Origin of the sequence: Blautia sp. aa_0143 (assembly GCF_004167315.1) — a bacterium.
GTDB lineage: Bacteria > Bacillota > Clostridia > Lachnospirales > Lachnospiraceae > Blautia_A > Blautia_A fusiformis.
Genome location: NZ_RCXU01000002.1, coordinates 1 through 56228, shown reverse-complemented (window position 1 = coordinate 56228; position 56228 = coordinate 1). Strand labels below are relative to the sequence as shown.

69 protein-coding genes and 8 pseudogenes (1 of these 77 running past the window's edge) are annotated in these 56228 nt (G+C 39.8%); 5 read left to right on the top strand and 72 right to left on the bottom strand.

Annotation, left to right across the window (positions count from 1 at the left end; genetic code table 11):
- The 8 genes from EAI83_RS01225 to EAI83_RS01190 all read right to left on the bottom strand — a co-directional run.
- On the bottom strand, positions 1-1011 hold the 5' portion of the coding sequence (locus EAI83_RS01225) for a DUF4179 domain-containing protein (RefSeq protein WP_129974496.1). It extends 93 nt beyond the left edge of the window; only the first 1011 of its 1104 coding nucleotides appear in the window; its start codon is at positions 1009-1011; the stop codon falls past the left edge of the window.
- Positions 984-1538, bottom strand: a complete 555-nt coding sequence (locus EAI83_RS01220) for an RNA polymerase sigma factor (RefSeq protein WP_129974495.1) — start codon at positions 1536-1538, stop codon at positions 984-986. Before EAI83_RS01220 ends, EAI83_RS01225 begins: the two co-directional genes overlap by 28 nt.
- 307 nt (positions 1539-1845) lie before the next feature.
- Positions 1846-2046 carry an Ig-like domain-containing protein gene (locus EAI83_RS01215; protein ID WP_173907075.1) on the bottom strand — a complete coding sequence of 67 codons (201 nt, stop codon included), beginning with the start codon at positions 2044-2046 and terminating at the stop codon, positions 1846-1848.
- Positions 2047-2219: 173 nt separating this feature from the next.
- Complete coding sequence (locus EAI83_RS01210) at positions 2220-4865, bottom strand: ABC transporter permease (protein WP_129974494.1); 2646 nt, start codon at positions 4863-4865, stop codon at positions 2220-2222.
- A gap of 13 nt (positions 4866-4878) precedes the next feature.
- Positions 4879-5550 carry an ABC transporter ATP-binding protein gene (locus tag EAI83_RS01205; protein ID WP_129974493.1) on the bottom strand — a complete coding sequence of 224 codons (672 nt, stop codon included), beginning with the start codon at positions 5548-5550 and terminating at the stop codon, positions 4879-4881.
- A 135-nt stretch (positions 5551-5685) separates the two neighbouring features.
- Complete coding sequence (locus EAI83_RS01200) at positions 5686-6585, bottom strand: sensor histidine kinase (RefSeq protein ID WP_129974492.1); 900 nt, start codon at positions 6583-6585, stop codon at positions 5686-5688.
- Positions 6578-7255, bottom strand: a complete 678-nt coding sequence (locus tag EAI83_RS01195) for a response regulator transcription factor (protein WP_118369274.1) — start codon at positions 7253-7255, stop codon at positions 6578-6580. Before EAI83_RS01195 ends, EAI83_RS01200 begins: the two co-directional genes overlap by 8 nt.
- Positions 7256-7427: 172 nt before the next feature.
- Positions 7428-8384, bottom strand: coding sequence for a helix-turn-helix domain-containing protein (locus EAI83_RS01190; RefSeq protein WP_092072146.1), 957 nt, complete (start codon positions 8382-8384; stop codon positions 7428-7430).
- A gap of 488 nt (positions 8385-8872) precedes the next feature.
- On the opposite strand from EAI83_RS01190, the pseudogene EAI83_RS01180 reads away from it, so the two are divergent.
- Positions 8873-9104, top strand: a pseudogene (locus tag EAI83_RS01180) (DUF6061 family protein).
- A 342-nt stretch (positions 9105-9446) separates the two neighbouring features.
- Here the strand turns inward: EAI83_RS01180 and EAI83_RS01170 are convergent.
- Genes EAI83_RS01170 through EAI83_RS01155 form a run of 4 tightly spaced genes read right to left on the bottom strand, consistent with a single transcriptional unit; the run spans position 9447 to position 12015 of the window.
- Positions 9447-9743, bottom strand: coding sequence for a hypothetical protein (locus EAI83_RS01170; RefSeq protein WP_021653130.1), 297 nt, complete (start codon positions 9741-9743; stop codon positions 9447-9449).
- Between the two features lie 4 nt (positions 9744-9747).
- Entirely contained in the window at positions 9748-10512 is a 765-nt protein-coding gene (locus tag EAI83_RS01165; protein ID WP_129974491.1) for an ABC transporter permease, read from the bottom strand.
- Positions 10513-10528: 16 nt separating this feature from the next.
- Complete coding sequence (locus tag EAI83_RS01160; protein WP_129974490.1) at positions 10529-11254, bottom strand: ABC transporter permease; 726 nt, start codon at positions 11252-11254, stop codon at positions 10529-10531.
- A complete protein-coding gene (locus EAI83_RS01155) occupies positions 11251-12015 on the bottom strand; it encodes an ABC transporter ATP-binding protein (protein WP_119243647.1) in 765 nt (254 codons plus the stop codon). The genes EAI83_RS01160 and EAI83_RS01155 overlap by 4 nt, the downstream gene beginning before the upstream one ends.
- A gap of 156 nt (positions 12016-12171) precedes the next feature.
- Here EAI83_RS01155 and EAI83_RS01150 point away from each other — a divergent pair, with 156 nt between their 5' ends.
- Positions 12172-12873, top strand: coding sequence for a response regulator transcription factor (locus EAI83_RS01150; protein WP_129974489.1), 702 nt, complete (start codon positions 12172-12174; stop codon positions 12871-12873).
- A 4-nt stretch (positions 12874-12877) separates the two neighbouring features.
- Positions 12878-14299, top strand: coding sequence for a sensor histidine kinase (locus tag EAI83_RS01145; RefSeq protein ID WP_243113432.1), 1422 nt, complete (start codon positions 12878-12880; stop codon positions 14297-14299).
- 302 nt (positions 14300-14601) lie between these two features.
- Here EAI83_RS01145 and EAI83_RS01140 read toward each other — a convergent pair whose 3' ends face one another.
- The 24 genes and pseudogenes from EAI83_RS01140 to EAI83_RS01025 all read right to left on the bottom strand — a co-directional run bounded on the left by EAI83_RS01140 (position 14602) and on the right by EAI83_RS01025 (position 32513).
- Positions 14602-15063, bottom strand: coding sequence for a hypothetical protein (locus EAI83_RS01140; RefSeq protein ID WP_129974488.1), 462 nt, complete (start codon positions 15061-15063; stop codon positions 14602-14604).
- A gap of 5 nt (positions 15064-15068) precedes the next feature.
- Positions 15069-15884 carry an ABC transporter permease gene (locus EAI83_RS01135; protein ID WP_129974487.1) on the bottom strand — a complete coding sequence of 272 codons (816 nt, stop codon included), beginning with the start codon at positions 15882-15884 and terminating at the stop codon, positions 15069-15071.
- Between the two features lie 12 nt (positions 15885-15896).
- A complete protein-coding gene (locus EAI83_RS01130) occupies positions 15897-16691 on the bottom strand; it encodes an ABC transporter permease (RefSeq protein WP_129974486.1) in 795 nt (264 codons plus the stop codon).
- Entirely contained in the window at positions 16684-17610 is a 927-nt protein-coding gene (locus EAI83_RS01125) for an ABC transporter ATP-binding protein (protein ID WP_129974485.1), read from the bottom strand. The genes EAI83_RS01130 and EAI83_RS01125 overlap by 8 nt, the downstream gene beginning before the upstream one ends.
- 216 nt (positions 17611-17826) lie before the next feature.
- Entirely contained in the window at positions 17827-18744 is a 918-nt protein-coding gene (locus EAI83_RS01120; RefSeq protein WP_129974484.1) for a sensor histidine kinase, read from the bottom strand.
- Between the two features lie 5 nt (positions 18745-18749).
- Positions 18750-19442, bottom strand: a complete 693-nt coding sequence (locus tag EAI83_RS01115; RefSeq protein ID WP_129974483.1) for a response regulator transcription factor — start codon at positions 19440-19442, stop codon at positions 18750-18752.
- 19 nt (positions 19443-19461) lie between these two features.
- Positions 19462-19728, bottom strand: a pseudogene (locus EAI83_RS01110) (nucleotidyl transferase AbiEii/AbiGii toxin family protein); the annotation flags it as partial.
- On the bottom strand, positions 19729-20322 hold the full coding sequence (locus EAI83_RS01105; protein ID WP_129974481.1) for a type IV toxin-antitoxin system AbiEi family antitoxin domain-containing protein: 594 nt from the start codon (positions 20320-20322) through the stop codon (positions 19729-19731).
- A gap of 359 nt (positions 20323-20681) precedes the next feature.
- Positions 20682-20928, bottom strand: a pseudogene (locus EAI83_RS01100) (hypothetical protein); the annotation flags it as partial.
- 3 nt (positions 20929-20931) lie between these two features.
- Entirely contained in the window at positions 20932-22314 is a 1383-nt protein-coding gene (locus EAI83_RS01095) for a DUF6034 family protein (protein ID WP_129974479.1), read from the bottom strand.
- A gap of 110 nt (positions 22315-22424) precedes the next feature.
- Positions 22425-23684 (bottom strand): sensor histidine kinase, encoded by a 1260-nt coding sequence (locus EAI83_RS01090; RefSeq protein ID WP_129974478.1) that lies wholly within the window; start codon positions 23682-23684, stop codon positions 22425-22427.
- A 2-nt stretch (positions 23685-23686) separates the two neighbouring features.
- Positions 23687-24346 (bottom strand): response regulator transcription factor, encoded by a 660-nt coding sequence (locus EAI83_RS01085; RefSeq protein WP_015525013.1) that lies wholly within the window; start codon positions 24344-24346, stop codon positions 23687-23689.
- Between the two features lie 170 nt (positions 24347-24516).
- On the bottom strand, positions 24517-25296 hold the full coding sequence (locus EAI83_RS01075) for a CPBP family intramembrane glutamic endopeptidase (protein WP_242981827.1): 780 nt from the start codon (positions 25294-25296) through the stop codon (positions 24517-24519).
- A gap of 103 nt (positions 25297-25399) precedes the next feature.
- A complete protein-coding gene (locus EAI83_RS01070) occupies positions 25400-26656 on the bottom strand; it encodes an RNA-guided endonuclease InsQ/TnpB family protein (protein ID WP_015525011.1) in 1257 nt (418 codons plus the stop codon).
- Positions 26657-26710: 54 nt separating this feature from the next.
- Positions 26711-27121 (bottom strand): IS200/IS605 family transposase, encoded by a 411-nt coding sequence (gene tnpA / locus EAI83_RS01065; RefSeq protein ID WP_192925805.1) that lies wholly within the window; start codon positions 27119-27121, stop codon positions 26711-26713.
- A 273-nt stretch (positions 27122-27394) separates the two neighbouring features.
- Positions 27395-27664, bottom strand: a pseudogene (locus EAI83_RS01060) (AAA family ATPase); the annotation flags it as partial.
- Positions 27662-27775 (bottom strand): annotated as a pseudogene (locus EAI83_RS17980) (helix-turn-helix domain-containing protein); the annotation flags it as partial. The pseudogenes EAI83_RS17980 and EAI83_RS01060, both read right to left, overlap by 3 nt.
- Before the next feature lie 119 nt (positions 27776-27894).
- Positions 27895-28290 (bottom strand): DUF6483 family protein, encoded by a 396-nt coding sequence (locus EAI83_RS01055; protein WP_015525010.1) that lies wholly within the window; start codon positions 28288-28290, stop codon positions 27895-27897.
- A 24-nt stretch (positions 28291-28314) separates the two neighbouring features.
- Positions 28315-28815 (bottom strand): GNAT family N-acetyltransferase, encoded by a 501-nt coding sequence (locus EAI83_RS01050; RefSeq protein WP_110103120.1) that lies wholly within the window; start codon positions 28813-28815, stop codon positions 28315-28317.
- Positions 28816-28860: 45 nt separating this feature from the next.
- Complete coding sequence (locus tag EAI83_RS01045; protein ID WP_015525008.1) at positions 28861-29238, bottom strand: SdpI family protein; 378 nt, start codon at positions 29236-29238, stop codon at positions 28861-28863.
- A gap of 43 nt (positions 29239-29281) precedes the next feature.
- Positions 29282-30298 carry a PDDEXK nuclease domain-containing protein gene (locus tag EAI83_RS01040; RefSeq protein WP_110103119.1) on the bottom strand — a complete coding sequence of 339 codons (1017 nt, stop codon included), beginning with the start codon at positions 30296-30298 and terminating at the stop codon, positions 29282-29284.
- Between the two features lie 33 nt (positions 30299-30331).
- A complete protein-coding gene (locus EAI83_RS01035; protein ID WP_015525006.1) occupies positions 30332-30661 on the bottom strand; it encodes a hypothetical protein in 330 nt (109 codons plus the stop codon).
- 126 nt (positions 30662-30787) lie between these two features.
- Complete coding sequence (locus EAI83_RS01030; protein WP_015525005.1) at positions 30788-30967, bottom strand: hypothetical protein; 180 nt, start codon at positions 30965-30967, stop codon at positions 30788-30790.
- 97 nt (positions 30968-31064) lie between these two features.
- Positions 31065-32513 (bottom strand): L,D-transpeptidase family protein, encoded by a 1449-nt coding sequence (locus EAI83_RS01025; RefSeq protein ID WP_021652238.1) that lies wholly within the window; start codon positions 32511-32513, stop codon positions 31065-31067.
- A gap of 531 nt (positions 32514-33044) precedes the next feature.
- Here EAI83_RS01025 and EAI83_RS01020 point away from each other — a divergent pair.
- Positions 33045-33458 (top strand): hypothetical protein, encoded by a 414-nt coding sequence (locus tag EAI83_RS01020; protein WP_044961941.1) that lies wholly within the window; start codon positions 33045-33047, stop codon positions 33456-33458.
- Positions 33459-33567: 109 nt separating this feature from the next.
- On the opposite strand, the gene galT is transcribed toward EAI83_RS01020, so the two are convergent.
- The 18 genes and pseudogenes from galT to EAI83_RS00935 form a co-directional block, all read right to left on the bottom strand.
- Complete coding sequence (gene galT, locus EAI83_RS01015) at positions 33568-35058, bottom strand: UDP-glucose--hexose-1-phosphate uridylyltransferase (RefSeq protein WP_015524999.1); 1491 nt, start codon at positions 35056-35058, stop codon at positions 33568-33570.
- Positions 35052-35402: a DUF2500 domain-containing protein gene (locus tag EAI83_RS01010; RefSeq protein WP_015524998.1), complete on the bottom strand. Its 351-nt coding sequence runs from the start codon at positions 35400-35402 to the stop codon at positions 35052-35054. Before EAI83_RS01010 ends, galT begins: the two co-directional genes overlap by 7 nt.
- Position 35403: 1 nt before the next feature.
- On the bottom strand, positions 35404-35583 hold the full coding sequence (locus tag EAI83_RS17975) for an AraC family transcriptional regulator (protein ID WP_278960182.1): 180 nt from the start codon (positions 35581-35583) through the stop codon (positions 35404-35406).
- A 551-nt stretch (positions 35584-36134) separates the two neighbouring features.
- Positions 36135-36614: a hypothetical protein gene (locus tag EAI83_RS01005; protein WP_015524997.1), complete on the bottom strand. Its 480-nt coding sequence runs from the start codon at positions 36612-36614 to the stop codon at positions 36135-36137.
- A 61-nt stretch (positions 36615-36675) separates the two neighbouring features.
- A complete protein-coding gene (locus tag EAI83_RS01000) occupies positions 36676-36870 on the bottom strand; it encodes a zinc ribbon domain-containing protein (protein ID WP_055056113.1) in 195 nt (64 codons plus the stop codon).
- A gap of 80 nt (positions 36871-36950) precedes the next feature.
- On the bottom strand, positions 36951-37331 hold the full coding sequence (locus EAI83_RS00995) for a DUF4825 domain-containing protein (protein WP_092072171.1): 381 nt from the start codon (positions 37329-37331) through the stop codon (positions 36951-36953).
- 221 nt (positions 37332-37552) lie between these two features.
- Complete coding sequence (locus EAI83_RS00990) at positions 37553-37885, bottom strand: DUF1648 domain-containing protein (protein WP_015524994.1); 333 nt, start codon at positions 37883-37885, stop codon at positions 37553-37555.
- Positions 37873-38103, bottom strand: coding sequence for a hypothetical protein (locus tag EAI83_RS00985; RefSeq protein WP_129974476.1), 231 nt, complete (start codon positions 38101-38103; stop codon positions 37873-37875). Before EAI83_RS00985 ends, EAI83_RS00990 begins: the two co-directional genes overlap by 13 nt.
- Positions 38104-38246: 143 nt before the next feature.
- On the bottom strand, positions 38247-38450 hold the full coding sequence (locus tag EAI83_RS17970) for a PF20097 family protein (RefSeq protein ID WP_015524992.1): 204 nt from the start codon (positions 38448-38450) through the stop codon (positions 38247-38249).
- Positions 38451-38550: 100 nt separating this feature from the next.
- Complete coding sequence (locus EAI83_RS00980) at positions 38551-38916, bottom strand: DUF3784 domain-containing protein (RefSeq protein ID WP_243148916.1); 366 nt, start codon at positions 38914-38916, stop codon at positions 38551-38553.
- Positions 38917-39231: 315 nt separating this feature from the next.
- Complete coding sequence (locus EAI83_RS00975) at positions 39232-39636, bottom strand: hypothetical protein (RefSeq protein ID WP_173775444.1); 405 nt, start codon at positions 39634-39636, stop codon at positions 39232-39234.
- A 173-nt stretch (positions 39637-39809) separates the two neighbouring features.
- The gene (locus tag EAI83_RS00970; RefSeq protein ID WP_055066318.1) at positions 39810-40262 is read right to left on the bottom strand and encodes a zinc-finger-containing protein; all 453 of its coding nucleotides are present in this window, start codon (positions 40260-40262) and stop codon (positions 39810-39812) included.
- A gap of 91 nt (positions 40263-40353) precedes the next feature.
- Complete coding sequence (locus EAI83_RS00965; protein ID WP_243113431.1) at positions 40354-41316, bottom strand: S1 RNA-binding domain-containing protein; 963 nt, start codon at positions 41314-41316, stop codon at positions 40354-40356.
- Positions 41317-41874: 558 nt separating this feature from the next.
- A complete protein-coding gene (trxB, locus tag EAI83_RS00960; protein WP_015524990.1) occupies positions 41875-42798 on the bottom strand; it encodes a thioredoxin-disulfide reductase in 924 nt (307 codons plus the stop codon).
- A 15-nt stretch (positions 42799-42813) separates the two neighbouring features.
- Entirely contained in the window at positions 42814-43137 is a 324-nt protein-coding gene (locus tag EAI83_RS00955; RefSeq protein ID WP_015524989.1) for a thioredoxin family protein, read from the bottom strand.
- Positions 43138-43470: 333 nt separating this feature from the next.
- Complete coding sequence (locus tag EAI83_RS00950; RefSeq protein WP_015524988.1) at positions 43471-44244, bottom strand: NifB/NifX family molybdenum-iron cluster-binding protein; 774 nt, start codon at positions 44242-44244, stop codon at positions 43471-43473.
- A gap of 98 nt (positions 44245-44342) precedes the next feature.
- A pseudogene (locus tag EAI83_RS17965) lies at positions 44343-44645 on the bottom strand (4Fe-4S binding protein); the annotation flags it as partial.
- 156 nt (positions 44646-44801) lie between these two features.
- Positions 44802-45722 carry a hypothetical protein gene (locus EAI83_RS00935; protein WP_015524986.1) on the bottom strand — a complete coding sequence of 307 codons (921 nt, stop codon included), beginning with the start codon at positions 45720-45722 and terminating at the stop codon, positions 44802-44804.
- Between the two features lie 134 nt (positions 45723-45856).
- On the opposite strand from EAI83_RS00935, the gene EAI83_RS00930 reads away from it, so the two are divergent.
- Entirely contained in the window at positions 45857-46516 is a 660-nt protein-coding gene (locus EAI83_RS00930; RefSeq protein ID WP_226844672.1) for a Crp/Fnr family transcriptional regulator, read from the top strand.
- A 111-nt stretch (positions 46517-46627) separates the two neighbouring features.
- Here EAI83_RS00930 and EAI83_RS00925 read toward each other — a convergent pair whose 3' ends face one another.
- The 18 genes and pseudogenes from EAI83_RS00925 to EAI83_RS17400 form a co-directional block, all read right to left on the bottom strand.
- Positions 46628-48319, bottom strand: a complete 1692-nt coding sequence (locus tag EAI83_RS00925) for an FAD-dependent oxidoreductase (RefSeq protein WP_092072197.1) — start codon at positions 48317-48319, stop codon at positions 46628-46630.
- A 1-nt stretch (position 48320) separates the two neighbouring features.
- Positions 48321-48641 (bottom strand): rhodanese-like domain-containing protein, encoded by a 321-nt coding sequence (locus EAI83_RS00920; RefSeq protein ID WP_015524982.1) that lies wholly within the window; start codon positions 48639-48641, stop codon positions 48321-48323.
- A gap of 15 nt (positions 48642-48656) precedes the next feature.
- The gene (gene trxA / locus EAI83_RS00915) at positions 48657-48962 is read right to left on the bottom strand and encodes a thioredoxin (protein ID WP_005421612.1); all 306 of its coding nucleotides are present in this window, start codon (positions 48960-48962) and stop codon (positions 48657-48659) included.
- 92 nt (positions 48963-49054) lie between these two features.
- On the bottom strand, positions 49055-49801 hold the full coding sequence (locus EAI83_RS00910; RefSeq protein WP_005421611.1) for an SDR family NAD(P)-dependent oxidoreductase: 747 nt from the start codon (positions 49799-49801) through the stop codon (positions 49055-49057).
- Positions 49802-49955: 154 nt separating this feature from the next.
- Positions 49956-50114: a rubredoxin gene (locus EAI83_RS00905; protein ID WP_005339874.1), complete on the bottom strand. Its 159-nt coding sequence runs from the start codon at positions 50112-50114 to the stop codon at positions 49956-49958.
- A 94-nt stretch (positions 50115-50208) separates the two neighbouring features.
- The gene (locus EAI83_RS00900) at positions 50209-50583 is read right to left on the bottom strand and encodes a desulfoferrodoxin family protein (RefSeq protein WP_015524981.1); all 375 of its coding nucleotides are present in this window, start codon (positions 50581-50583) and stop codon (positions 50209-50211) included.
- 183 nt (positions 50584-50766) lie between these two features.
- Positions 50767-50967 (bottom strand): annotated as a pseudogene (locus tag EAI83_RS00895) (rubrerythrin family protein); the annotation flags it as partial.
- A gap of 89 nt (positions 50968-51056) precedes the next feature.
- Positions 51057-51803 carry a peroxide stress protein YaaA gene (gene yaaA / locus EAI83_RS00890; protein WP_005421606.1) on the bottom strand — a complete coding sequence of 249 codons (747 nt, stop codon included), beginning with the start codon at positions 51801-51803 and terminating at the stop codon, positions 51057-51059.
- Positions 51803-52258, bottom strand: coding sequence for a thioredoxin-dependent thiol peroxidase (gene bcp, locus EAI83_RS00885; protein WP_005421605.1), 456 nt, complete (start codon positions 52256-52258; stop codon positions 51803-51805). Before bcp ends, yaaA begins: the two co-directional genes overlap by 1 nt.
- Before the next feature lie 3 nt (positions 52259-52261).
- Entirely contained in the window at positions 52262-52474 is a 213-nt protein-coding gene (locus tag EAI83_RS00880; protein WP_005421604.1) for a DUF6219 family protein, read from the bottom strand.
- 179 nt (positions 52475-52653) lie between these two features.
- Positions 52654-52803 carry a hypothetical protein gene (locus tag EAI83_RS17130; protein ID WP_015524977.1) on the bottom strand — a complete coding sequence of 50 codons (150 nt, stop codon included), beginning with the start codon at positions 52801-52803 and terminating at the stop codon, positions 52654-52656.
- 262 nt (positions 52804-53065) lie between these two features.
- On the bottom strand, positions 53066-53500 hold the full coding sequence (locus EAI83_RS00875) for a bacteriohemerythrin (RefSeq protein ID WP_015524976.1): 435 nt from the start codon (positions 53498-53500) through the stop codon (positions 53066-53068).
- A 76-nt stretch (positions 53501-53576) separates the two neighbouring features.
- Complete coding sequence (rd, locus tag EAI83_RS00870; RefSeq protein ID WP_015524975.1) at positions 53577-53741, bottom strand: rubredoxin; 165 nt, start codon at positions 53739-53741, stop codon at positions 53577-53579.
- Positions 53742-54017: 276 nt separating this feature from the next.
- A complete protein-coding gene (locus EAI83_RS00865) occupies positions 54018-54389 on the bottom strand; it encodes a hypothetical protein (RefSeq protein WP_059086885.1) in 372 nt (123 codons plus the stop codon).
- Positions 54390-54398: 9 nt separating this feature from the next.
- Complete coding sequence (locus EAI83_RS00860) at positions 54399-54794, bottom strand: hypothetical protein (RefSeq protein WP_015524973.1); 396 nt, start codon at positions 54792-54794, stop codon at positions 54399-54401.
- A gap of 391 nt (positions 54795-55185) precedes the next feature.
- Complete coding sequence (locus EAI83_RS00855) at positions 55186-55449, bottom strand: hypothetical protein (protein ID WP_015524971.1); 264 nt, start codon at positions 55447-55449, stop codon at positions 55186-55188.
- Positions 55450-55474: 25 nt separating this feature from the next.
- Positions 55475-55945 (bottom strand): hypothetical protein, encoded by a 471-nt coding sequence (locus tag EAI83_RS00850; protein ID WP_015524970.1) that lies wholly within the window; start codon positions 55943-55945, stop codon positions 55475-55477.
- Positions 55946-55971: 26 nt separating this feature from the next.
- Positions 55972-56228, bottom strand: a pseudogene (locus EAI83_RS17400) (hypothetical protein); the annotation flags it as partial.

The window sequence follows — 56228 nt, the reverse complement described above, 5'->3', positions numbered from 1 at the left end:
GTAAGTATCTTCTGTTCCTGTTTCATATTTTTTATATGTTGTTCTGTTTTTTTCTTCTTTATTTACATATAATTCTAATGTCACCGTTTTAGCATCTGGAGAAATTCCTTTATATTTTGTATTATTTCTGCTTTCTTCAAACACAGTCTCTGTGTCTCCATAATTTGTCATTCTATAAAGCCCCTGATTTCCTTTATCGTCGGTTCCTATTAAATAATAATCTTCATATTCTTTATTATTCAAATTTCCATAAATTGTACTTGCCAAATCGTTTAAGCTCATTTTTGAAATCGTCAGATTTTGATTTGGAGATATCTTTATTTTTTTATTCACATTTACATTTATTGTATTCTTCTCCAGTTCTTCCCAATTTGATGAAAATTCAAAAATATAGTCATCCGTATCTTTTGTATCTGCAGTATCCATTTCTGTTGGATCAAATAACCATACTTTCATTTTTATATCTGCTGTATTATCTTTAATAGTTGTATCTTCCACCCTATAATGACAAACCTGACCATCTGTTCCGTTCTCCTTTTTCTCCAGAGCATATGTTCCATCTAACTGTGCCGCTTTTCCATTTATCTCCACTTCTGTTAGTAGAATAGTATCCTTTTCTTTTGAATCATTTATATTATCAGATATTGCCACCCATAAATTCTCCTTATCAGCAGCAATTTCATCTAATGTAATAGAAATTCCATTTTTAGTAATCGTTTTTCCAACACTATCTATATATGATTCTACATTTTCATTGATCCCCAATGCAGTTTGAATCCACGAAGTAATCTGTTCCCAGGCCGCCTTTATCTCATGCGGATGTCCCAAGCCTCCTATCAATAATGCTATTACAACTCCTGCTGCTGCAATCTTTGCTAATTTTAATTTCAAATTAACATTTCGCTTTTTCCATGGCAAGGAAGCTTCGTAAACAAATTTTTCATCTATTTCTCCCATCAGATCCAAAAAATTGTTTTCTTTTTTCATATGATTTCTTTCACCTCTTCCCATAATTTGTTTCTGCTTCGAAAAAGACTGGATTTAATTTTAGTCTCAGAGCATCCATGTCTTTTTGCAATGTCTTTAATATTATCCATATACCAATATCGCCTGACAAAAATATCCCTGTCTCCTGCTTTTAAATCACTCAAAAAATTTTCTAAAATATTCAAAATTTCCTTTTTCTTTATATCCTCTTCCACATAATCCTTTATTGTATTTTCCAGTTTTTCCACTTCACCACAAATATCCATCATATGTGTATCTGCTCTTTTTGAAGCATTTTTCTTTCTGAAATTGTCCAATGCCAAATTTCTGGTTATTTTTCCAAGAAATGCAGATAATTTTGTTGGCGTTTTGGGCGGAATCTTATTCCACGTTATCAGCCACGTATCATTTACGCATTCTTCTGAATCTTCTGTGTTATATAAAATATTCCATGCAATCTTAAAGCAAAATTTTTCGTACTTTACTTCTACCTGGCGAATTGCATCTTCTGATCTTTCTAAAAATAAATTTATAATATGTATATCTTCCATATCACATTTCTCCCCTGTATATTAGTGTTTTTATGCAGATAGGTTATTTGCAGTGTGCCATATTAATGTTTTCTATTATATAGAACGTATTTTTTTCTGTTTGGTTGCACTTTTTTTCTATTTTTATAATTTTTTTTTGTTACCATGCTTCCATTATCACTATAACATATTATCTAAACATTCTTCTCTCTTGGTCAACTATTAATATCGTAATCTACTTCTGCAAATAAAACTACATGCAAAAAATGAAAAAAGGAGCTGCCATTCCATGTGTATTCATGAAAGACAGCTCCTGCTTGAATCATTTTTATTTAACAACTACTTTTACTTTTTTACGGATCTTTCCAGATTTCACTGTGATATAGGCTGTTCCCTTTTTCTTTCCGGTGATCACGCCCTTGGAATTTAGCGTCACGCTCTTCTTATTCGAAGAACTGTAGGTAACCTTCTCCTGGGAAGTAATCTGGCTGATGACTGGTTTCAGCGTAAGTTTTTTTATTCCTTGCAACAGTCACGCTTGATTTCAGTCCGGTGATCTTTGTTGTTCTTACCGTTGTTTTCTGCACAGTAACGGAAATGACCTGTTTCTTGCCGCTGGCCAGTGTAATGGTCACTTTGATTATTATTTGAATTCCAGCCCTCAGCCTTTTCATTGACAGAGGGCTAATTTTGGCTTAACAATTATTGAGCATCCCTTAACTGATCTACAATGCTGCATTTCGCTGCGTTATCATACATCATGCAGGGAATCAGCCACCCAAGCAGAAGAAATACCGGAATTGTCAGCAGGACAGGCAGAACGGTGAACCGATACTCAAAGAACCAGAACATACTGCCCAGCATTTTCCCCGCAAGAGGTCCCACCGCCAGTGAAAGCACAAAGGCCACCGATACAGAAGACATTGCGTAAAACAACCCCTCGTAGATCAGCATGGTTTTGAGCTGTCGGGGCGTCATTCCTACAGCCTGAAGCACCGCAAATTCCCGGCGGCGGGAAAGAATACCGGTCATCATGGCGTTGAAGAAATTTAAGAGTCCCACCAGCCCAATGATAGCACAGAGGATACCACCGATCAGAAGGAACATCTGCCGGAACTGAGCAAACTCAGAGCGAACCGTGGCTTTGCTTTCATACATCAAGGGCGAAAACTCACCGGCCGTGAGCTTTGACAGATATTGCTCTGCTTCGGCCTCGTCAGCTTCGTCCGCTGTGTCGAACAGGTAGAGCATCGGAACGACTGCACCACCGCTGTCCCTCTGTGCGGTGGCCACAGGCAAAACTGCGTTATATCCAATACCACCATAACGATAACCCATGGAGTTCGGAAGTTCTACCAAGGCGCAGACCGTGTACTCTACATCTCTGGCCCCATACAATTTTGCCTGAAGGTACTCCTCCGGTGTGTCTTCGTTGCACAGTTCCCCGGTGCGGCTGTCGATATATTTCACATCATCCGCATAGGTAGCCGTGATCGTGTCTCCCACCTTGGGGTAGTATTCAGGATTGGGCAGATTGCCGTAATCATCCAAAGAAACCGCAATGGCAATGGCGTTATTGTCCGGCTCCAGCATAGGAGAAATATCTCCGTCGAACACTTGCAGCTTGTCAAACAGACTGTTATCCAGAGCCTCGATTCTGGTATCTCCCATCACCATATTGCCCCGGTGCTCCATGCGGCTCATATGGCTGTCCAACTGCTCGGCACTTTCGTACCTTGCATAGTCTTGCCGCAGAGCATCCTCCGTCATCCACAGGTATGCGGTTTTTAGCACAGCATATCCCGTGCCGGAAAGACTGGCCTTTGTGTTTGCTGCGATCTCCTCGATCTGTTCTGGCGTGATGAATTCATCTGCCGGGTTGAAACGGAAATAGTCGGGAGTGCTGACGATAAAATCGGCGCAGGTCATGGAGGATACATACTTCTCCATGCTGAAGCCTCCCACAAAGGCACACAGCGCATTGAACAGTGTCACCGACAGTGCCAGAGACACCACCACCAGCACCGTCTTTTTCTTGTTTCGTCCCAGATTGGCAAAGGCCATCTGATGGAGCTTGGCTCCCCGGGTGCTGCGCTGTTTTTTCTTAGTCTGCATCACATCCGTATATTTGGTAGCCTCCACTGGAGAGACCTTGGCTGCCATTTTTCCGGGCTTGGAGCAGGACAAGAGCACCGTCAACAAGGCAAACAGCATGGAACCAAGGAAGATCACAGGTGATGTGCTGATGGTGGTGATGCCTGCATCCAACTGGGTGGAGCGCAAGACAACAGGCACCAGAACAGCGCCGATGCCGTAGCCCAGCAACAGTCCTGCCGGAATGCCGATCAGACAAAATAGAAGTGCCTGCTGGCGAATGATACGTTTGAGCTGCCGGGGCGTTGTGCCAATGGTTTTCAGAAGTCCGTAAAACCGGATATCCCCCGCAACAGAGATCTGGAAAATGTTATAGATGATAAGATACCCAGTGAAAATCACCAGCAACAGAAAAGCTGCTATGGCGATCATCAGCTCTGGATCGAGCTGCGACTCCAGTTGGGATGAGGTATATCCCCAATTGACGCCGATTCGAACGCTGTTGGGATCAGTATAGCTGTCCCATGTGTAACCAAGATCGGTATCCACCTGCTCCATCTGCCCTTGAATGTTTGTGCCGGAAGCCAGCATGACATTCAAATCGGTGCGGAAAGGCTGTAACCCTGTTTTCACTGCCTGCGCTTCGATGTCATCTGCGTAATCACGGCTGATGTTGATGTAGTGAACAGGCATTAGTTCATCATAGTCCCAATAGCCCACCAGCGTAAAGGTATCTGTTACAGTAAAGGCGGTTTGATCCTTGTCCGTGATGGAATAGGAAACCGTGACCTCGGCGCCCAGCTCCGGCGTTACGCCAAGCAGCTGCAACGCTGCCGTATCCATGGCTACTTCTTTGCCGCTTTCGGGCATCCGCCCGGTAGTAGGGGTGGCATAACTCCATTTGGTGCAGTTGGCATCCATGTAGCTGATCTCTGCAGGTGTTTTGGAAAAGACACCATCCACAGTGATGCCGATCACCTTCCGTGCCCCCGCAGCCTTCACCTTTGGATGAGCAGCGATACGTTCCGCCTGCTCGGGGGAAACATCTTTAAAGGTACCGTGTGCATAGCCGCCTACCTGCCGAAACTGGTAGGTTTCATAACTGGCGTTCAACGACAAGACAATGGTAAACATGGAAGTAAATAGCAGCGTTGTCAGCGCAATGGCAAAAATGGCGATCAGATTGCGGCGACGGTTCGCATAAAGGGATTTTAAGCTGAGCTTTCGAATACATTTTTGATTTCTTACCTTCATCACGGTCACCTCCTCATCGGCCCGTGACAATGCGGCCATCTTCTATGCGGATGATCCGGTCAGATAGTTGGGCAATCTCTTCGTTGTGGGTGATCATCACGATGGTCTGGGCAAATTTTTGACTGCTCACCTTCAGCAGACTCAAAACATCCTGACTGGTCTTGCTGTCCAGATTGCCGGTGGGTTCATCTGCCAGAATGATAGCGGGTGCCGCTGCCAGCGCACGGGCAATGGCTACTCGCTGCTGTTGACCGCCTGAGAGCTGATTGGGCAGCGCATCCAGACGGTCGTTCAGTCCAAGCGTCTGCACGATCTGCTGCACAAAAGCCTTGTTTACCTTTCCGCCATCCAGTTCAGTGGGTAGAATGATATTTTCATATACATTCAGCACCGGAACAAGATTGTAGCTCTGAAATACAAAGCCGATTTTCCTGCGGCGGAAGATGGTCAGCGCTTCCTCCTTCAGGGAGAAAATATCCTGTCCGTCCACCATGACCGTGCCGCTTGTAGGGCGATCCAGCCCGCCCAGCATATGCAACAGCGTGGATTTTCCGGATCCGGATGTGCCGACAATTGCAACAAACTCTCCCTTCTTCACACTTAAATCAACTCCATCCAACGCATGAACGGCGTTATTACCGGAGCCATAAATCTTTTTCAGGTCTTTTGCCTGTAAAACCTCCATAAACAAGTACCTCCATGAAAAAATCTGTATGTATGAAAGGAAACGATCCTTTGATACATACAGATTATCGCATAGGATTCTTTCCACATTCTTTCCGGCGGAAAATGAAATCTAACAATTTTGATAGAATTGTTGTTATTTCGGCAGAAATATGGAAAACGTACTTCCTTTTCCCGGAACGGAAGCAACCTTGATATAACCGCCCTCACCGGATATAATCTGTCGGGCAAGGTATAAGCCGATGCCAACCCCTTCTTGTTCCTGAACAGCATTTGAACGATAAAAACGGGAAAATATCTTTGCCTGCTCGTTTTCCGGGATACCTGAACCGGTATCCGATATATCGATCCTTGTAAACATTTCGTAACTTACGGTAGAAATCGTGATTGTTCCATGCTCCGTATATTTGATGGCATTGTCTACAATATTAGCCAGTGCTTCCGCTGTCCATTTGAAGTCAAATGTAGCGGAAATATCTGTGTCGTACAGATATATGGATAATCCTTTTCCAGAAGCCTTGGCGGCATATTGTTCTACTACGCTTTCAAACAGCGGCTGAAGTGATGCTTGCTGAGGGGAAAGTGAAATGATCCCATTTTCCAGTCTGGAAAGTTTTACGAGAGAATCAATCAGAAATCGTAGCTTTTCCGATTGTTTGTACAGTGCCTCCACGTTTTCCTTTGCCGATGCAGGCAGAGTTTCCTCCATCAAAAGCTCGCTGTATAACAGCAGGTTTGCAATCGGCGTTTTCGTCTGGTGGGAAATGTCCGCAATCAAGGATTTGATTTTGTCTTTTTCCTGTGCCATATTTCGAGAAGATGCTTCTGCGGCAGAAAGATAGTGTGCAAACTTTGTTTCCAAAGCAGACAGCTGGCTTTCATCAAAAGTGATTTCAGAAAAAGAACCGGTCATGGCAACGTCCAACATCCTTTCGATTTCTTCCATCGTTTTTCTGACCTTTCTCCGCTCCCATAATACAACAGCTACCGCCGCCAGAAAACACAGCAGTATGATCACGATGCCGCTTTTATTCATCTTTTGTCACCCAGCTATAACCGATTCCATAGACGGTTTTAATGTATTTCTGTGCCCCAAGCTTATCCCTCAGACGCTTGATCGTAACAGACAAAGCATTTTCATCCACATATTCAGCACCATCTGTCCAAATCCTGTCTACAAGGTCTCCACGGGTCATGGTTCGACCACGATTTTCAACAAGCAGACGCAGTAATTTTTGCTCTGTTTTACTCAATTCCACTTTTGAATCTCCCACATAAAAGGTCATAGCTTCAAAGTCAAAGTGAAATAGATCAATATGGATCGGTGCATTTTTATGGCTTGACGCTTGCTTTCGCAGTTGGGTATTCACCCTTGCCCGCAAAACCGAAAGAGAAAAGGGCTTGGTAATGTAATCATCAGCGCCCCTCTCCAGTCCGTCCACGATGTCCAGATCGGTATCATTGGCAGTCAGCAGAATAACAGGAATCCCGGGTGTGTTTTCCTTGACCTCCCGGAGCAGCTCAAGCCCACTGCCATCCGGTAGATTGATATCCAACAGGATCAGGGATACACCGCCGCAAAGCAGCTGCTCCTTCGCCGTTTTCAGGTCTTGGCAGGAAATAATCTTCCGATCATCTACTTTCAGTGCTTTGCATAAACCTTGATTCAAACCAATATCATCTTCAACAATCAATAATTGCTCCATATATCTCACTCCCTCGTTACTCAAAGGTATTCGGCAAAGTTAATAACAAGACACAAAAATAACCGCCCCAGCAAAACTGAACGGTTATTTTCAATCAATTAAGTATGTGGACTAACCGTCTATCGGCAGCACACTTTTTCTATGATCATATTAGCACGCATATGTGACAATGTCAAAAAATTTCTTCATTCTCTTGGTTATTAATCTCCTTGATCAGCTGTACTGCCTTCTCTGTATCATCGGTTTTCACGAATATATCCACGCCATATATTCCAAATCCGGGTGCCCCATGCATTGCAACATTCGCACCTGCTTCCTGGGAAAAAGCTTCTATTTCACTTTGCTTTAACATTTCTACGAGCTGTTCTGTCTCTACTATATTCTGTGCATTATAAATCTTTGTCCATTCTGTCTTAGATTGGGAAGTTTCTTTTCTCTCCTGAACATTTGGTGAATTCTGATTTCTTTTTCGATTAATAAATGCTAAGGTCCTAAGAATAATAAATGACACAATAGTAATACCTATCAGAAATCCCAATGCCAATCGTGTTATCTGTGTTTCTGTAGCTCCCATTCTAAATAAACATGTACCATAGATGACTGTAAAAATTCCTGCACATATTACACTGGTGAGAAAATTCCGCCATATAGCAGCACTTTTTGGCAGGCATTTATCCCATATTCCATTATACACCATAATAGCTACATATAGGATTCCTCCTACTAAGACAGTTACTATCTCTCCCAAAACCAAACGAGTATCCACCATTAATAGCATCTGAATAATAATCGCTAACACACCAATCACAAACATTGATGCAAATGCAAGATTTCCAGCCTTTAATGCTTTTTGTTTCACCCATTCTTCATACACCGCAACTTTGTCCAGTGTTTCTTTCATATCTTTATTCATAGTCTGGCTCCTTTCTCCATCCAGGAGCTCTCTCATCTCAACATCGTAATATTCAGCAAGTTGAACAAGTACACTGAGATCTGGCATATTTATTCCTGTTTCCCATCTGGAAACTGTTCTTGCAGATACCCCAAACTTCTCGGCAAGCTGTTCTTGCGTAAGATTCTTTTCTTTACGACATTGCTTTAAAAAAGCTCCAATCTTTTTTGTATCCATATCTCTACCTCTCTTCCACTTACAGCTTACCAATATGCACCAAAATTACCACGACATAAAACGAGAATCCGTTAATTTTCAACCGGACATCTTATGTCTAGAATAAATAAACGGTATTTTCATACCGAAAACAAATACCTATAATCATTCCAACATTCAAACAAGAAGTATCTCTCGCCCAATGCGCTCGGTCAATTTCGATTGAGATTTCACCTGTTTTAAGAGATTTAATAACTGTTATATTTTGTTATCAAATTCACTGTAAACCATTGAAAACACTGAATTTGTCGCAGGTGAGCTTTCCCTTATTGTTTCCCTTGTGTTATATCGTCCCACCAGTGTTTACAAACTCTGATAAGGGCAAATACAAGGGCAAAAAAATCTGATAACACATTATAACACAAAATGAAAGTGACATGGTGAACTGATTGAAATGCTTCTAATTTTTGTAACTGATGATTGATTGAATGATAAGGAGATGCTATACGATGAGAACGATATTTGCAGAATGCAATCCACACAGAAACAGCATTGATGTTTACTGGTTATATGCTCCGCATTGATTGTTGGGAAGCTGAGAAGGACTTAAAAATCACGCCTGGATCAGACTGTGTATTAGATGCACTTGCTATTGATGAACCACTGGAATATGCAAGATTATATCTTGATGAAAATTTGCAAATGTGGATAGATGCAGAAGATTCATTAGAAATTTTTTGATTTTTAAACAAATACAACAGTTTAAATCACTATTAGCTACAATATTTCCGGAAAATTCATCATTGGTTTGTGTAAACGCAAAGAAAGGGCGTGTCAAATTGTCTGCTCTACGACGGCTTTTTTCTTTTGCCGTCGTCCAGCAGATGGTGTCTGTAGTTAGTTACTGACTATGGCTTTAATTTTTCGGATTAAATCAAAATCCGTTTTGCAGCAATAGTTACCATAGTACAGTTTGGCTTTTTGCTCTAACCTATCGAGACGGAGCAGGCAGTACAAACCAGCAAAGAAACCGCGATCAGGCAGCATCCAATAAATTTCCCAACTCTACGCATAACCGTTTCCTCACTGAACGAAAGTAAGGAACATGGCAAGCGCAACAATTCCCACCATCAGCAACGCCCAAAACGCGCTGATTGCCGTAGATACGATATTGATAACGCTGCGGCTTTCCCTGCTCCGCACACATACCACCGAAAGAATCAGGCCCAGCAGAACAAAAACGATATTGGCTCCGGCCCAAGCGGTTCGGACTCCGTCCGACAGCGAAAGGTGCAGAAGCGATGGGACAAGAGCCGCCAGCGGTAGTATGCTCACAATGAGCGCAGCGATACTAACTGATTGAAGTTTTTTCTTTTCCATAGTTTTACCTCATTTCTTTTTTCCCAAATTGGGTGACAGCCAGCGCGAAAAACAGGCCAAACACTACAATCGCGCACGGCAGGAACGGAAATACCGAAAAAGCGGCGTCGGAAGTTTCTGCTGTAAAGTCATGGAGAGAGCAGGAAACGAGATAACCGCTGTAACAATACGGGTAAGCGATCCACAGCGGCGTATTCGCAACCAATACACCGGGAATCACAAGCAGCAGATTTAATCCCACAGAAAGAAGCGGCTTTTCAAACAACACAGTGATGACCCACATAGCCGCAATGCACGGCAGCATAGTCAGAAACAGCCCCAAGCACCATTTCAGAAGATATAGGATTGGCAGGGTTTCTGTTACTCCCATTGTCTGTGTCGCAATCAACCCAGCGATTACAAATACGACAAGAAACACCACCATCTCCATAAACAGATAAAAGGTAAGCACACAGAATTGGGCAATGGATAATGCGCAGCGGCTGACCGGCAGCGCCAGCATTTTCAGAATCCCGTTATTTCCTGTTTCTCGTCCTGCGATCATCACGCAAACCACGATCATGCTGAATGGAAGCAGATAGTAGGCGTAAACAAGCGCACTTTGAATAAACATGGCAGCCCACGCATTGGTGTATTCCGGTGTAAAGTAGTTACTCAAATACGCAACCCCGGAAACCACCACCAATAAAGGTGCAATGAAAATCAGGGGTACGATTTTGGAGCGTTTTACTTTCATAAACTCGATTTTGAGTAAATCCAAAAAGCTCATTTCTTATTATCCCTCCTTACTCGTAGCGTCTGTACTTCGCCAGCCACAAGCCCACAGCAAGGAACAACAGTGTTTCCACCAAAGCGACAAGGGCAACCGTCGAATCAGGCTGGGCGCTCATGGCTACTGCTGGTTTCAAAATAATCACAAAAGGATGCACCAGCAAAAGCGTCAGCCCCGAATTTGCAAGGGCCATACCACTCAGAAAACCGGCAACACCAATTCCAAGCGGCCCCCACATATTTTCAAAGCGCGAGGAAATCAACAGCATAAACGACAGTACCGGCATGGATGTGAGAAAAGAGTATCCGGCAAAGCGTACCAGCGTACCCATCTCAAATGCTCCGTCCGGCAAGTCCGTCATTCCAATCTGTGCAAGTGCCAGGTTTTGCAGCACGATTGCAACCAAAAACATGACCGTCAGAATCAGAAATTTGCACAGATACATGGCCGGGACGCTGACGGGAAGCATATACATCTTCTTTACGGCACTTCCCTTAAATTCCATGTTGTAGATCATGCAGGTAGCAACCACGATACCGAACAGATTCAGCACCATAATCATGCCGTAGAGCTGGGTCAACAAGACATCCATCGGGGCCAGCGGCAGATTCAGAAGTGTGTCTTTCCGCACAATGAAATTGACAAATGCGTAGGCGGATCCCAAGACACCAACGGCCAGCAGCACGGGAATCACGCCGGTTCGCTTTTCTTTCCGAAGTTCGATTGCCAGCGTTTTCATAATTTTGCCCTCTGCTTTCTGTCCATGTTATCTTTCTCAACCATAGAAAGGAACACATCTTCCAGATTGTCCGCAGCGAAGCCGGATTGCAGGGCGTATTGACGCAGATCATTCATGCTTCCCTCAAACAGCAGCCGCCCGTGGTTGAGAATCCCAATGTCATCTGCAATCAATTCGATTTCAGACAGCATATGGGACGAGATCAGCACCGTGCAGTCGTAAAGGCTGGGCAAGGATTTTACCAGATTGCGGATTTCGTGGATACCAGACGGGTCAAGACCGTTTGTGGGTTCGTCCAGAATCAGAATCGGCGGACGCCCCAAGAGTGCCCCGGCAAGGCCCAAGCGTTGCTTCATTCCCAGCGAATACTGTTTTGCCAGCCGGTCGCCAAACTCGGTCAGCCCTACCAGTTCCAGAGCATCTTCCACATCAGCTTTCGGCAGTCCCAAAATACGGCGGATAATGTCAAGATTTTCCCGCCCGGTGAGATTTGCGTAGAAAGACGGCGCTTCGATGAAAGAGCCGATCTCTTTGAGAATGGCAATCCGATCCTGCGGAAACTGTTTCCCATCAATGGTAAAGCTGCCTTTTGTGGGAGCGGTCAACCCCAACAGCATTTTCATGGTAGTGGATTTGCCTGCCCCGTTCGGGCCAAGAAAACCATAAATGCTGCCCTTGCGAATATGAAGCGAAACATGATTGACCGAAGTGAAGTTCTTATATTTCTTGGTCAAATGTTCCGTTGTAATGATATAGTCCATAGAAACATCTCCTTTCGATGCTTCTATGGTACAACTTCAACCTGACATCTACATTCTCCCGTCCTTACTTTTACCTTACTTTTCAAGGAACAAGAACGCAGAATGGACAGCCCATGATATAATAGAAACAAATAAAATCAGATTGGAGAAACTGCTATGGATAATTCCTTTTTACATACTAAAAGGCTCCTGTTGGTAGATGATGAACAGGAACTATTGAAAATGGTTTCAGATATATTGAAAGATGCAGGATTTGAAACTGTCCTTACCGCAATGACGGTCAAAGAAGCTATTTTGACCGCAAAAGAGGAAACTCCCGATTTAATTGTTTTGGACGTCATGCTGCCGGATGGGGATGGCTTTTCTCTGATGCAGCATTTCCGCACTTTTACCAATGTGCCGATCATTTTCTTAACAGCAAAGGACGAAGCAGCAGACAAATTATCGGGATTGGGGCTTGGTGCAGATGACTACATTTCTAAGCCCTTTATGCCGCAGGAACTGTTACTGCGTATCTATGCGGTACTGCGGCGAACCTACAAAGAGGATTCACCGCTGCTTGTTTTGGATGGATGTACGATTGATTTCAGTCGGGCCGAAGTCCATAAGGGCAGCGATATTATTTCCCTGACAGCCAAAGAACATACTTTACTTGAAACGCTCGCCCGTAATGCTGGAAAGATTGTTACCGTAGATGCGCTTTGTGAAGCCCTCTGGGGGGATAATCCTTTTGGCTACGAAAACAGCCTCAATGCTCATGTCCGGCGCGTCCGGGAAAAGATTGAAACCGATCCATCAAAACCCGTGTCCCTAATAACCATTAAAGGATTAGGCTATAAGCTGATAGCAAGGAAGTGATGTCATGAAATCATTCGGAAGTTATATATCTAAATATCTTGTGTCGTTCGTTGCCTTTATTCTGATATTGCTTTTTCTTAATGCAGTAGTATTCGGTCTGACTTTTCAAAAGATTGTGACCGAGGATTATGGCGATTCATCCCCGCAAGCCATGTTGGAAATGACTGCTACCGCCGCTACGCCGGAACAATTATCGGATGAGGCGGTGCAAATGCTCCGACAGAATCATATTTGGGCGATCTACTTGAACACAGATGGTCAATGTTATTGGTCGGTTGATTTGCCGGACAATGTGCCGAAAAATTACACAATTCAAGATGTCGCACTATTTTCAAAAGGGTATATTGAGGATTACCCGGTTTTTATTTGGAACACCGATGATGGGTTGTTGGTGCTGGGCTATCCCACAGACAGCTACACAAAACTCACCAGCAATTACTATTCCATTGCAGCACTTCAACGACTCCCCATCTTTGTGCTGGGGATGCTTGGCTTGGATTTGCTGTGCCTCTTTTCAGCCTATTACTTTTCCAAACGCAGAATCATTCACAATACCGAACCGATTGTGTCCGCTGTGGAAACTTTGGCAGACGGAAAGCCAGTTTCACTTCATATCAGCGGAGAACTATCGGAAATTGCAAGCAGTGTAAACAAAGCTTCTTCCATTTTGAATAGGCAAAATGAAGCGCGGGCGAACTGGATCAGCGGCGTTTCCCATGACATCCGCACACCTCTCTCTATGATTATGGGGTATGCGGGCCGTATTGCAGAAAGTAAAGCTGCCAGCAAGAGCATCCGTGAACAGGCGGAAATAGTACGGAAGCAAAGTGTAAAAATCAAAGAGCTGGTGCAGGATTTGAATTTAGTATCGCAGTTGGAATATGAGATGCAGCCGCTTCATAAAGAGATGGTTCGCTTATCCAAACTACTGCGATCCTATATAGCAGACCTGTTGAATGCAGGAATTTCCGATAGCTACAACATCGGAATTAAAATCACTCCTGACGCCGAAAATGCTGTGTTGGAATGTGATGCCAGATTGATTTCGCGGGCTGTAAACAACCTTGTCCAGAACAGCATGAAACACAACCCACAGGGCTGTGAAGTCTGCCTTTCGCTTACAGCATCGCAAAACCATCTTATCTTGGCGGTTACGGATAACGGAACGGGTCTGTCTGCTGAAAAGCTGCAAGAGCTGGAAGAAAAACCGCATTATATGGAAAGCACAGATGAACGGCTTGATTTAAGACATGGGCTTGGATTGCTGATTGTCCAACAAGTCGCCATAGCTCATAACGGCAATTTCAAACTTACTAATGTTTTCCCGAAAGGGTGTGAAGCTACTTTAATATTCCCGTGGTTAACGGGTGAACCGAACAGAGGTGGGGAACGGCAGCGGCAGACAATTGGAGTATCTCCGAAATAATGGCACCAAGAACAGCCATTATTGTACTGAATTACACGGAACGATAATGCCGATGCAATGTTATACGTGCCCGGGAGGAGCAATGCTTTTTTAACTGATGTAGATCATGCGAGCTTTGAAAAAGCAAACAGGACACGGTAAATTAACCTCCAATCGGCTACCGTGTCCCTGCAAGTCGTCATAGGTTTGTGTAAACGCAAAGAAAGGGCGGCTCTGAAAATCAAAGCCGCCGTTCCAAATGGGCGTGTCACATTGTATGCTTTACGACGGCTTTTTTTCTTTTACCGTCGTCCGGCAGAATGTTATTCGATGTTCATTTCTATATTTCCGGTGAAATCTTCACATTCAATCCCTATATAGTTTCCACCATCGGGAAGCGTAATTGTATCGCTATAAGTTCCGGTTGTTTCAATCAAAGTGACTGCTTCATCAGCTCCAGAAATCCAAAATACTTTTGCAGTTCCCTCCGTAACCTCCAGCGCGCAGTCAATAGACAGATCCTTACCAGCTTCACGCTTTATGGAAGTTCCGCCGAACAAATACTCTGTATCTGAAAAATCCTCATAGTTGGCTGTATAGCTTCCAGTATAATCATCAATTCCTTTTTCTTTCGTACCTTGTAAGGATGAATTTCCAGTAAGCGCTATGGAACCAGCAGACTGAACAATATTGTTATACTGATCGAGAACTTCATCTTTTGTGCAACCTGAAAGCACAGAAGCACCCAATAGCATCAGGCATAATGATAAGACTATTTTCTTCACAGCTATCACCTTCCTTTCCTGCGTATAGCACGCTTTTCTTTTCCCTTGGCATTTGTCTGTTTACGGGATTTTATTTCTTTTTTGTTACTGGACATCAGTAACAACAGCACAGTCCAAAGAACCATGATACCAACCCCAATAACCGCCAACAAAAGATTTGATGATGTGGTTGTTCCAGCATATTCACTCATGTCAAATCCTACTAAAATCAGCGCAGCAGAGAAAGGATAGATGCTGGCAAAGATACCACCTTTGAAAAACAACATGCTGTATCCAAGGAAGAACGCCAGAATGGAACCGCCCAGATATGCCCCTCGGATCTGCCCAAAAATCAGAATCAGCGGCATACAGACCAAATAGGTCGTCAGAGCTGCTAACACGATCTGCGTACCTCCATGAAAAAACACTTCCGCTGTCAATCCCGATAATCCAACCGTCAAACCAGTAATCAAGGTAATGCCAACGCTGTATATTCCCAGCAGAACTGCAAGCATACCGACTAAAAGTAACTTAGCTCCCAACATTTTCGGTATAGAAACAGGAATTGTCATGATGTTTTTCAGTGTATCATGAGTGGATTCTCTGTCTATAAGCCATCCTCCGATCATTACCAGTGAAATTGGAAGGAATATCTGAGTGTTTCCCCAAACAACATTTTCAAATAGTGCAGAAAAATCATAGTTTGGATTTCGGTACTCCGCCTCCATAATCAACTGGCTTCCATATTGCACCAAAGGACAAAGTGCAAGCGCTACCAACCCTACCAAAAGGATTTGGCACCGGCGCAGTTTCAATAATTCCGATTTTAATAAGTTCCACATAGTCACACCCCCTTAGATTTCCTGACGCCGGTAAACAAATGCAATCAGCGCAAGAAATACAATGGCTTCTACAATAATCACACCAAATACCTGAACACTATTCAGAAAATACGGACTGACCCGTTCCAACAAATCTGCCAACTCCGCACTGGTCTGGCTTTGGTCATAAAATTGAAATGTCCAGCGGAAGGCCAGCGGTCCCGGGAACAGGGTTCCTATGTTCAAACCAAAAGGCTGTGTAAGAAACATATCGTTCATGGAAAGGATATAATTCGCAATCGTATAGAAAAAGGTAATCACAACAGACACGATATAGTTTTTATTAAGAAGAATAACGAGCAGAATGCAGGGAAGTGCGCCAACCCACATAATCAACCCTTCTTCAATCCCAACGCCAAACAAGGTCAAAAAACCAACCGGCTCCCAACCCTGAAACAACAAAACCGCAAGGTTTACCAATCCTCCAACTGCCATAAAGCCAACGGCAAACAACAGTAAAACCAGCATTTTGGACAGCATTAGCTTGGTTCTATTTACCGGTATGGTAACAAGGTTTTTCAGTGTGTCATTATCGAGTTCCTCAAACAACAGATTCGAAGCCAGTATCACAAGAAGTGGCATCAAAAACAAATATGCACTAAGTTGGAATAGGCTGGACATCACTCCATTTACAGCATCCACATCAGTGTTTACATCTGCCAGAAAGAAAGCATAAGCCAATGGCATGAAAACAGAAATCAGTAGGGAAATAAATATCAATGGCTTCCGTTTCAATTTCAAAAATTCGCATTTGATTAGTTTAAGCAATTCCCTCGCCTCCAGTCACCCGCTTGAAGTAATCTTCAAGGCTTTCTTCACAGGTATGGGCTTCTGATACCTCCAATCCGTTTTCTACAAAAGCGGTTACAATTTTTTCGACAGGTAAATCAAGATTATGTAAGCGTAAATTATGGTCGTCCTGTATAGAAAAATTGTTTTCATGGAAAGTACGTTCCAAAAGTCTTGCCGCCTGTGCGGTATCGGAAACGGTAAAGCGAATATGCTTGCTGCTTTTTGCTTCCAGTTCCGCAAGGCTTTCTTCTTCCAGTAATGCTCCGCGGTTGATAATTCCAATATCATCAGCCAATAGAGAAATTTCTGAAAGGATATGACTTGAAATTAAAATTGTTTTCCCTCGCGCGTCACAAAGCTCACGAATAAAGGAACGTACTTCTGCGATACCGATAGGGTCAAGTCCATTGATAGGCTCGTCTAAAATTAAAAGTTCCGGGTCGTGCATGACTGCAAGGGCAATCGCCAACCGCTGCTTCATACCAAGAGAGTATTGCGAAAACAGCTTTTTATCCTTGTAAGGAAGCCCGACCAAATCCAGAGCGTCCTTGATTGCATGGCTGTTCGGCACTCCCCGCAGAGTAGCAAAAATACGCAGATTTTCCGTTGCGGTCAAATTCGGATAAAAGCCGGGGGACTCAATTAGACTGCCAATGCGGGGGAGCAACTTCTTTTCATTCCCTTGCAAAGACTTTCCCCAGATTTTGACCTCCCCGGAAGTCGGCTTCGTTAAGCCCAACAGTATTTTCATGGTAGTGGTTTTTCCGGCTCCGTTTCTGCCCAGCAGACCGTAAATTTTCCCACGCTTCACATGGATATTTAAGTCAGCCACACTCTTTTGTGAGCCGTATTGCTTCGTCAGATTTTTTGTTTCAATGATATAATTTGTATCCATATTCAAAACCTCCTGTTCTGTAAGGTATTCTATCATGCCAACCTTGCATTAACCTTGTCGCAACCTTGCATTAACCTTGCAATTAAGGAATGAATTGCAATGCAAATCCTATTCCGCTACTTCTCAATCCGTTTGGGGATTGAGAAGGTTCCCATGCCATTTTCTAAAAGACTTCTGAAAATAAGTAAGGCTCCCGCCATAAAGACGGGAACCCGCTTAAATTTCCAAAGGAAAAAGCAAAGTAAATTCCGTTCCTTTTCCCGGTACACTTTCAACTGTTATGCTCCCACCCATCTTTTCTACAAGCTGATGGACAATAGAAAGACCAAGACCGCTGCCTTTGTCAGACCGTCCTTTGTCACACTTATAGAGCCGTTCAAAAATGTGTTTCAAATCTTCCTTCTCAATTCCCACTCCATTATCCGCAAGCAGCAGCTCCATGTTATTTTCCTTCTTTGACAGGGCAATTTTGATTTTGTCTGCATGGCTGTGAGCGATTACATTTTGAATGAGATTATTGATGATCCTCATATAGCTGTCCATATCCAATCTTACCCGGATAGGCTGTTCGGGAATATCAATGTCATAATCGACCTGCTTATCTTCAAAAATCGGTATCCAGTCGATTAGGATATTTCTTGTCAGCTCTGCAGCTTCAACGATCTGGATCTCCAAAGCAAACTCGTTAGAATTTAACTTGAACCAGTCAAAGAGTACATCAATATATTCTTTCAGATCATGGGCTTTCCGGCGGGCGGTTTCAATATAATCATCCCGGTCTTTTCCTGTGACCAGTCCTTTGTGTGCAGCGTCAAGATACCCAATCAGAGTAGTAAGGGGCGTTCGCACATCATGGGAAAGGCTCGTCATAAGCTGGCGGTTGGTTTCTTCCGTCTGCCGTACAGTTGAAAGTCTGCTTTCATAGGCCACAACGATCTCGTTGATTTCATAAGCAAGAGGTGCTGTCAGTTCATTTGTTGCAGATAGAATACGCCGGTTGCCATTTCCGTTTTTCACATCAACCAGCACATCGGTCATTTCTGCTATTTGTTTTTTTACACGCCGAACGAGAACGATGGAAGTCAATACAGCCACAACAACAATCACAACGGATAAGAATACGATGATTTCCATGCTGGCTACACCTCCTTATTAAACCGATATCCAATCCCTTTGACCGTTTGTATATACTTTGGGCTTGAAGAATTGACTTCTAATTTTTTACGAAGCCGACTGATAATCGCCATAATGTTACTGTCATCATAGAAATATTCTTCGCCCCATACTTCCTCATAAATCTGCTGTTTTGTCAAAATTTTCCCTTGATGTTTTGCACAGTACAGGAGTAAATCAAATTCCTTTGGGGGCAGTTCAAAAGTGCCGTTTGATGTAGTAACAGAACGATTTTCAAGGTCAATCTGCAGTCCGTTAAAATTTAGCTTTTGTATGGCTCCGGCTTGCTGATTAAAGCGAGTGTAGCGGCGTATAAGAGACGCAATACGGGCAATCAGTTCGTCCATATCAAACGGTTTTGTCAGATAATCGTCCGCCCCGGCTCGTAAGCCCCGTACTTTAGAAATGCTGTCATTTTTAGATGTAAACATCAAAATCGGTAAGCTGTACTCCTTGCGAATTTCTTCCAGCGTTTCAAAACCATCCATTCCGGGCATCATCACATCCAGCACTACAAGCTGGTATTCCTGCTCTTTTAATTTTTGTAAACCCTCTTTTCCGGTATTACAAAAATCAGCTTCTATGTTTTCTGCTTGTACGCTACGTTTAATCAATTCACACAGTGCTTTGTCATCATCTATAATCAAAATCCTATTCATGATGCAACTCCTTCCTTTGGGATATAATCATTTCTACATCCTCCACACTAACATTAGTGCCTTTTATGGTAGCATCTGGATCCATAGTAGCTCTGGCATCCAGACCAACCATTGCCGCCACTAGCATTCCACCTTTTAATATAAACTGGTTTTTATACTCTGATAAAGAAATTCGTTCTAAAAAACGTTCCATCATATAATTCCGCTTCAAAATCTGTGCATCTGCGGATTTTTTCTTTGACATATTACGAATTAAATCCTTTAATTGTCTTGCCGTTGTTATCATCTAAAGTAACACCTCCAAATATGGTCTAAGTATGTTTTCAACATGAAACATAGCTGCGTATTTCATAAGCATCCGCAAGTTTTTATCCTTACATTTTGCATATTGCTTTAATGCATCTTGGAAGACCTGCATTTCAATATTTTTCCTGCTGCGAAGCAGATCGCAAATCGTTCTCTCCATATCATAAACCGGAACTGAATGTCCAAATGATGTCAGCATAGTTGTGATCCCTATTTCATGTAAATCCTTTTTTACTGTATACACTTGAAAACCGTCTTCCTGCAAACGGCTTGGATTATATCCAGTTCTTACTGTTATGGTGTATTTCAAAGGCTCTCTGTCCGTTAAATCATGAAAAAACAATGCAGTTTCGTGAGAAAATACAGCTTGACCACAACGCAAATGCAAAAGAAACATCGCATCTGTCCACGTATCAGGTGATACATACACACCATGAGAAGCTTGCTCTAATCCTCGTTCCTTCACATAGGCATAAAACACAGACTTGCTAATTCCATTATTTAGGACTTGAAATGTCTGAATTGTCCCTCCACATTCACGCAATAACAAATCTAATTTTTCAAATTGAGTCATATATTCTCTCCTTTCATGCTAATATGATAATACACATTAGCATGAAAGTAAATATAAGTAATAGCAGTTAAAATTATAAATGTTCTTACTACTATTGGAACGGTTTTTATTGTTATTTTTTTAAGTTTACTTGCGATTGCAAATATGTAATCATCTTAAGGGAGAAAAGCGGTTAGTCTATACGATTGACTGCTTTTTTCATACCCAGAAAGGAGTGATTGATTTATGCGTATGAAAAAAGGACTTATGATAAATTATCAAATCTAAGTCCTTTTCAATCCATTTGAAATATAGAAAATATCATTTCAAATCATTATCATTTTTTACATATTCCAGAATATCTCCGGGTTGGCAATCTAATGCTTCTGATGCGGACGAAGCTCTATTTCCGGATTCATTCCTGGGAAAGTTAAATGACTGCCATCCATATTCACGGGGGCGGATGCTGTTAAATCGTTCATTGTACACTTTTACCAGCCTCTCTCGTCTCTGCTGGTCTTTAAAAATCCAGTCTTTAAATGCTACTTTCATTGCATCCTGCTTCTGTGATGCCAGCATGGTTTCTTTCTTATTAAGGACACGGTTCTCATCACCATTTTCATTCACACTCTATTTTATATCCTTGGAACCCATAGAAGCCGCCCATCCAGCCTGAATCCTTTGTATTACGCTTCCATCCCGTGCATCGATCGTAAGGAGTGGAACACCTGCATCATCCATCGTCACGTCTCCTATGACCGGTCCATCCTCCCCATTTCCGTACTCATACTCTGGCTCTTTGGATGTCCAGGTTCCATAAAAATCCCACACCGGGATCAGGACTGCTTCGGTATCGCTGCCTTCACTGTCTGGCATGCACATATAACCCAGCTGTACCTTTGTTATGGTTATCTCCGCACTCTGTGCATCAATGGACGGATAACGGTAGTGGCTTCCTCCATCGACAGAGATCAGCCGATTCTTGTCTTCTGTCATGACCTGCAAAGTGATCGTTTTTTCAAAGATATCCTTGACCTCATCAAAAGGAAGTAGGAACAGCCTTTCATCGGAAGCATTCGATGCTTCTATGGGATTTCGGTGCAGAAAACTCTGAAGTGTCCCACTGCAAAAGTCCATCGTCAGTACTTCATTTTCCCATCCTTCAGACTGTCCTTCATGAAGTGTTCCATCTTCGTTTTCCCATTCAAGAGCCTGCTCATTAACAGGCAGAGAGGTTTCCCTCACATAATTAACCGGAACCCCGTCTATCATCCGTTCAAAAATGAAATCATCTTTTTCCAAGGTAGTGCTTCCTTCAGTAAGTGCTTTTGAGGAACTTTCAAATATCTCCCAGTTTCCGGACACAAGACCTGAAACCTTCTCCTTTGCTTCCTTTTCAGATACTTTCTCGCTTCCTGCCTTTATATAATTTTGAAAGCGTTCTTCCCTTTCTTTTTTCTCACTCGATTCCAGGGTCATGTCTCCACAATCGTCAAAGATAAACTTCGCTATCCCAAATCCGAGTTCCTCCACATCCGATACCTGCTCACTCTGTGTATAAGAATACCGATAGGTCAGTCCATCTACTGTATATGTCCCCGCCTGTTCGTTCTCATTCTTCTCTTCCTGCATGGGCTGTCCTTTTCCGAATGTGTCTTTTATTTTATTCTGTTCTTCTTCAGGAATCGCCACCCTTTTTACTTTTTTTAAACAGATTGCATCTACATCCGGGACTTTTACCGGTGCATCCGCTGTCAGGGTAAAATTCATCGGGGTTTCTTTATCCTCCCGGTCCGCTGATCTTAGATCTGCTTGGATTGTTGTCTGGTATGTTTCCGGTGCCTGAACCTGTTCGGCAACGATTTTCTGAACTGTCTCCTTTTTCTCTTCTTTTTTCTGTTCTGTCTGATCCTTTTCTTCCACAACAGCAGACTGGACAATACGGTCACATCCGGATAATGTCAAAAGATTCATACACAGAACGGCTCCCATAAACATTTTTATTTTCTTCATCCTTTTTCCATCCTTTCCTTTCGGTATTAAAAAAGGTACCCTCTTCTTATGAGAAAAGAGTACCATATTGCTTTGCCGATGTATTCATCAAGATGTAAACAAATTGTAAATCAGAAGATGGCTCTTACCGTGGTCCCCTCTCTCTGTCTGCTTTCGATTTTCAAGCATCCGCCATGGATTTCAGCCACCTTCACACAGAGTGCCAGCCCAAGTCCGGATCCGCCTTCTTTTCGGCTTCGTGATTTGTCCACCATATAGAATGCATCTGTGATCTTTCCCAGTTCTTCCTCCGGGATCCCCATTCCGGTATCCGACACCTCAAAGATCTTTTTTCCAGCTTTCTCATAAGCCTTTACCCAAATGCTTCCACCGGCATCCGTAGCCTTTAGGGCATTGTCGATCAGGTTTATCAGAAGGCTTTCCATCAAGGCCGGATCCATTTTCATGGAAAAGGCTTCACATTCCATCTTGAGGTGCACCGCTTTCTTTTCTGCCTGTTCTTTTTCCATGTCTATGACATGGTTTAAAAGGTCACCTGCCATGGTCATTTCCATCTGTATGGCATGGTTCTGATAAAGCCCCAGCATCTGTAGCATCTTCCCAGAAAGAGCCTCCAGGCGCTTTCCCTCCCGGTTGATATGTTCCAGTGCCCGGTCTTTCTGTTCATCTTTCAGCTTTACATGGCGCAGGGTATCCGAATACCCGATAATGGACGTTAACGGGGTACGCATTTCATGGGAAAGTGCCCCCATGAGTAGCTCCTGTTTCTCTGCCACTTCCTGTAACTTCTCCATCTGTTCCACAGTTCTTCGCATCATCATATAAATAAAAAGGCCGGCGATCAGGAACACAGCCAGATAAATTCCCAAAAACCAGACAGCGGTCTGTCTCAGCTCTGCAAAAAGCCCTGTGACTTCCCGGACAGAGAGGACTTCGTATCCTTCCGGTCTGGATAATGGTTCCAGCTGGAGAAGGAGGTATTTCTGTCCCAGTTTCTGTATCTTGTAGGCATACGGATCTCCTTCATCCTTTAAGCCTAAGTTTTCGAGCCCCACCACTTTATAATCTGTCAGGTTTTCAATGACGGCATTGCTTTTTCGGTCGATCAGGGCCATGCCTTCCCCACAGCATCGTTGAAATTGAAATCCCATATAGGCCTTCTTTCCAGTCTCGGACATCTGCTCATATTTGCTGTTATCCCAAAATTGTTCCAGGAGTATCTTACCATTTTCCAGCTGTCTTCCGTAGGTCTCTGCAGCATTATTGAGGCTTCGTTTTCCTGTGATATAAAGACTTAGCGTTCCCACTGGAATCAGGGCACATAATAGCGTTACCAGCATAAGAAGTACCGTTCGTTTCCACAGCTTCATCCTTATTCCTCCAGACGGTATCCAAGTTTCGGGATCGTCCTGATCTCATCATAAAGTTCCAGCTTTTTTCTGAGCTGTCCGATATGGACATCCACCGTCCTGCTTTCTCCCAGGTAGTTTTCTCCCCAGACCCGTTTTAACAGTTCTTCCCTTCCAAGCGCAATGTTCTTATTTTGCAGGAGCAGCACAAAGAGGTCATATTCCATTGGCTTTAGGCTTACCGGAAGCCCGTCTTTGTAGACCTGATGGCTTTGCATGTCCACCAGGATGTTCCGGACCGTTAAGACTTTCTTGGCCCGTCCCGTCCTCTCCAGCACCTTCTCAATGCGTACCAGAAGTTCCAGCATCTCAAAAGGTTTTACCATATAATCTTCTGCACCCAGTTTCAGCCCCTTTACCTTGGAAGCCACATCATCCTTTGCAGTCAGGTAGAGCACCGGAAGCTCCTTCTTTTTGAAATCCTCCATCAGTGCAAATCCGTCTTTTCCCGGCAGCATGATATCCACCACTGCCAGGTCCGCGTCCTCCTGCCATAAGAGCAGCCTCTGGGCTTCTTCCCCATCATACGCTGCCACAGTCTCATACCCTGCTGCCTCCAGGTTCATGCACAGCAATTCTGAAATTGCACGGTCATCTTCTATCACCAAAATTTTATTTTTCATTCCCGCTGCCACCTCTAACGTTTTTCTATAGTATAGTTTTTTATATCCCAAGTCTACATTGCATTTGATCTTGCTTTCTCATCATTTATACGCATCAGGGCACGATAATGTGACCAGCTCAATTCAGGGCACAGTGTGTCTCGAATTAGAAAAGTACAATAAAACTGAAATTATAGATTTTTGTCTCTTTTCTTTTTTGCCATTACGAATCCTAACATTAAAATCAAGTTCATAAACAGTACAACTATGCTACCTTCAATTTTACAGCTGCCACCCGACAAAATTGAATTTCCACTAATTACCATGTTGAACAAATGCGGATAATCTTCTGCTAATGATACTCCACCCAAAATAATTGCACCAACTCCATTCCATAAAAAATGGATTACAATCGGAGCAACTAAGGATTCCGTATATTCCAAAACTGCTGTCACGAAAAGACTCATCGTTATAACGTTTAGTACAGGAAGTATTCCTGCCTCAAAAGCCCCACCATGTGCAAATGTAAATAATCCGGTAGATATAAGGACAGCGACAACGATGTTGTAATTATTTTTTATCATCTGATACAAGTAACCACGAACTAACACTTCCTGCATAACGCTATTGATAAAAGCTGAAAATAACCATAACCAAAGCATAGAAATTTGGTTTCTGCCATCAATATGTATGACCCCTGTTAAAGATAATATCACAACAGATACTCCTAACCAAATAGCTCCTGTGATACACCCAAGTACGATATTATAAACAGGTTTTCCAGTCAGATATAATCGTATGTTTCTTTTATCTATTAACCAGAAAATAATTGTAAAACCAATAACTGACAATAATGGAATCAATTCTGCCCAAAATCTCCAGACTGCCGCACTTTTTGTATCTGGTATAGGCAAAATTGAAACACATATAGCCCAGCCTACAAAAAAGGCAAACGTTTTTAATGATACCAATAGTGAACTACTCGGCAACTGAGTTATCAGAGCATCTGAAATCTGGCGGGATACTGCCTTTTTTCAGGGTGCGTCCATGACACCAATACTGCTTGCCTTTCGGCTATGCAGCTACTTTTATTATTTCTGGATTTTTTAGTCCGGTTACGGACAGTTCTTTCTGCTTTCCGGATACGGAAAGATATTTCCGCAGGATATTAAATGCTCCTACTGCATCTGCATTGTATCTTACTCCATCAGTTATATACATGCCCCGTTCTTTTCGGTTTGATGCTTCTGCATATCTTTTTGATACTTCCGGTGATAATGGGCTGCACTGGCTGGTATAGCTTTCCTCTTGTTTTATCAATGGAATCCCATACAGTTTCAGCTTATATTCCAGCATGATATACAGCTTATTATACGGCAGGCTGTGAAGCTTCTGGTTGGTCTTATGCCCCATATCTTTTTCTTTGCGGATATTTCGCATGTCTCCCACAACCACACAGCGGATATCTTCTTTTCTGCAGTATTCTGCAATCCATCTGGTCACTTTGTGAAGATAATCCTTTACTGCATTCTGCTTTTTCCTGTAAAATCTCCGGATATGTTTCGATGATTTTGGATATTTTATTCCTCTTTCCGATTGCTGCGCATACCATACTGACTGCACTCTGGCGATTTCTTTATTAAAATACCTTTCCAATGAAAGATATTTTCTTCCAAGGATAAAAGTCCTGCCATTTTCGGAATCATAACAGGTCATCAGATTATGAAGTCCCAGATCAACAGATAAATAATGTTCATTCTGAGAGAGCTGCTCTGGTTCTTCAATCTCATAGATAACAATAAGGTCGCATTTTCCGTTTTCCGGTGGATAGATTCGCAGCTGTTTTATATGATCCATGTCCCTGAAAATCTTATTTTCAAGATATAGAAATTTTTCATGGATCCCATATGTTTCTTCCATGTAGCTTTTCAGATCCTTTGGCAGAGACAGCCGCAGCTGGTCCGAACCTTTCTCATGCCGGAGCCCCATCTGCATGTATGTGACCGGTATATTTCCCTGTTTAAAATGAGGTGGATTTGGATCTTTGATCCCTCCGGTCTTTTTAAGGACATAAAAGGATCTCCATGCTTTGTCCAGCTGCTTGCAGGTCTCCTGTGCTGTCTGTGACGGAAGCTGTTTATACCACAGATTTCCTTTATGTGCTTTTTTCTGGTAATACCAGTCAGGATACTTTTCCAGTCCCAGTTCTTTATAATGGTGACGTTCGTAGTTACAGATATTCCAGAGTTTGGATGCTGCATAACACATATGCCCTATGATATTGGAATATTCCGGCCGGATTTTTACAGATGTTCTGTGTGACAGCAGCATTCCTCTTCCCCCTTCAGACAGTTATGCGGACCGCTATTCACAGTCCGTCTTAAATCAATACGACTTGCTCTGATGTTCAATATAACGGCGGATATTTTCCTCAGATACAGATCCGATTGTTTCCACATAATAGGAATGATTCCACAGCTCTCCCTTCCATAGCTGGTTTCTTATTTCCGGAAAACGTTCGAACAGTTTTCTGCCGGTGATCCCCTTCAGATACTTGACAATTGCTGTTATGGACAGCTTTGGCGGAGCTGATACAAAGCAATGGACATGGTCACCTTCACCACATTCGAATAGATGAACGGTAAACCCCTTATCCTCAGCAATCTGCTGCACCAGTTCCTGAAGGTATTCCTCAATTTCTGGGTTTAATATCTTCCGCCGGTATTTCACCGACCACACCATATGGTAGTTGATATTACATACACAAGTCCTGTAATGTATTAGATTTTCTTTCATACATATAGTATAACATGATGAGCGGAAATACGCAACAAAAAATCAAACATATTTTCGATTGATTATATGCCAGTTATGGCATTAATATCAAGGGAGATTATTATATTATCAGATTATTTCAATGTGCAGCCATGCACACTCCTGCGCTTTCATCTCGGTAATTGAATTGCCGAGGATTCCCGCTTATTGTCCTAATTTCTTCATGTAATATTTTCCTCTACAATCCTGATTTTCTTAATTTCACAAACTTGAATCCGTCGATTCCTTTCTTGTCTAATCTGTTAGCAATTTATCCAACAGCATCTGCCTGTTATTTATGAACATTTCTGTTACCCGATAGCTCTCTGTTTCTTCATATTCGCATAAATGTATTCGTCCATCATCAAAACAATAGATATCTGCATCAGGTATTCCTAACAAAATTGGCGAATGCGTAACTATAATAAACTGTGCTCCCTCTTTTGCACAACTATATATTTGCATCAACAATGTAAGCTGTCTCTGTGGGGATAATGCAGCTTCCGGTTCGTCAAAAAGATACATCTGTAAAATTCTTTGCAAATCTGGAACAGCTCCTGCACTTTCCCACTTAGATACTGCCTGTCTGGATACGCCCAACTGATTGGCTAGTTCTTCCGGTAACAAAATGTCAATAGTTTTTTAATCACTTTTTTCAAAAAGGCAAAAAAAAATAGAACGTATAGATTATTTCCATACGCTCTATCTCATATTTCATATTAAATTTTTGAATTCTACAAACTGGATTTTCTGCATTACTCATCATCCTTAATCATATATAACAAATTATTATATCCTGACTGCACAAGTAATTGCTTAAAGCCAGAAAGCACTTCTTCTTTTGTATAATTGTTGTTAATCAAAAACTCACTATCTTTCTCACTAAGGTATTGATAGAAAAGAGCTGCCGCCATCACTTCATCATTATTTGCATAATCAATGTTATCTAAAAGTATATTCTCTGCTTCGTTAATTTGCCCTGAATCAATCATATCAAGAAAACTTTTCAAATTTTTCCCTGACACTTCATATTTGTTTTCTTTTTCAAGCTCAACAGAAACATACTTTTTCCCATATATTAAAGAGAATAATATTCTCACCATTTCTTTTATCATTCGCATAATGTAATCTTTCTCATCCGTGAAATACATTTTCCACCTCCTCAAATTCTAAATTTATCTTACTTTCCCATAAATACATAAATCAAAAATATTGTTATTCTTAATAACTGCTTTTTCCATTTTTCCTTCAAGTAAAAAGCCATTTCTTTCTAACACTTTTCTTGATGCGATATTTGCTTCATATACAAGCCCTGTAATACGGATAATGTCTAATGTTTCAAATGCAATTTCACAAATCTGTCTTACTGCTTCACTCATAATGCCTTTTGAATATACTTCCTGCAATAAATAATAACCAATTTCAGAATCCTTGCGATACACATCGTCCTTCTGTTCAACAGATATCGTTCCTACAATTTTACCATCAACAACAATCTCTCGAAAGACACCTTTTTTACCTTCGTTGTCTTTTACCATGGTTAACCACCACTCAGCAGATGCATTTGTATATGGATTAGGTAATCTATCAGATAAAAAACTTCTATCAATTGAATTACACATTTTTATTAATACTTCTTTATCTTCAACCGACCACTTTCTTAATTCTATATTCATATCTATGTTCTCCTATAAATTCCGATTTTCTTGATTCTGCAAACTTTATCGTCTTGTTCCATTCTTATCAAAATTCTTTTTTAATGCTATTTCTGTTGGGAGAATAGACCCAATTAAAGGAATAAGTTGAACACCACAAATAATTCCTCCCATACTCCCAACACAATCTTCATTTTTTCCAATTACTAAAAGCATGAATATTACTGTTATCGGCAACATAACCATTCCACAGACATACCAGACTTTACCACAATATTTATGAGCAAATTCCCATGTGTCTTTATTCTTCATAGACATCGAAGTTCGATATCCAAATACTGAATTTATTTCCTTTGGAGCCTTTTTCATAAAATATCTTCCAAAACCAATCATCGTAAATGGAAGAAGCAAATCCATAATCAACATAAAAATCCAAAACTTCATTGTGAATCTCCTTTACTATAACTTCCGCTTTGTATTTTCGTTTTTATTCTTTTTTGTAAAATTCTTTCAAATTTAATTCACGTTTCAATTCTTCCTCTGACGGCAGATAGGTGAAATATTTCGATGCAAATATCTGGTGATTATCTTCAGGAAGCGTATATTTTACAATAGAATCTCCCTTATCTGCACAAAGTACAATTCCAATAGGCTGCGTGTCTCCTTCATTCATCATTTCACGAGTATAGTAATTCACATACATCTGCATTTGTCCTAGATCCTGATGGGTCAGTTTACCCATTTTCAAGTCAATGAGAACGAAACATTTTAAAATATAGTTGTAAAATACCAGATCAATAAAAAAGTCCTGTCCATCCAATGTAAATCTTTTCTGGCGTGCTACAAATGAAAATCCTCTTCCAAGTTCCAAAAGGAAATGTTGAAGATGATCAATCAATGCCTGTTCCAAATCTCCTTCATATACATGTGTGTCAGGCTGAATCTGCAGAAATTCCATAACATAAGGATCTTTCACTATTTTCTCATATTCTGGTTTTGGCTCTGTTATTTGAATTTCATTTGCAACCGCTATCTTATCCTGGCTTGCTAAAATACGCTGATAATACATCGTGTTGATCTGCCGTTCCAGTTGACGAACACTCCATGCTGCTTTTGCACATTCTTCCATATAAAATCTTCTTGCCTGTTCATCATTTATACGCATCAAGACACGATAATGTGACCAGCTCAATTCAGGACACAGTGTGTCTCGAATTGGAAAAGTGCAATAAAACTGCCTCATCTTACGAAGATTCGATTTATCAAAACCTTTTCCGAACTCTGCGGTCAGCTGCTCAGAAAGATATTCCAATAATTTCTTTCCGTATTCTGCGCGATCATTTTCTCCACATGCTTTAAAAATCTGTTCTCCAATTTCCCAATAAGTTGTTACCATAGCAGAATTTACCGCTGTGCTTAAACGATGTTGTGCAGACACAATAGAATTACGAATAGAATGATAAGTCTGTTCTGCATTTTGATTTTTTTGTAAATTATAATCCATGCTCTTTACTCCTCTGAATTTCCAAAATAGAACTTACTGTTCTTCTATTGATTCAATATTTTCAATCCGCATCAGCTTAACTACCTGCTTATCTTTTTTCTCTGTATAACAAATTTTTATCCATTCATCATCTGCGTCTATTATCTTGCAGGATAATTCAGTTTTTCCCGCAAAACTAAAAATGAACTCTGATCTGATAATACACTGTTTTCCTACAAGATCATTAATCAGCTTTGACATATATGCCACTCCTCTCTGCTTTTTCTCTAACCGTTTTACTTTCGTTTCCAAACGCTTTACTTTTCCCGGATACGCCGAATAACAAAGTAGCAGCAATAATGCTGCAATTCCAAACCATTCCATATTATTCTCCTTAGCAAACTTAACGCTAATATGTCTGTTCCTTAAAATATCTTTTGCCATTCAAATCATATCACACTATCAGCCATATTTCCATTTCAATTTACTTAGGCAAGTCACTTCGCTCAGCTACATTTCCCGTTGGCTTGCTTCTGTAACCAGCATCCTCTTGCTTTTCTCCTGCAAGGTTTCCTTTGCATCATCATCAATCGAATAGTTCTCATTTATCTCGATTTTTTTCGGTTGCCGGTCAAAATGGTCAAAGACTTCTTTCCATATCTGGATGGAACATACACACTTTTCTTCCATGAAACTATTGCTGATAATTATAAAAAAACAGAAGACCAATTAAGATCTTCCATTTTATAAACAAACCTCTATATAAAACTATATATCCTGCCCATTTTTAATAAAAACAGACAATCGGCACACTTTCGTCTATCCTATTATAAAGTTCTGCCGCTTTGTCCGCCGGAAGATTAATGCATCCATGGGATCCACCACCTTCTCGGAAACGATTTCCTCCAAAGTATGGCTGCCATGAAGCATCATGAAATCCAATCCCCCCATTAAAAGGCATCCAGTAAGTTACTGGTCTTTCATATTCATATTTCCCATTTTCCAACATCTTTCCTTTCAGCACAGATGGACTTTTCTTGTAATACAGTTGAAAAATTCCCGGTGGTGTCTGCCGTTCTGCATACTGCATATCTCCTGACACAATATCCGATTCCAAAATGATCGAACCATCCTGATAGTAATATAAATGCTGTGCAGACAGGTCCACTTCAATATACGTGCTGCCTATATCATTCATACCCCGTGCATTTGCCCGCATAGCGTATACCGGTTCCCGGTTTATCTGTACTCCTGCAATCATTTCCTGCATAATGGTTTCTATTTCCTTTTCCTGATCGATCTTCCATCCATAAACGGAACTATACACCTGAACAGTACGTCCGCTTGTTGTACAAAATTCCCTCTCTGTATTTACGGTATCATGTGTGGCAGCCAGCTTTGCCACATATTCTGCCACGTACTGTCTCAGTTCATCCTCATTTTTTTGCAGCCGTCCTCTCTCATCAAAAATGAGCCAGTTTCTGATCTCGTCCCCCTCCAATGTTACCGTTTCTTCTCCAAATATATATACGATTTTGGTCCGGATCAGATTTTGGCATTCTTCCAATGAATTTTTAAGATCTGGATCATCTTTCATTACTGCCGCTTTTACATAAACAGCCGGACAGCTATTCAGGTCAATCGTTCTTTTTTTGTCAGTAATCGCTTCTGACAGTGCCTGATAAGCTCCATTGAAATCCAGGGTATTCCCTTCTGTTTCCGGTACGATTTCAAACTTCGAATCTTTATAAGCTACATAAGCATCTTCTGGTGCTGTCTGATTCTCTTTTTTTACACATTCCAGTTTTTCCATCTGTTCTTTTAACTTCACTTTATCATAGGTCATGTTTTCCTTGGCTGTATAATTTTGCTTTTTCCAAAATCCCCGAACCCATTTATATGGTTTTTGTTCATCCAGATATTGGGAAATACTGCCATCCGAAACATAACGATATCCGATCAATTTTCCATTGATACTCTGTGATTTCAGATTTCTTGCCTTTACTTCCAGCAGATAATCCTCTGCTTTTTTAGCAACCGCCTGTTCTGCCTCTTCCGATGTTTTTCCAGAACAGTTAATTCCATTGATCGTTGTTCCCCGAAAAAATCTGTCTGAATAGTAATAAGACATTCCTGCATAGCCAGCCATAGCAAAGAACACTATGATGACAGTGATCATTATCCACATTTTTTGCTTTCCATTATCCTTACCGGTTATCTCTTTTCTTTTTCCCATCCATGCCCCCTGTTTTTAACGATAAACAGCATTCAGACAAACTTTTTAAATCGTCTGATTTTAATATCTCCGATTTAATAAAAAATAACCAAGGCTGCTGGAAAAAACATTTTCTTTTACAAACAGTAAGCTGATTTCTACAAAACATTTTTCCCCTGCTCTTTTACGGATAGGAACACCGCATCATCATTTATCTCACATTTAGCACTTTTGGGGTACTTTCAGACACTTTCCTTTTTCTCTGTGAACAGAACCCTGAAAACAGGAAAAAAAGGGCTGCCATGACCGGTCAGGGATTTTTCATCCTTGACTGATTCACGACAGCACCTAATCAGATCTCACTTATTTTCTTCTATACAAAATCGCTTCTCTGTTTTCTCCTTCTGTCCGGCCGGATTATACACGTGTTTGTTTTACACTAATCAGATGCAGATACAAGCAAATCGGTTCTCATAATAATAAATTTTTTCTTTCTATCGAATTTTCCTGGTTCATTTGATAAAATGTCCTTATCTAACAGGAGGTGATTTTTTGAAAAGAGTATTTGATAGTCCTTTTTTGAATAAAGCTGCACTGGTGCTGATCTGGCTTCTATTAATGGGCGGGACATTCTTTTATGCCAATAAAAACTATTTTCTTTACCATGAAAATCCAAATTTAATCAAAGCAGACGGATATTATCTTTATAATTTTGGTAGTCCGCGTCATTATTACTGGGCACTGCCTGTTAAATTCACCCATGAAGGCAAAGTATATCATTCTCAGCTTCCTTTAGATATACGAGATGAAAGTTCATCCTGTACTGTAGATCTTCGCATTTACATACCGGCAGATTCTTCTGGCAGTGCATTTGCATTCCGAAACAATATCACCATTCCTGCACTATGGAGGATCTTTATTTTTGTTCCACTGCTACTTCTTCTTACATCTAAAAGAAAAGCCTAGGAAGGTTTCACACCTTATAAAAAATATTCTATTTTCATCATCTTCCTTAAAAAAAAATGGGAGGTTTCACTTACCTCCCATTTCCCAAAGAATCCTTTTATTTCAATTTTTATAATGTTTCAAGAAAACGCATGAATGCTTCTCTTCCCTCGGTCGTACATTTGTATACTCCTGCATCTTCCAGAACATGGGTAAATACGATTCCAATCTCTTTCTGAAGAATGCCATGGATGTTTTCTTTTGTGATTTCCGAATATTTCGGAAGAAACTTCTTAACCCACTCTGCATGTTTCTCAATCTGTTCATTTGAAGAAATATCTTTGCCTTCGAGAATATACTCTTCCAAAAGTTCCATCTCACCTTTTAATCTGGCCGGAAGAACTGCAAGTCCCATAACTTCGATCAGACCGATATTTTCTTTCTTAATATGATGATATTCTGCATGCGGATGGTACACTCCCAGCGGATGTTCTTCTGTTGTGATGTTGTTCCTTAATGTCAGATCCAGTTCGTAGGTATCACCTACTTTACGTGCAATTGGTGTAATTGTATTATGTGGTTCTCCATTGGTCTCAGCATAAATAAATGCTTTTTCATCGGTATAGCCTCTCCATACTTCCAGCACATGTGTTGCCAGATCTACCAAACGGTTGAAATCTTTATGTCGAATACGAAGCACAGATAATGGCCATTTTACAATTCCAGCCTCTACATCTTCAAATCCCGGAAGTACCACGTGCTGCTCAATTGGTGCTTTTGCCATTGCAAATGTATAATGTCCACCCTGGAAATGATCATGGCTTAGGATCGAACCACCTACGATCGGCAGGTCTGCATTAGATCCAAGGAAATAATGCGGAAACAGTTTTACAAAATCAAACAGTTTAATGAATGCATTTCTCTCGATTTTCATTGGAGTATGCTGGCAGTTAAACACAATGCAATGCTCATTGTAATACACATACGGAGAATACTGGAATCCCCAAGGAGTATCATTGATTGTGATCGGAATAATTCTGTGGTTCTGCCTTGCCGGATGATTAACACGTCCCGCATATCCTTCATTTTCCGGGCAAAGAAGACATTTCGGATAACTTCCGGATTTTACATTCCTTGCCGCGGCAATTGCTTTTGGATCTTTTTCCGGTTTGGACAAATTGATGGTAATATCAATCTCACCGTATGGACTGTCTACCTTCCACTTTTGATCCTTCTCTACACGATACCTGCGGATATAATTGCTGTCCTGACTCAGCTTATAAAAATAATCAGTAGCTTTCTTCGGGCTTTCTGCATATTTGTCCCAGAATTCTTTTTGTACCTGACCCGGACGTGGCATCAGACAGTTCATCAATCTGGTATCAAATAAATCCCGGTATACAATACTGTCCTCAATCAGACCTCTTTTTACGGCTTCATCCAGCAATTCGTCCAATGTTTCTTCAAGATTAACAGGTTCCTCAATGTTGTCCGGTTTTTCATAATCATCTTCATGAAAAACATCCAGCAGAAGATTTGTTGTGTAGTTTCTTTCACATTCCGGTGTCAGACCTGTTGTAATCCCATACTGTACCAGTTTTGCAATGCTTTCACTTAACATTTTTCTTCCTCCTGTGCTTCACTTTTAAATTTATATTTTTGGTAGCATATATACCGATTTCCCTGATAAGTCAGCATACCTCGATCACCTTTTTCCAGTTCACGAAAATCTCCCTGTTGTATTTGAAATTCCATCAAACTTCCATCCGTCATCTCAAACACAACACGAAACCAAGGTACATGTGCTTCAGACTGCATATGGATATAGATTCCTTGCTTCTTTTCAACTACAGTCGCATCAACAGATTCAACTGCCGCACTGCTGTTATTGCCAAAGCTTAACAACATTTTGGTAAATACAAACATCATGATTATGAGTGCTGCTATACAGATTATAAATGCCATCCTATTTCTCCATTCCAGATATTTCATCCTGGGTCTGACTTAAATATTGTTCACGATAAAGATTCTGATATTCCCTTGACATTACTTTATATCTTTCACGAGATACCCGGTTAAATGTCCTTTGGCTTTCAAATCCTGCATCCAGGCAAATGTCTGTGATGCTCTTATCAGTACATTCCAATTAATCTCCTGCAAGTTTTGTCTACTTTTTCTTCCCATTTGGCAAGTAATATACGTCTTCTGATATTATAATGTGCTTGTAAGATAAAGAAAGGAGGAAAACGAAATGAAAAGATTTAAAGCATACGTCAACTACCTCATGAACTTCTATGCCAACTACTTCAGAATTTACCGCTATATGTAAAGGACATTCCTGCCATCACAGGAATGTCCAATACGGAAACCCAGTTTCAATGGTTTCCCTTATTATACTCTAATTTAGTTGCATTTGTACATGAACAGGATTCTCGAAAACATAGACAAAATTGAACAGAATTATGAAAATACTCTTACCAAGTTTTTTGATTTGTAAACCACTTATTAGCAGACGGATCCGCCAATGCTGAAAACGGATAGGCCGTTTTCCTTTCAGCTTTCAATTTGTCCAATTAATAATCTCTGAATTTTCATACATCTGATGGATTTGCATTTTTCATCCTCAGCATTCTTTGAAGCTGCTCTTCTGTAAATCACAGATCGTGCAGTATTTTTCCGAAATATAGAGGCTAGATATCAGACCGCTTCATTGCAATTATAAACTGTTGATTTACCAAGATTATTTACATATACGGTAATCAAGTCGCCTTTCTTAAGATCCGGCTTTTCCCATATCAAACGGCTTTTGTGATAATACACTTTATCATGATATGTAAAACTATATAAAATCCTGTATGGAATCTGTCTTCTATATCTTGTGTATTTTTGCAAATATACTTTTTCTACCAAGCCCTTCACTTTTGTACCATTTTCGATTAATTGTAAATGTAATTTATCAAGTTTTGCAGTATAAATTCCAAGAGCAGCACTTATTATACACAAAAGCACTCCCGCTATAGAAAACACTGTTCCCAACATGTCTGGATTCTGAATGCCTGAGTTTACTGCTGGTTTTAATATCCCAAGAAAACTTAAGACACCGGAAACAAGAAAGAATATTCCTATCCAAAAGAAGATAACTCTCAATAAATCTTCTGTATAGTTAAGTTTTTTCATATTTATTTTCTCCACAAGCATTCCATCAAAATTTTTTATCCTGTTTCAATCATATCTAATTTTACTTCAATTTAGTTAAATCCTCTAAATACATTTCTGTATGTCCACACTCTGGACAGACTGCAACTTTAACATCATCTATAGTTGTCGTTTTTTGTTTTTCATCTACATCTACAACGATCCCATAGCCACCGCCATTAACTTTAAGTCTTAAATCCGCTCTCATGACTGTTCCACACTTTTCACATTTTCTCATTGCTGTCCTCCAAATATATGTTTCGCTTTCCTATTTTTCTTACTATATAATAGCAGACAAAATATTAACCACTGAATGATCTACCGTTCATACGATGCAATGATTTCCTTACTATCCGCTATTTTATAATCAAGCGTTTCCAAATTACCAATCAAATCAAATGTCATATCCGCATTAACTTGCAATTCATCTTCAATCTTAACTGCAGACGGCTCAACTTTTAGAAATACTGTTAATCCATAAGGCTTCGTTTCAGACTGTATCTGTATGCTATCATAAGAATATCCTTCCTGATACTCTTGCCCACTTACAATATTTATAACATTCGAAGAATCTCCTACATAATCTGTCTTGTACTGTGACAGGTTAGGAATCTCGTACAGTTCTTCTTTTCTGCCACATGCAGAAAGCAATATTGCTGATACCGTAAATAAAATAATTGGAATTACTTTTTTCATCATGAACCAGCTCCTCTTCACACTTTGATATAAAACAGCCTGCCCAATGAACCAGAAACTGCCATATATTTGCTTCTTTATTTATAAGCAAGTCTTCTGACCGCAAAGGCTGATATTTACAGTAACAATGCTCCTCTTTCATCATTTTATACAGGTTCTACTGTTTTTTACGATATTTTGCGCGTTCCCTTTTTAGTCCTTGTTTTCGCTACTCAAGTAGTCATTTAAACAAACGAAGCATAAATCATAAAAATTTCTGCGATCAATATAATTCCTAAAACACAATCAATCATCAGGTTATATTGACCAACTGTTAGCCAAGTCTTCGAATGCATCAGAACATACTTTATACTTTTTATACCACTCAAGATTGTAACAGTCAGAAGGAGTATCGGCATTAAAAAAATTTCTATCTTATTGCCAAAGTCATCTGCGACTCCATTCCCAGCAAAGTGAACGGGAATAATCTCCGGTAAGAAAAAGAAGCTTATTATTGCAATCGCAATGCCAGCGATGCAAATTCCCCATGTTAATTTCCTGCTGCTTATACCATCCATAACAGTGCCTCATCTGGAACGATATCTAGTAAATATGTTTCCTTAGAAGAAATTTTTTCAAGAAGTTTTTCCAGTAAATTTTCTTCCTTACCTTCTGCTATTGGCAGAAGTTCCTTATACAAAACCGTAGGAATTCCAATAGAATACTTTTCTTCCTCATATACGAGAGAGCCAAATGTCCAGTCTTCCTGTTCCTCTGGGCCTAATTCCACGATCAACTCAACAATCTGCAAATAATGACACATTTGTAGGAAACTTAAATTAACTTTTATCCGGCCTTCCTCGCCCTCTGGATCTTTTTCTATTATCTCTATTTTATCCTTTCCCGTTACGGTCATTACAATTTAAAGAATTGAAAATCTCAATATTCGTAAGAAACAATAATCTTTCTGCAGAAATCACAATTATAGGCAGCTATGCGGTCTCCAGATATCCTTGCTGCCAACTCTGGATCCGTATTTAACCGCAAACTCTCAGAGCCTTCTTTCCACTCCAGTCCTGCCCCTGCACCAACCGCATGCAACTGACCCTTGCGCATTTTTCCTTCACAATATGGACATCTCATATTCACGTCATCTCCTTTAAGTAGTTAAAGTTCCTCTTGTTACCGAGTATTATCCTGTTCCTGGATAGCTTGTATATCTTCTTTCGCATATAATTTTTGCCTAAATGTTCTTTTCTATTTTTTCTCGTTTCATACGTTCTTTCATCAATAAAACAAATTGAAAGGTCCATATTACACACGCTGCAAAACACCCGATTCCACTGTATAATAAATCTATGGCTGCACCGACTACAAATGGCAGTGCCATCCACATCATCCGATTTCCATATACTCTGCACATTTCTTTTTCATCATACTGTTTTCGTTCTTCCTTAGATTTCATATTATAGCCAGACAAAAATGCAGCGGCCTTTCCATTTGATTTTACAAAGCAGATTCCGAATAAAAACATAATCACTGCCATTCCCAAATCAAAGATAACACAGATTATCATTGCAGACACCTCACTTCCCGCTCTGGCTATCAAATAAAAAAAGCCAAACACAACAGTAAAACTTATTATGTTTGGCTAGGTCAACTTGTTATTTTTTTATCACTTCTTATGGTTGTATTATACTATATATTTCTCTATAGTAAAACAATTTTTTATATTATTTTTTATTTTAATATTATATTTCTACTATCATCAATTTTTCAGATATTTCCAACGCATAAACAATGCTATTAGCTACAATATTTCCGGAAAATTCATCATAGGTCTGTGTTGCCACAAAGAAACGGCGGCTTTTTTTCTTTTACCGTCATGCGGCAGATAACCAATTCATTCTATTTTGAACTTCTTTTATGCTACCTGATGTCTGCAATAGGAATGAATTGCCAAGAATATAAACACAAATAATTCAATTCCTGCCGAAAGCAAAATAATCTGCGGTGTCCAGAAACTCATTCCACCGATATTCAGATAATTGAAATCTGCAAGCTGAGAAAGGAAAATGTTCTTCAAATCAATTCCGGCAGATGGAAGTATGGTAGAGAGCCATGTTGCTCCCATCGCCACATAAGCAAAAAGCGGCATGAGAAGAACTACAATAGAGATCAGCAAAACTGTCAATGTGTCTTTACATTTTGCAGACAGGAACAACGTACAGCTAACCGTTGCTAATACAGAAAGTAAGCCCACTGCTGCGAGAATTATCTGTAACTGCCCCAGATTGATGTTTGGCAGGTTAATGATAGAGTATCGCATCTGAAACGATGTTTTTAAGCAATCCGTCCCGAACGCTGCATGAAAAAGTATGCGCTGATTCCCTCTGCCACACTGCATATTGCTGTCATAATAAAATACTGTTCTTTAAGGTCCATCAGATGATATATATCATCTTCTGTCGCCTGTAGTCTCAAGGGCATCCATCCTTTCCGTCATGCCACGCTTATTTTATCCGGGGATTTCTTTTTTTCCTCTCGGCTTTTTATATAGTCTGTACATTCCCGGATGGTCTGTTCACACAGGTAATAAGAAAATTTCCCGATATGTGTGTCCTTTTCCCGGAGATTCAAACGGTTCTGAAGCCAGATATATGTGCTGTGTTTGGTCATATAACCATTTTTCCAGATTGCATCCAAAGCTCTGTGTGCTTCGATCCGCTTATTACGCAGATTGCTGTCAGCCATGGTTCCCATGGGACGCATACTTTTTTTGTGTGCCCCAATGTATGAATCACAGGAAGGATAGCCGCTGCATACATACAGGTATTTCTCCGGATCCAGGTTGTTATCCCCATAGACATAGGCTGCCGGCCTAAGTACCCCGGGTCTTTTGCAATATGGACAGTACAAGGTTTCCCGCATCTGTTTTTTCTTCTTTTTTGCCATCTGACGTCACTCCTTTCCATCTTTATCTCCGATGTTAAAGAAATCCCTTTTTCTGTGTCAACAGAATTCTTTGAAAATCATAAAAACATTTTCAGGAAGCTCTTTTGATAAGCCTTGTGATAATGCCTTCTGCCACTTCATAGTTGTCGTTGATGCGGGTCACCACAAATCCGATCTTATCTTTCTTTCCCGGAAGTGCGGACATATTGCAGGAATGTGCCACGGCATTGACTCCGATATCAAGGCGGATAAAATAGGTTCCCTTATAGACTTCCGTAATGATCCCTGTATATTTTCCCTGTTTATGGCATTTCCGGAGGTTATCTTTATTGATATTGGCTGTCGGACTCTTTGCATCCACTTCTATAATGATCTGGTCAACAGAGCTTGCTTCCACCTTATTGACCATGACCAGCACCAGATCACCTACCTGGAATTTTTCTCCGGCATCTACCATCCACTCCCAGGCCATGTCTCTGGCCCGGACAGATACTTCTACACCAAAGACTTCCAGGCGGACTGCTTTGGGAGCTACCGCGATCACCCTTGCTTCTACGATCCTGCCTTCATAGAGCATTGGTTTTTCTGTATCTTCCCCAAGGTAAAAAGTCTGTCTCTTTTTAAGCATTGCATCTTTTCTGGATGCTACAACGCTCCGGCTCTTGTTATCCAGATCTTTGATGATGAAATCAATATCACAGCCGAGCATGTTGTTAGCAATACGGACCTGACGGTTTAAGGTATCCGCGTTTTCACGCCCGTCTCCCTGAAGGTTGATCGTCATTTCATTCATTGGGATAATGATCCGGAAACCATTAAAGTATGTAACAGCAACCATCCATCCACTCTCCAGTTTTTCAATGCCCCTAAGCTGGCCCGTCAGGATCTTTCTGGTACGATGTGCATTCAAAAGCTGATGCCATCTGGCTTCTTCCTGTTCCTCCATGCTTTCAACCTGCGCGTCTACATCGATTGTCAAAACACCATCGTAGACCGCACGCGGAACATCTTTTTCCCCGTTTCCCGCCAAAACTGTTTTTCTGGTATCCTCCATATACTTCCTCCTGTTCTTATTTATTTTTGTCTTCTCTGCTCCATCCAGAAAACTCCTTTTCCTCCGGTACTCAGGAAAGACAAAAGAAGACACAAAAAAAACAGCCCGTTTAAAGCTGCTTTCTTCATGCCTTCTTTTTACAGATACCATTCTATAATACATGGAATTCTATGTCAATATTACCTCGATTGCAATAGTGTCGCATATTAGTTCCTTTTATGAAGCCTGTACGACAGAAGGATTTGGTAACACTAAGAACTGCCAGATTCCTGTGTCCTTATAGAAAATTCCATCTCATATGTAATTGTTTCATTATATAGTGTTTATTTCTTCCTCTTAATCGTCCCCAATAAGACAACCGACCTTCTTGTACATTTTTAAACTATAGATATTACGGAACAGTTGCAGTAGATATATATTTTTTCAAATAGCTGAAGGATAATACCTGATTATCTGTTATTTATATACATAATACATATTGAATTTTAGTAAAACTAGAGGATACATAAAAATGCCATTAACCAAAGAACAATTTCTTAAACAATTAAATTCTGATTGTTATTTCTCCACATACTCTTCTGCCATATGTACTGCCATAGCACCATCTGCCACTGCTGTTACTATCTGACGAAGTAACTTTGTTCTGACATCTCCTACAGCATAAACACCCGGAATACTCGTTTCAGTGTTTTCACCTGCCACAATATATCCTTTATTATCCAGTTCTATCTGATTATCTAAAAAATCTGTTGTCGGTTTTCTTCCTATACTCACAAACAGGCCGTCACATTCTATAATGTTTTCTTCTCCTGTAACTGTATCTTTCAACCGCACACCAGTCAATCGTTCTCCATAAATCAGTTCATTTACTGTATTGTTCCATCGAAACTCTATATTTTCAGTTTTCATCAGCTGGTCATGGTAGATTTTCGTTGCACGTAATGTATCTCTTCGATGAACAATGATGACTTTCTTAGCAATTCGACTTAAAAGAACAGCATCTGATACAGCAGAATTTCCACCACCAACAACCACCACGATCTTATCTTTATAAAACATACCATCACAGGAGGCACAATAAGCAACCCCATGACCTATCAATTCTTTTTCTTTAGCAAGGCCAAGTTCTCTTGGATTTGCTCCAGTAGCAATCACTACTGTTTTCCCAATATAAATTCCCGAACTAGTTTCTACTCTCTTAAGCTTTCCTGTTAAATCCATATTATAAACTTCAGCATATTCACTTTTAGCATCAAATTTTTCCGCCTGTTTTTGCATTTTCTCTGCCAATGAAAATCCGTCAATTCCATTTTCAAAACCAGGATAGTTATCAATCTGCCAGGTCAATGACATCTGACCACCTGCAGATAATTTTTCTATAACAATTGTATCAAGTCCTGCTCTGGCTGCGTATAATGCTGAAGTATACCCTCCAGGTCCTCCCCCTACGATAATCATATCGTAAACATGATTTTCATTCATACAGCAGTCCTCCTTTTATTTTTCCAATGCTTCATTAATAAAATTCTCTATCATTATTTTTGATTCAGGTGCAACAATAGAATCTATTGCCTTTCCATTTCGATATAAAACCAGCGTAGGAATCACCTCAATCTTTTCAGCTTCTGCAATCTGCGGTTCTTCATCAATATTTACTTTTCCAGCAACAAGAATATCGCTGTATTCTTCACTTATTTTTTCATAAGCTGCTCCAATTCTACGGCAATAACCACACCACGGTGCCCAGAAATCAACCAAAACCGGTTTTTCCTTATGAATTAATTGTCCAAACTTTTCTTTATTTATATTTATAGATGTCATATTTTTCAACTCCTTCTCCTATTTGAACTTAATATACCCCAAATAAGTGCTTGCTTCCGTGATGATATCACAGAAAAGTTGATTTACTTTATTACGCTTTTTTACTTCTATTTACAGCATATGTCAGTTATATAATTGACTCTTCTCAATAAATTAAGTATACTCTCATCTTTGACAGTTACAAAAAGATGGGAGTATTATACGTTCAATTCATTATTTTCGGCAAGTAAGAAATAATCAATATGAGAATCACATAACACAAAAGGATGTACTGCGGTAACTTCTACATTACCTTGGCACATCCTTTCGTACTATTATTTTTTGCTATTCTTCTTAATGGCAGCTGTGGCTTCCACATCCATGCTCACCACATGTATGTCCTTCCCCGTGGTTGTGCTCATGGTGAGAACATTTCACATCCGGATTATACTCAAGTGTTTCATTGATAAAAGCTTCTACTGCTTCATCTGCATCTCCGGAAACTCCTCCGAAAAGCTTGATGCCTGCTGCCGCTAACGCTGTCTGTGCGCCGCCTCCGATTCCGCCACAAATCAAAACATCTGCATTCAATGCATTAAGAACTCCTGCCAATGCGCCATGTCCGCTTCCATTCGTATCTACTATTTCTGAATGTACTACTTTTCCTTCCTCTACATCGTAAATCTTAAATGTCTCTGTGTGTCCAAAGTGCTGGAAAATCTGTCCATTTTCATATGTTACTGCTATTCTCATAATACCTTCTCCTTTTTCTGCTGCATATTTTTTGTAAATTTCCTGTTTGTAACATCCTCCAAAGCTGCAGTTGCCGCTCTGACCGTCACAGATTCTGAAATCCCCGCCCTCAATTCTGAGCGGATGTCCGTCAATAAGTGCATCTGCTATTTTCTTCCGGGCAATCTCGTAAATCCGCTGGACCGTCGTTCTTGCGATCTGCATAGATACTGCACACTGCTCCTGACTATAACCTTTCTTGTCCAAAAGACGGATTGTCTCGTACTCATCTACCGTCAGAACAATGGGTGTTTTTTTCTCCGTATCATCTGCCGGAAGAAATTCTAAAACATTGGGGAAATGGCAGACTTTTCTGCATTTTACTGGTCTCGGCATAAACTGCTCCTTTCTCGCTTTTCTTATATAATAGCCCTATAAAAGACATATGTCAATAACGTTTTTGACATATGCCTTTTATGAATCACCTTATAGTATTACTTCTTTTCATTATTTTTTAATTTACAGATACCCTGCGTCATTGTTCCCATTGGACAAAATGTACACCAGGTTCGTGGCTTATATAACACCATTACAATCAACCCTAACAACAAAGATGTAAGCATCAAACTATAAAATCCAAAACTAAACTGTGCCACCCAATCAGCTACTGTTCCGGCAGTGTATGTCCATCCCCACGGAACACGGAAGGTCCAGAATAATTTGATGGCTTCACGTAAGGATGATGCTCCGGCACCAACTAAATATGTCTGAAATACCATATTCCCAAACATTGTAACTGATCCCTTTCTTTCTGCAATCGATCATGTTGTGCTTGCAGTTGATCTATTTGTATTTTAATTTCACTCATCTTTTCTTTCTGTCTCCGCATAAGCATCATCAAATATACAACTACAAATACAAATAATAGTATTATGTACAGCATAAACTTCTCCTCACGACACATATATTTCGACGGTTTTCCGCAAATCAACTATTGATAATGGCATAGAAAGAACAGTTAGTTTTCCTGAATTCTTTTTAATCTCAACAGCATCAGGATTGCCTGTGATTAAAATTACAGGTGTTGTCCTGTCCGCACGCCATGGCTGATTCGGTTGGCTCGTCATATCTTCGGTAACAATCCAAAGATCCGGCTTATGTCTGCCTAATTTTGTTTTAGCACTTTCCGGTGTATAAAACAGCATGATCTGATCTGAAATAAACTGCAATGTTTCTTTTAATCCTTTTGCATAACGTTCACTGCCACAGACTAGTGCAATAATAGAAGCAGCTTTCTTTTTTTGTGTTACCTGAACAAAATCCAAAACTGGTGTATTATAGAGACTAAAGTCTTTTTCCAAATGAACTTTATCATAATAACTCTTTGCTGCCTTGCACATCCTCAGACAAAACTGTTCTATGTCTATATGAACATCGTTTCCGTTCTCCTGTATGTTCATACTGTCCAACTGACAAACTGACATTCCACAGTTTAGTCCAAGATGAAAGCGTATATTATTTTCATCATTCAAAAATCCTTTATTTTGATGAAGATATTCACATCGAAGCTGCCAACAGCGTTCTCCGCAAATATATGGCTTTTCACCAGATTGAGATAGTTTAAAGTAGTCCCCTGCATATTCATCAAACCAGCGAATATACTGGGTTCCCACATCACGGGTCGGATTCTTTTGCCGATCCAGCATAACCCGGCCATCTCGATAATGTTTAACAATTTCCGGGAAAGCAATACCTCCACAAATATCTGGCAAAGTCAATGCCAATGCCAGTGCAGACTGCCATCGTCCATCTACAATATTCAGTTCTACTTCTTCAATTCGGTCCAAAAATGTAAAACTGACATCTCCCTGCATTATTTATCCCTCCCTCATATTTACAACCGTCATGTACTATAGTCAGTATATTTTTATTTATGGCATATGTCAATTATTTAATTGACGCATCTTAAAAAAGCAAGTATACTATGTTCGTAAAGGAGATGACTGCTATGAGCTTCGAAAATTATTTTCCACTATGGAATGACTTAAATACAGCACAGAAAAAACTAATTTCAGACAATTTAATCACACGGGATGTAAAAAAAGGAACGATCATTCACAATGGAAACCTGGACTGTACTGGATTATTACTGGTTAAATCCGGGCAGCTTCGAACTTACATACTTTCAGATGAAGGACGGGAGATTACACTTTACCGTCTGTTCGATATGGATATGTGTCTTTTATCCGCCTCATGTATCATGCGGTCTATTCAATTTGAAGTAACCATTGAAGCAGAAAAAGATACGGATCTTTGGATCATCCCTGCTGAAATCTATAAGGGCATCATGAAAGAATCTGCTCCTGTCGCAAACTATACCAATGAGTTAATGGCTACCCGTTTTTCTGATGTCATGTGGCTGATTGAACAGATTATGTGGAAGAGTTTGGATAAGCGTGTTGCTTCATTTCTTTTAGAAGAAACATCCATTGAAGGAACAAATGAACTGAAAATCACTCACGAAACTATCGCAAACCATCTTGGTTCCCACAGGGAAGTTATCACTCGAATGCTTCGATACTTTCAAGGCGAAGGACTCGTCAGACTCTCTCGCGGCAAAATAGCAATCCTTGATTCGAAAAGACTGGAAACACTACAAAGATCATAAAACGTTTTTTTCTCTAAAGAATCCTCCATTTATCAGAATTATGAAAGTCATTCTAATAAATGGGGGATCTTTTTATACTACAATCAAACTATAAAAATATTTTATTTATTTCTAATAATCCATACCACATGCATATGATCTTTCAATCAGTGCATGGTCATTAGCCACTGCATCATAAAAGCGGAATCCACCTGAAAAGTTGTATGTTTCATATCCATTTCCTTCCAAAATACGGCTTGCAATATAACTGCGTAGTCCACTCTGGCATATCAGGTAAACGGGCTTTCCCTTCTCAATTTCATTGATACGTTCCCTTAGTTCATCTACAGGAATGTTTTTGAATCCATCCATATGCCCCCTGTTAAATTCACCTACAGTTCTCACATCCAGCAACACAACACTTTTATCTCTAGAAATCTTATCCATATCTTCCAGATGCCATTGTTTTAAGGTACCTTTTGCTATATTGTCTATCATGAATCCTGCCATATTTACAGGATCCTTGGCAGAGGAATAAGGCGGTGCATATGCGAGATCCAAATCCTTCAGCTGGGTTGCCTTCAGCCCTGCATGAATTGCTGTTGCCAGCACATCAATACGTTTATCAACTCCTTCATATCCAATAATCTGAGCACCAAGCAAACGATAGGTCTCTTTTTCAAAAACCACCTTCATGGTCATCACTTTTCCACCAGGATAGTAACCGGCATGACTCATAGGAGAAAGAATTACTGTATCTACCTCTAATCCTGACTTTTTGGCATTGGTTTCATTGATACCTGTAGTGGCTGCTGTCATATCAAACACTTTTATAACGGAGCTTCCCTGACTGCCCAGGTAACGACTATCACCGCCACAAATATTATCAGCGATGATTCTGCCCTGTTTATTGGCTGGTCCTGCCAAAGAAATCAGCGCATCATTACCCGTAACATAATGTTTTACCTGAACTGCATCACCTGCAGCATAAATATCCGGTACAGAGGTTTCCATTCTGTCATTCACTACAATACTTTCCTTGATGCCAAGTTCCAGACCGGCTTCTTTTGCTAATACTGTGTCTGGTGTGACTCCGATTGCCAGAACTACCATATCAGCCTGAAGGGATGGATTATCTTTCAACAGGACCTCCACTCCGGTGTCTTTTTCTTTAAATCCTTCTACTGTATAGCCCAGTACCAGTTTTATCCCATGTTTTCTCATTTCATTATGGATCATGGATGCCATATCCGGGTCAAAAGGGTTCATCAGCTGCTTAGGCCGCTGGACAATCGTAACATCCATGCCAAGCTCCCTCAAATTTTCTGCCAGTTCCAGACCAATAAAACCACCACCTGCCAATACAGCCGATTTTGGATGATTCTTATTTATATATTCCTTTATCCGAAAAGTGTCTTCTACAGTACGAAGTGTAAAAAGTTTATCAATACCTACTCCGGGAAGTCTCGGCTGTGTTGGCTTTGCACCTGGAGAGAGGATCAGCTTATCATATTTTTCTTCAAATATCTCACCATTCTCTAAATTTTTCACTGAAACCGTTTTACGTTCCGGATGTATGGAGATAACTTCATGATGAATTTTCATGTTAATACGGAAGCGTTTAAAAAAACTCTCTGGTGTCTGTAGTGTAAGTTCTTCCGGGTCTGTGATCACGTCTCCAATATAATATGGAAGTCCACAATTTGCATAGGATATGTATCCGGATCTTTCAAACACAGTAATTTCAGCATGTTCATTCAGTCTGCGTATTCTTGCTGCGGCTGTAGCTCCTCCGGCTACACCTCCTACAATTATTACCTTCATCTTATTTTTCCACCTTTCCTGAGTAAGCTACAATGCCACCGATATTATTTACTTTAGAATATCCCATTCGTTGCAGTATCCCAGTTGCCTGGCGGCTTCGTGAACCGGAATAACAGTATACAAACAGTGGGATATCCTTATTCTTCGCTACAGAAGCAATATTGTCAAGTTGCTGCAACGGCACATTTTTACTTTCTGGTATATGTCCTTCCTGATATTCCTGCGGTGTACGTACATCCAGCAGAACTGCATCATCAGTCCTTTTATATTCTTCTATGCCTTGATTAATATTCGACTGTTTAAAGAGATCAAAAAATCCCATTAGCACACCCCCCCCCTAAAGCATTTCTAAAATCGCATTCTTAGGTCTCGCCCCTGAAACCTGCTGTACAATCTTCCCATTCTTCATAACCACTAAAGTTGGAATGCTCATAATACTGAACTTATTTGCCAGTTCAGGCTCTTCATCTACATTAATCTTTCCAACTTTAATATCTCTACGCTCACTTGCAATCTCCTCTACAATAGGTACTACCATACGGCAAGGCGCACACCAAGATGCCCAAAAATCTAAAAGAACGGGTTTATCGGAATTCAGTACTTCGTTCTGAAAATTATTTTTATTGATATTAATAGCAGACATTTTACAGTCCTCCTTATCTTTCTCTTTTTGTAGATTTATTATAGTCTTAATTTCATTTATTTTCCGTGATTACATCACCATACCTCATTAACTTAACTTCTTGCCATACCATCTACACTTAATATAACACCTGTAATGTAACTCGCCTCATCTGAAGCAAGAAACACAAACGCGTTGGCAATATCTTCTGGCTGTCCAAGACGACGCAATGGAATTCTTTCAATCATAGGTTCGATAACTTCCTTTGGCACGGCCTTCATCATATCAGTTTCTGTAATCCCAGGTGCAACAGCATTAACACGAATACCTTTAGGTCCTAGTTCTCTTGCTAATGATACAGTCAATCCGTTTACTGCAAACTTCGATGCCGGATAAGCAAACCCACTTGGCTGTCCCGAAATACTCACCATGGAAGAAGTTGAGAGAATGACCCCCTTGCCTCTTGCCACCATACATTCTGCTGCTACACGAGTAGTATTAAATACTCCTTTTACATTTAGATCCATGACTTTATCAAAAGTCTCCTCTGTATAATCCATAAATGAGGTGTTTTCTGAAATCCCTGCATTATTTACCAGTATGTCGACACATCCATATTTTTCAGTTGCCTCTTTAAAAGCCTTTCTGACAGACTCCATGCTTGCCAGATTTGGACTAATTCCAGCAACTATTGCATTGGGATATTTTTCTTTTAATTTATCTACAGCAACATCTGCCGATTCCTGTGAACTTGCTGCCAACACAACTGAAGCACCTTCCTTCAAGAATTTATCAGCTGTAGCAAATCCTATACCACGGCTTCCACCCGTAATGATTGCAACTTTATCTTTTAATCTCATTTAGACTACCTCCTTACTTAGTTTCTAACTACATTATAAGCAAAAGGTAGATTATTTTCTGTGATATCATCACAAAATATCGCAATAAAAAACCCTGTTGCTCACGCACCAGGGTTTTGGTTTATCCATCTGTATTTAACACAAGATTAGGCTTCTATTCAACTTCTGAAAACTGATCTTTTCCAACATTACATAATGGGCATTCAAAATCTTCTGGAACATCCTCCCACTTTGTTCCTGGTGCAATACCACCTTCAGGATAACCTTCCTCTTCATCATATTCCCATCCGCAAACGTCACATACATATTTCATTAGTTTATTCCTCCTTATAAATATATTAATACACAGCATATATTACTGTTGTATCTGAATTATTTTGTAATCTTAGCACGAAAGTCAAGTGTTTTTAGCATTTCCAGAGTCCATGAAGATTGCAGTATGCGTATACTTCTTCTACATATTCTCCATCACAGAGGCAGAAATCCGCAATAGGTTCCTGTCCTGGAATTAGCTGTTTTCTATAAATACCCTGATTTGTATTTAGTGTAATCCATTCAATGAAATGATTATCAAGCATTGGATGTTTTATTTCACCGACCACAACATGTACATGCTGTTTGTCCACTGTATATACAGGTACATGCTTCTCAACAGCAGCATCTGTCACTCCAGCTTTTAACTCATGCATAGCCTCTCCGCAACACATTACTGGTACGCCTTGATCCTTTAACATTTCAATAATGTTTCCACAATGATTGCATACATAATATTTTACTTCCATCTTTTTTATCTTCCTATGTTTAAAATTTAAAATCCAATTGTTTCTATAACTTTCTTCAAAGCATCCGTCGATTCTTAAACTTTAATGCTTCTTTACCAACCGATGCAGAACCAACAAAGCCACAGCCTATCATTACTGCTTTTTTTAATAATCACTTTCTTCTTTGTAATAATCTCCTTCTCTTTAATAGTTCTCTTCACGTATTTCGAAATAACTCTGTGGATGGTTACATACTGGACATATCTCAGGTGCCTTTGTTCCTACCACAACATGTCCACAGTTACGGCATTCCCATACCTTAACTTCACTCTTTTCAAACACCTGTGCAGTTTCAATATTCTTAAGAAGTGCACGATATCTCTCTTCGTGGTGCATCTCAATCTGTTTATTGTCAATAAATAATAGTAATAATTACTATTATTATAATAATCAATATTACTGATTACCTTTTATTTAAAATAATCATTCAATCATCATTTTTTCCGTTCAAAAACATATTCTGCATCTGATGATAAATCAGAGCGGAATGAATAGCCTAGTCTATCAAATTTCTTAATATCCTCAGGATTTTCAATTCTGTTTTCAGCCATGAACCTAACCATTTCACCACGGGCCATCTTAGCATATGTACCTTTTGTCACCAGTTTATCTCCTGATAACTCACAAAATGTAATCGTAATGTATCTATCCTGTCGTGTCAGATATTTTTCTATGCACTTAGAGTATTCTTTCGATGCCAGATTGATTATAATCCTGCTGTTATCAATCACTGAGCGGTATAATAAATCTCCCCAGTACTCATACAGATTTTTTGTTTCTCCTATTCCAACCTTCGCCTGCATTTCCAAACGATAAGGTGTCACACCATCCCTTGGTTTTAGCACACCATAAAATGCAGATATTATTCTCAAATGATTTTGTACATACTCGAATTGACTGTCCTCAAACACGGATGGAGCCATATATTGAAAAGCAATTCCTTCATATGATAAGACAGCTGGGGTAAGTAAATGATAAAGATCCATGTTTTCCAATCTATTGAAGTTCTGTTCTGTAATTTTGTCATTACATTTCCAGATAGTCTTCAGTTCTTCTTTTGACTTACTTTTCAACCAACTTTGTATCTCTGTCGTCTTTTCAATAAATTCAGGCAATCCATCCGGCGCTATGCTGTCAGTATCTGTAATCATCTTTTTAGCAGGGGATAATATTATCTTCATTAATCTAATTCCTTGAGCATATTTTCAGGATCATCTGCAGCCTTGACTTTATCATTTGCCTTTATAATAATCCCCTGTTCATCAATAAGATATGTGGTTCTTACTACTCCCATAGAGACTTTGCCATAATTTTTCTTTTCTTTCCATACATCATATGCTTCAATAACTTTCCGCTCTGGATCTGCTAAAAGTGTAAATGTCAATCCATATTTTTCCTCAAATCTCTTATGAGAGGATACAGAATCCTTACTGACTCCAAGAATAACTGCTCCTTTTTCGGTAAACTGAGGGTATCGCTCAGAAAACCCACATGCCTGTTTCGTGCATCCCGCTGTATTATCCTTGGGATAGAAATATAAAATCACTTTTTTTCCTGTATAATCCGATAATCTATGTATTTTCCCATTTTGATCTGGCAACTCAAAATCCGGTGCCTTAACCCCTACTTCCAACATTATTTATCCCTCCCTTTCTGTATCTTTCTCTTTATTCGCCTTTTTCTTCCTATTCCCGGTAATCATTTTATGACCTGTATATATCGCCATTACCATACATAACATAGAACTTAAAGCAAAGTATTTGTGACTTGATTTTTGCTTTTTATATCCAGTGTAAAAAGTCCCAAGCATTGTGATCAATGCTCCTACTGACCAATATTTATGTGCTTTCATGTAATTCCTCCATTTTTTCAGTGTATTCAATTCTAATTATACGCTACCATATTCCTATGTCAATTTGATAATAGAGCATTCCTATAAATTTTTTCAAAATATCATTGTCAAAACTATGTATTGTTATCCTTTAATTTTTCTTTGAAATAATTGACAAAAAGCTTGCTTTCAGGAGATTACTATTTAATCTCTTTTCCATCTATATATAGTTGAAATTTATCAGGATTATTGACAACATCATAGTCCTTTCCGTATTCTACAGGTCTATATTCGGCTGTCATTACCGATTCCCCGTCTTCAATATCCTCTTTCCATAAATAGATGTTCATATCAATGCTCGTCGCATATCCTCTGTCTGTGGAGAATTTTGTCGAATGAAAAGAGACTTTACAACTTAAAATTGGATAAAAAGGACAAAAAAAAGAAGAGCTGCTTGCTCTTCCCATATAGTAGTAGTAAAATAATATGTCATGCCAGCGCAATATATTACCTAGAATATCGCTATAACAGGAAAGGGGCTGCATTGTGACAGCCCCTAATTTACTTCATCACGTTGTCTACATTCTGAGTGAACTCGTTCCCTGGTTTATTTTAGCATCGGTCTGGATTTTGTTTCATAAAGATAAATTTTGCCACAGAGCGGTCGTATGTTTTAATGTGTCCAAACAGCCAGTCGATTACATTTTTCTGTACAAGTTCACTGAACCGATCTGTTGGTCCTTCATACTCCTGAAGGTATTCATACAGTTCTTGAATTGTCTTTTTAAACTCTTCATGTTTTTCATAATGTTTTTCACGCTCTGGATAACCGGATTTTTCCTGAAGCTTTTCCTCTTCTTTGAAATGAAAGTCAGTATATTCATCCAGATAATCCAGCATTTTGATTGCTTTTACTTTGCTGTCGCCATTTTGACAGGCAGTTACAAAGTTCTGGATACGGTCAATCAATTCTTTGTGCTGTGTATCGATTGTTTTATTTCCTGTTACTAAATTGTCATCAAAGGTAATGTTTAAATCGTAAGTCATAATTTGACCTCCATTTCTTTTATATGTTCTCTTAGGCTCTTTTAATGTCTGGCAGTTTCGTACCTGCATTTTCTGCTTAGTCTTCTACAGGAACGAAAACATCTTTTCCTAATCCGCAGATTGGGCATGTCCAGTCATCTGGAATATCCTCAAATGCAGTTTCTGGAGCGATACCGGCGTCTGGATCTCCTACTGCCGGATCATAAATATATCCACATGGTTCACATTCATATTTTTTCATAGTCATTTTCCATTTTCAATGTCGATTTATTTTTGTTACCAAGTTCCTAGCAATTTTTCTAACACTTTGTTTCTTGTATATCTGTATTATACATGATAATTATTCTTTTGTCAATAATAGTAATTATTATTATTTTTGCACTTAGCATAAACTGATATTTGAATTGCACATTTACATATTGTATATATCATGGGAATAGTTGAATAAAAAAATGAACTCTATTCATTAAAGACAGAGTTGCTGGAAATTATTTCTCTCCAACAACTTTCTTCGTCTTTAAGTCCTTGAAACACAATACTGTCCCATCAGGTTCATCCAACTGTTATATTTATTCTTTTCACACACCTTTCGACAAATTTCATTTTCCATCAATACACAGAACATCTTATCATAATCAAATGCCCAAACAGCACCATTCACATGGTTTTCCACTGCTTTCTGATCTATGTACTTTAAACGTGTGACCATTTTTTCAATTTCTCCATTTCTCAAGTTACCGATATTTTTGCAGATAAACCGAAAGAAATTCAACGTTGCATATTCGTCATGCCAATGGAACTCTTCTGGATTGTTTTTAATTTTACTGGCTCGCTGCTGTTCTTTGATTATTTGATCAGCTACACCTTTCATCGAATCTTCGTATCTCATATTACTCACCTACTCTTCCTCAACACCCAGTGACGGTTTAAATCTTTTATCCTTTGCCTGCGGTACCACGATCTCGTAAAAATAAAATCCTAAATATCCAAGTGCCTGCTTCTTCATTTTATAAAAAGAAGTCCTGCCTATTCCTAGCTCCTGCTGTACTTCCACATCTGTCTTATTATAATGACTGCAAAAACAGGAATGAAGGATTTCACTGAGCATCACACCATTCGGTGCATAGAACTTCACCAGTGTCATTCCACGATAGATCATATCAGACAAGCCATAAATGATCATCAGGTTATTCATTTCCCGGTGCATCTTTGGCACATTCAGCTGATTGTTATAAATGCTCAAATAACTCAATGCATATGCCATATCTTCATTGATTTTCTCCTGGCACTCCATATCCAGTTCTTCCAATACAACTGGTTTTCTAAAATCAGTTTCTGGTAGCTTGTCATCAGTTCTTTAATATCAGTATAATGTCTTAATCCTGTGCATGACTTGCCATATGGAAGGTAATTTCTTTCACTGATTTAATTGCATAATCTCTGTCTGTCATCAGTTTCAAAATCTCCTTATCATCATCACACTAACTGGCGGTCTTTCAGACCAGTTCGCTTTCCCCATGATTTTGATGGGAAGCAATTACTTACTACAACTTGCAGAAGCGGATATCCAAAAGGCATTGTGGGAGCTGCCTTTGCTGACCGAAATCCATCTTCTTATGTAAAACCTGCAGGAATATAAAGGGAAAGTGACTATCCCTGCCGATTAATAATCCAAATAATATCGTCTATACCAATCTCTCCTTATTTTTCAAAGCATCTGTAAAATCGTTTTCTATCATTTGGTTATAAAGTCTCTTCTGCGCCAGTTCATCTGTATAATACGCATAGTCATGATTATAATCTTCCATAACTGTTTCTGCCGCCATAGATGCATAATCATATATGGTAGCTATTGAAAGATTCTTATCTATATTTTTGTAAATACCATATTTAATCTTTATTCCTTTAATCGGAGCATTCTCTACAAACTCATTAATAACATTGTCCATTCTCCGATGATCCAGCTCACAATCATCACTTAATAAGCAGAGAAAAGATGCTTTTTCTTTTCTCACCGGTGCTGCTCAAGTTCATAATGCCTAACTCATCTAATCTTATATCTGAATCCTCACTTGCAAACGCAAACACTATTTTTTCGAATGTATCTGCATTTCCAATTCTTGCACATTTCATACGATAACGCAAAATATCATTACCATTTTTTATCCTGTAATGTATTGTGAACTGTGAGACCAGTTGCAGTTGTTTGCATATATTATTAAAATCCGTAGCAACCAGCATTTTATTTCTGTCTTCTTCAAATACATTGGTCTCTATATACTTTTGTATTACGGTTTCATATGTTTTCTTCTCGTTCATTAATTCATCTAACTCTGTGTTTTCATTTAGATGTCTATAAATCTGAATGTACTGATCTTGACGATTTACGCAATATATACTACTAAACTCATTCCCCAAAATGTTAATAATATCCGTAATCAGCATTTTTCCCCTTACTCTTCATTTACATATCATTTTATTGTAATCCCTTGATCTTTTTCAAAGATACTTTCGCTGTTGTTCCAAAGTTTCCATGTCTCTCTTTCTTTAAAATACAACGAAAAGTGAACTCTTATGTACTTGAAGAATCTGAAATACGATTCCTCCCTGTAAATATCAATCTGTTCCACAAAGCAAGTGACATGCTCCCACCACTTAAATCTTACGATTTTGAAGTGGGGGCTTCCTGCTCGATTACCCTTTAGGGCAAAGCTAAAACAGGCTATCC

Coding starts and splice junctions, on each gene's coding strand:
- EAI83_RS01220 (WP_129974495.1), bottom strand. CDS start 1,538: ATGGAAGATATACATATTATAAATTTATTTTTAGAAAGATCAGAAGAT.
- EAI83_RS01210 (WP_129974494.1), bottom strand. CDS start 4,865: ATGAAGGTAAGAAATCAAAAATGTATTCGAAAGCTCAGCTTAAAATCC.
- EAI83_RS01205 (WP_129974493.1), bottom strand. CDS start 5,550: ATGGAGGTTTTACAGGCAAAAGACCTGAAAAAGATTTATGGCTCCGGT.
- EAI83_RS01200 (WP_129974492.1), bottom strand. CDS start 6,585: ATGAATAAAAGCGGCATCGTGATCATACTGCTGTGTTTTCTGGCGGCG.
- EAI83_RS01195 (WP_118369274.1), bottom strand. CDS start 7,255: ATGGAGCAATTATTGATTGTTGAAGATGATATTGGTTTGAATCAAGGT.
- EAI83_RS01190 (WP_092072146.1), bottom strand. CDS start 8,384: ATGGATACAAAAAAGATTGGAGCTTTTTTAAAGCAATGTCGTAAAGAA.
- EAI83_RS01170 (WP_021653130.1), bottom strand. CDS start 9,743: ATGGAAAAGAAAAAACTTCAATCAGTTAGTATCGCTGCGCTCATTGTG.
- EAI83_RS01165 (WP_129974491.1), bottom strand. CDS start 10,512: ATGAGCTTTTTGGATTTACTCAAAATCGAGTTTATGAAAGTAAAACGC.
- EAI83_RS01160 (WP_129974490.1), bottom strand. CDS start 11,254: ATGAAAACGCTGGCAATCGAACTTCGGAAAGAAAAGCGAACCGGCGTG.
- EAI83_RS01155 (WP_119243647.1), bottom strand. CDS start 12,015: ATGGACTATATCATTACAACGGAACATTTGACCAAGAAATATAAGAAC.
- EAI83_RS01150 (WP_129974489.1), top strand. CDS start 12,172: ATGGATAATTCCTTTTTACATACTAAAAGGCTCCTGTTGGTAGATGAT.
- EAI83_RS01145 (WP_243113432.1), top strand. CDS start 12,878: ATGAAATCATTCGGAAGTTATATATCTAAATATCTTGTGTCGTTCGTT.
- EAI83_RS01135 (WP_129974487.1), bottom strand. CDS start 15,884: ATGTGGAACTTATTAAAATCGGAATTATTGAAACTGCGCCGGTGCCAA.
- EAI83_RS01125 (WP_129974485.1), bottom strand. CDS start 17,610: ATGGATACAAATTATATCATTGAAACAAAAAATCTGACGAAGCAATAC.
- EAI83_RS01120 (WP_129974484.1), bottom strand. CDS start 18,744: ATGGAAATCATCGTATTCTTATCCGTTGTGATTGTTGTTGTGGCTGTA.
- EAI83_RS01115 (WP_129974483.1), bottom strand. CDS start 19,442: ATGAATAGGATTTTGATTATAGATGATGACAAAGCACTGTGTGAATTG.
- EAI83_RS01105 (WP_129974481.1), bottom strand. CDS start 20,322: ATGACTCAATTTGAAAAATTAGATTTGTTATTGCGTGAATGTGGAGGG.
- EAI83_RS01095 (WP_129974479.1), bottom strand. CDS start 22,314: ATGAAGAAAATAAAAATGTTTATGGGAGCCGTTCTGTGTATGAATCTT.
- EAI83_RS01090 (WP_129974478.1), bottom strand. CDS start 23,684: ATGAAGCTGTGGAAACGAACGGTACTTCTTATGCTGGTAACGCTATTA.
- EAI83_RS01085 (WP_015525013.1), bottom strand. CDS start 24,346: ATGAAAAATAAAATTTTGGTGATAGAAGATGACCGTGCAATTTCAGAA.
- EAI83_RS01070 (WP_015525011.1), bottom strand. CDS start 26,656: ATGCTGCTGTCACACAGAACATCTGTAAAAATCCGGCCGGAATATTCC.
- tnpA (WP_192925805.1), bottom strand. CDS start 27,121: ATGAAAGAAAATCTAATACATTACAGGACTTGTGTATGTAATATCAAC.
- EAI83_RS01055 (WP_015525010.1), bottom strand. CDS start 28,290: ATGTATTTCACGGATGAGAAAGATTACATTATGCGAATGATAAAAGAA.
- EAI83_RS01050 (WP_110103120.1), bottom strand. CDS start 28,815: ATGAATATAGAATTAAGAAAGTGGTCGGTTGAAGATAAAGAAGTATTA.
- EAI83_RS01045 (WP_015525008.1), bottom strand. CDS start 29,238: ATGAAGTTTTGGATTTTTATGTTGATTATGGATTTGCTTCTTCCATTT.
- EAI83_RS01040 (WP_110103119.1), bottom strand. CDS start 30,298: ATGGATTATAATTTACAAAAAAATCAAAATGCAGAACAGACTTATCAT.
- EAI83_RS01035 (WP_015525006.1), bottom strand. CDS start 30,661: ATGGAATGGTTTGGAATTGCAGCATTATTGCTGCTACTTTGTTATTCG.
- EAI83_RS01030 (WP_015525005.1), bottom strand. CDS start 30,967: ATGGAAGAAAAGTGTGTATGTTCCATCCAGATATGGAAAGAAGTCTTT.
- EAI83_RS01025 (WP_021652238.1), bottom strand. CDS start 32,513: ATGGGAAAAAGAAAAGAGATAACCGGTAAGGATAATGGAAAGCAAAAA.
- galT (WP_015524999.1), bottom strand. CDS start 35,058: ATGTTAAGTGAAAGCATTGCAAAACTGGTACAGTATGGGATTACAACA.
- EAI83_RS01010 (WP_015524998.1), bottom strand. CDS start 35,402: ATGGCATTTATAATCTGTATAGCAGCACTCATAATCATGATGTTTGTA.
- EAI83_RS01005 (WP_015524997.1), bottom strand. CDS start 36,614: ATGAAAAAACTTAACTATACAGAAGATTTATTGAGAGTTATCTTCTTT.
- EAI83_RS01000 (WP_055056113.1), bottom strand. CDS start 36,870: ATGAGAAAATGTGAAAAGTGTGGAACAGTCATGAGAGCGGATTTAAGA.
- EAI83_RS00995 (WP_092072171.1), bottom strand. CDS start 37,331: ATGATGAAAAAAGTAATTCCAATTATTTTATTTACGGTATCAGCAATA.
- EAI83_RS00990 (WP_015524994.1), bottom strand. CDS start 37,885: ATGGATGGTATAAGCAGCAGGAAATTAACATGGGGAATTTGCATCGCT.
- EAI83_RS17970 (WP_015524992.1), bottom strand. CDS start 38,450: ATGAGATGTCCATATTGTGAAGGAAAAATGCGCAAGGGTCAGTTGCAT.
- EAI83_RS00975 (WP_173775444.1), bottom strand. CDS start 39,636: ATGCGATACTCTATCATTAACCTGCCAAACATCAATCTGGGGCAGTTA.
- EAI83_RS00970 (WP_055066318.1), bottom strand. CDS start 40,262: ATGGCAAAAAAGAAGAAAAAACAGATGCGGGAAACCTTGTACTGTCCA.
- EAI83_RS00965 (WP_243113431.1), bottom strand. CDS start 41,316: ATGGAGGATACCAGAAAAACAGTTTTGGCGGGAAACGGGGAAAAAGAT.
- trxB (WP_015524990.1), bottom strand. CDS start 42,798: ATGAATGAAAATCATGTTTACGATATGATTATCGTAGGGGGAGGACCT.
- EAI83_RS00955 (WP_015524989.1), bottom strand. CDS start 43,137: ATGACATCTATAAATATAAATAAAGAAAAGTTTGGACAATTAATTCAT.
- EAI83_RS00950 (WP_015524988.1), bottom strand. CDS start 44,244: ATGCCGAGACCAGTAAAATGCAGAAAAGTCTGCCATTTCCCCAATGTT.
- EAI83_RS00935 (WP_015524986.1), bottom strand. CDS start 45,722: ATGCAGGGAGATGTCAGTTTTACATTTTTGGACCGAATTGAAGAAGTA.
- EAI83_RS00930 (WP_226844672.1), top strand. CDS start 45,857: ATGAGCTTCGAAAATTATTTTCCACTATGGAATGACTTAAATACAGCA.
- EAI83_RS00925 (WP_092072197.1), bottom strand. CDS start 48,319: ATGAAGGTAATAATTGTAGGAGGTGTAGCCGGAGGAGCTACAGCCGCA.
- EAI83_RS00920 (WP_015524982.1), bottom strand. CDS start 48,641: ATGGGATTTTTTGATCTCTTTAAACAGTCGAATATTAATCAAGGCATA.
- trxA (WP_005421612.1), bottom strand. CDS start 48,962: ATGTCTGCTATTAATATCAATAAAAATAATTTTCAGAACGAAGTACTG.
- EAI83_RS00910 (WP_005421611.1), bottom strand. CDS start 49,801: ATGAGATTAAAAGATAAAGTTGCAATCATTACGGGTGGAAGCCGTGGT.
- EAI83_RS00905 (WP_005339874.1), bottom strand. CDS start 50,114: ATGAAATATGTATGTGACGTTTGCGGATGGGAATATGATGAAGAGGAA.
- EAI83_RS00900 (WP_015524981.1), bottom strand. CDS start 50,583: ATGGAAGTAAAATATTATGTATGCAATCATTGTGGAAACATTATTGAA.
- yaaA (WP_005421606.1), bottom strand. CDS start 51,803: ATGAAGATAATATTATCCCCTGCTAAAAAGATGATTACAGATACTGAC.
- bcp (WP_005421605.1), bottom strand. CDS start 52,258: ATGTTGGAAGTAGGGGTTAAGGCACCGGATTTTGAGTTGCCAGATCAA.
- EAI83_RS00880 (WP_005421604.1), bottom strand. CDS start 52,474: ATGAAAGCACATAAATATTGGTCAGTAGGAGCATTGATCACAATGCTT.
- EAI83_RS17130 (WP_015524977.1), bottom strand. CDS start 52,803: ATGAACATCTATTTATGGAAAGAGGATATTGAAGACGGGGAATCGGTA.
- EAI83_RS00875 (WP_015524976.1), bottom strand. CDS start 53,500: ATGACTTACGATTTAAACATTACCTTTGATGACAATTTAGTAACAGGA.
- rd (WP_015524975.1), bottom strand. CDS start 53,741: ATGAAAAAATATGAATGTGAACCATGTGGATATATTTATGATCCGGCA.
- EAI83_RS00865 (WP_059086885.1), bottom strand. CDS start 54,389: ATGAGATACGAAGATTCGATGAAAGGTGTAGCTGATCAAATAATCAAA.
- EAI83_RS00860 (WP_015524973.1), bottom strand. CDS start 54,794: ATGGAGTGCCAGGAGAAAATCAATGAAGATATGGCATATGCATTGAGT.
- EAI83_RS00855 (WP_015524971.1), bottom strand. CDS start 55,449: ATGGACAATGTTATTAATGAGTTTGTAGAGAATGCTCCGATTAAAGGA.
- EAI83_RS00850 (WP_015524970.1), bottom strand. CDS start 55,945: ATGCTGATTACGGATATTATTAACATTTTGGGGAATGAGTTTAGTAGT.